General features: G+C 68.4%; 50 protein-coding genes (2 of these 50 running past the window's edge). 32 read left to right on the forward strand and 18 right to left on the reverse strand.

Features of this window, described 5'->3' with window-relative positions:
• The 4 genes from ACIRRA_RS19030 to ACIRRA_RS19045 all read left to right on the forward strand — a co-directional run.
• Positions 1-780 carry the final stretch of a circularly permuted type 2 ATP-grasp protein gene (locus ACIRRA_RS19030; RefSeq protein WP_402769451.1) on the forward strand. 885 nt of this gene lie to the left of the window's left edge, so the window shows 780 of its 1665 coding nt (coding positions 886-1665); its start codon lies off the left edge, out of view; it ends in the stop codon at positions 778-780.
• A 63-nt stretch (positions 781-843) separates the two neighbouring features.
• The gene (locus tag ACIRRA_RS19035; RefSeq protein WP_402769454.1) at positions 844-1815 is read left to right on the forward strand and encodes an alpha-E domain-containing protein; all 972 of its coding nucleotides are present in this window, start codon (positions 844-846) and stop codon (positions 1813-1815) included.
• A 144-nt stretch (positions 1816-1959) separates the two neighbouring features.
• Positions 1960-2805, forward strand: coding sequence for a transglutaminase domain-containing protein (locus tag ACIRRA_RS19040; protein WP_402769457.1), 846 nt, complete (start codon positions 1960-1962; stop codon positions 2803-2805).
• Positions 2806-2869: 64 nt separating this feature from the next.
• On the forward strand, positions 2870-3649 hold the full coding sequence (locus ACIRRA_RS19045; RefSeq protein WP_402769460.1) for an aquaporin: 780 nt from the start codon (positions 2870-2872) through the stop codon (positions 3647-3649).
• A 62-nt stretch (positions 3650-3711) separates the two neighbouring features.
• Here ACIRRA_RS19045 and ACIRRA_RS19050 read toward each other — a convergent pair whose 3' ends face one another.
• Positions 3712-4293 carry a type II toxin-antitoxin system PemK/MazF family toxin gene (locus ACIRRA_RS19050; protein ID WP_402769462.1) on the reverse strand — a complete coding sequence of 194 codons (582 nt, stop codon included), beginning with the start codon at positions 4291-4293 and terminating at the stop codon, positions 3712-3714.
• Between the two features lie 463 nt (positions 4294-4756).
• Between ACIRRA_RS19050 and lepA the strand changes: the two genes are divergently transcribed.
• The 3 genes from lepA (at position 4757) to ACIRRA_RS19065 (ending at position 10838) form a co-directional block, all read left to right on the forward strand.
• Positions 4757-6604, forward strand: a complete 1848-nt coding sequence (gene lepA / locus ACIRRA_RS19055; protein WP_402769465.1) for a translation elongation factor 4 — start codon at positions 4757-4759, stop codon at positions 6602-6604.
• 221 nt (positions 6605-6825) lie between these two features.
• Positions 6826-9027, forward strand: a complete 2202-nt coding sequence (locus ACIRRA_RS19060) for a hypothetical protein (protein WP_402769468.1) — start codon at positions 6826-6828, stop codon at positions 9025-9027.
• The gene (locus ACIRRA_RS19065) at positions 9024-10838 is read left to right on the forward strand and encodes a hypothetical protein (protein WP_402769470.1); all 1815 of its coding nucleotides are present in this window, start codon (positions 9024-9026) and stop codon (positions 10836-10838) included. Before ACIRRA_RS19060 ends, ACIRRA_RS19065 begins: the two co-directional genes overlap by 4 nt.
• Before the next feature lie 67 nt (positions 10839-10905).
• Here ACIRRA_RS19065 and ACIRRA_RS19070 read toward each other — a convergent pair whose 3' ends face one another.
• Positions 10906-12840, reverse strand: a complete 1935-nt coding sequence (locus tag ACIRRA_RS19070) for a glycoside hydrolase family 15 protein (RefSeq protein ID WP_402769851.1) — start codon at positions 12838-12840, stop codon at positions 10906-10908.
• A 200-nt stretch (positions 12841-13040) separates the two neighbouring features.
• Between ACIRRA_RS19070 and ACIRRA_RS19075 the strand changes: the two genes are divergently transcribed.
• On the forward strand, positions 13041-13277 hold the full coding sequence (locus ACIRRA_RS19075) for a hypothetical protein (RefSeq protein WP_402769473.1): 237 nt from the start codon (positions 13041-13043) through the stop codon (positions 13275-13277).
• A gap of 128 nt (positions 13278-13405) precedes the next feature.
• A complete protein-coding gene (locus ACIRRA_RS19080) occupies positions 13406-13654 on the forward strand; it encodes a hypothetical protein (protein WP_356997409.1) in 249 nt (82 codons plus the stop codon).
• A gap of 77 nt (positions 13655-13731) precedes the next feature.
• Here the strand turns inward: ACIRRA_RS19080 and ACIRRA_RS19085 are convergent, their stop codons facing one another.
• The gene (locus tag ACIRRA_RS19085; RefSeq protein ID WP_402769476.1) at positions 13732-14775 is read right to left on the reverse strand and encodes a M48 family metallopeptidase; all 1044 of its coding nucleotides are present in this window, start codon (positions 14773-14775) and stop codon (positions 13732-13734) included.
• A 144-nt stretch (positions 14776-14919) separates the two neighbouring features.
• Here ACIRRA_RS19085 and ACIRRA_RS19090 point away from each other — a divergent pair, with 144 nt between their 5' ends.
• From ACIRRA_RS19090 to ACIRRA_RS19115, 6 genes are all read left to right on the forward strand, one after another.
• Entirely contained in the window at positions 14920-15009 is a 90-nt protein-coding gene (locus ACIRRA_RS19090; RefSeq protein ID WP_328601465.1) for an Ms4533A family Cys-rich leader peptide, read from the forward strand.
• A gap of 191 nt (positions 15010-15200) precedes the next feature.
• A complete protein-coding gene (locus ACIRRA_RS19095) occupies positions 15201-16238 on the forward strand; it encodes a sulfate ABC transporter substrate-binding protein (RefSeq protein WP_402769480.1) in 1038 nt (345 codons plus the stop codon).
• A 125-nt stretch (positions 16239-16363) separates the two neighbouring features.
• Entirely contained in the window at positions 16364-17173 is an 810-nt protein-coding gene (gene cysT / locus ACIRRA_RS19100) for a sulfate ABC transporter permease subunit CysT (RefSeq protein ID WP_402769853.1), read from the forward strand.
• On the forward strand, positions 17173-17982 hold the full coding sequence (gene cysW, locus ACIRRA_RS19105; protein WP_402769483.1) for a sulfate ABC transporter permease subunit CysW: 810 nt from the start codon (positions 17173-17175) through the stop codon (positions 17980-17982). Before cysT ends, cysW begins: the two co-directional genes overlap by 1 nt.
• Entirely contained in the window at positions 17979-18974 is a 996-nt protein-coding gene (locus tag ACIRRA_RS19110; protein ID WP_354835064.1) for a sulfate ABC transporter ATP-binding protein, read from the forward strand. The genes cysW and ACIRRA_RS19110 overlap by 4 nt, the downstream gene beginning before the upstream one ends.
• A gap of 150 nt (positions 18975-19124) precedes the next feature.
• A complete protein-coding gene (locus ACIRRA_RS19115) occupies positions 19125-20687 on the forward strand; it encodes a flavin-containing monooxygenase (RefSeq protein ID WP_402769486.1) in 1563 nt (520 codons plus the stop codon).
• Positions 20688-20715: 28 nt separating this feature from the next.
• On the opposite strand, the gene ACIRRA_RS19120 is transcribed toward ACIRRA_RS19115, so the two are convergent.
• The 3 genes from ACIRRA_RS19120 to ACIRRA_RS19130 form a co-directional block, all read right to left on the reverse strand.
• Positions 20716-23919, reverse strand: a complete 3204-nt coding sequence (locus ACIRRA_RS19120; protein ID WP_402769489.1) for a carboxyl transferase domain-containing protein — start codon at positions 23917-23919, stop codon at positions 20716-20718.
• Between the two features lie 34 nt (positions 23920-23953).
• Positions 23954-24235, reverse strand: coding sequence for a hypothetical protein (locus tag ACIRRA_RS19125; RefSeq protein ID WP_402769492.1), 282 nt, complete (start codon positions 24233-24235; stop codon positions 23954-23956).
• 604 nt (positions 24236-24839) lie between these two features.
• Positions 24840-25937 (reverse strand): CobW family GTP-binding protein, encoded by a 1098-nt coding sequence (locus tag ACIRRA_RS19130; protein ID WP_402769495.1) that lies wholly within the window; start codon positions 25935-25937, stop codon positions 24840-24842.
• A gap of 118 nt (positions 25938-26055) precedes the next feature.
• Between ACIRRA_RS19130 and ACIRRA_RS19135 the strand changes: the two genes are divergently transcribed.
• The gene (locus ACIRRA_RS19135) at positions 26056-27669 is read left to right on the forward strand and encodes a helix-turn-helix domain-containing protein (protein ID WP_402769498.1); all 1614 of its coding nucleotides are present in this window, start codon (positions 26056-26058) and stop codon (positions 27667-27669) included.
• Here the strand turns inward: ACIRRA_RS19135 and pucL are convergent.
• Positions 27651-28571 (reverse strand): factor-independent urate hydroxylase, encoded by a 921-nt coding sequence (pucL, locus tag ACIRRA_RS19140; protein WP_402769500.1) that lies wholly within the window; start codon positions 28569-28571, stop codon positions 27651-27653. The genes ACIRRA_RS19135 and pucL overlap by 19 nt on opposite strands.
• A 185-nt stretch (positions 28572-28756) precedes the next feature.
• Between pucL and ACIRRA_RS19145 the strand changes: the two genes are divergently transcribed.
• Positions 28757-30154, forward strand: a complete 1398-nt coding sequence (locus ACIRRA_RS19145; protein ID WP_402769503.1) for a uracil-xanthine permease family protein — start codon at positions 28757-28759, stop codon at positions 30152-30154.
• Positions 30155-30224: 70 nt separating this feature from the next.
• Here the strand turns inward: ACIRRA_RS19145 and ACIRRA_RS19150 are convergent, their stop codons facing one another.
• From ACIRRA_RS19150 to glp, 3 genes are read right to left on the reverse strand one after another with little or no spacing between them, the layout of a single operon-like run.
• Positions 30225-30644, reverse strand: a complete 420-nt coding sequence (locus ACIRRA_RS19150; RefSeq protein ID WP_379382310.1) for a molybdenum cofactor biosynthesis protein MoaE — start codon at positions 30642-30644, stop codon at positions 30225-30227.
• A complete protein-coding gene (moaCB, locus tag ACIRRA_RS19155) occupies positions 30637-31662 on the reverse strand; it encodes a bifunctional molybdenum cofactor biosynthesis protein MoaC/MoaB (RefSeq protein WP_402769507.1) in 1026 nt (341 codons plus the stop codon). Before moaCB ends, ACIRRA_RS19150 begins: the two co-directional genes overlap by 8 nt.
• A 33-nt stretch (positions 31663-31695) precedes the next feature.
• Positions 31696-32901 (reverse strand): gephyrin-like molybdotransferase Glp, encoded by a 1206-nt coding sequence (gene glp, locus ACIRRA_RS19160; RefSeq protein WP_402769509.1) that lies wholly within the window; start codon positions 32899-32901, stop codon positions 31696-31698.
• A 107-nt stretch (positions 32902-33008) separates the two neighbouring features.
• Here glp and moaA point away from each other — a divergent pair, with 107 nt between their 5' ends.
• Both moaA and ACIRRA_RS19170 read left to right on the forward strand, forming a co-directional pair.
• Complete coding sequence (moaA, locus tag ACIRRA_RS19165; RefSeq protein WP_402769512.1) at positions 33009-34067, forward strand: GTP 3',8-cyclase MoaA; 1059 nt, start codon at positions 33009-33011, stop codon at positions 34065-34067.
• Positions 34060-34302, forward strand: coding sequence for a MoaD/ThiS family protein (locus ACIRRA_RS19170; RefSeq protein WP_402769515.1), 243 nt, complete (start codon positions 34060-34062; stop codon positions 34300-34302). The genes moaA and ACIRRA_RS19170 overlap by 8 nt, the downstream gene beginning before the upstream one ends.
• 209 nt (positions 34303-34511) lie before the next feature.
• On the opposite strand, the gene nadE is transcribed toward ACIRRA_RS19170, so the two are convergent.
• Positions 34512-35348, reverse strand: coding sequence for an ammonia-dependent NAD(+) synthetase (nadE, locus tag ACIRRA_RS19175; RefSeq protein WP_402769518.1), 837 nt, complete (start codon positions 35346-35348; stop codon positions 34512-34514).
• A gap of 29 nt (positions 35349-35377) precedes the next feature.
• Positions 35378-35956, reverse strand: coding sequence for a TetR/AcrR family transcriptional regulator (locus tag ACIRRA_RS19180; protein ID WP_402769855.1), 579 nt, complete (start codon positions 35954-35956; stop codon positions 35378-35380).
• Positions 35957-36166: 210 nt separating this feature from the next.
• Between ACIRRA_RS19180 and ACIRRA_RS19185 the strand changes: the two genes are divergently transcribed.
• The 7 genes from ACIRRA_RS19185 to ACIRRA_RS19215 all read left to right on the forward strand — a co-directional run bounded on the left by ACIRRA_RS19185 (position 36167) and on the right by ACIRRA_RS19215 (position 43806).
• Positions 36167-36733: an NAD(P)H-dependent oxidoreductase gene (locus ACIRRA_RS19185; RefSeq protein ID WP_402769521.1), complete on the forward strand. Its 567-nt coding sequence runs from the start codon at positions 36167-36169 to the stop codon at positions 36731-36733.
• Between the two features lie 218 nt (positions 36734-36951).
• Positions 36952-37800: a G1 family glutamic endopeptidase gene (locus ACIRRA_RS19190; RefSeq protein ID WP_402769524.1), complete on the forward strand. Its 849-nt coding sequence runs from the start codon at positions 36952-36954 to the stop codon at positions 37798-37800.
• A 451-nt stretch (positions 37801-38251) separates the two neighbouring features.
• Entirely contained in the window at positions 38252-38491 is a 240-nt protein-coding gene (locus ACIRRA_RS19195) for a redoxin NrdH (RefSeq protein WP_402769527.1), read from the forward strand.
• 63 nt (positions 38492-38554) lie between these two features.
• A complete protein-coding gene (gene nrdI, locus ACIRRA_RS19200; protein ID WP_379438932.1) occupies positions 38555-39025 on the forward strand; it encodes a class Ib ribonucleoside-diphosphate reductase assembly flavoprotein NrdI in 471 nt (156 codons plus the stop codon).
• A gap of 59 nt (positions 39026-39084) precedes the next feature.
• The gene (nrdE, locus tag ACIRRA_RS19205; RefSeq protein WP_402769856.1) at positions 39085-41166 is read left to right on the forward strand and encodes a class 1b ribonucleoside-diphosphate reductase subunit alpha; all 2082 of its coding nucleotides are present in this window, start codon (positions 39085-39087) and stop codon (positions 41164-41166) included.
• A 77-nt stretch (positions 41167-41243) separates the two neighbouring features.
• Positions 41244-42209, forward strand: coding sequence for a DUF2332 domain-containing protein (locus ACIRRA_RS19210; protein ID WP_402769530.1), 966 nt, complete (start codon positions 41244-41246; stop codon positions 42207-42209).
• 586 nt (positions 42210-42795) lie between these two features.
• Positions 42796-43806, forward strand: a complete 1011-nt coding sequence (locus tag ACIRRA_RS19215) for an alpha/beta hydrolase (RefSeq protein WP_402769533.1) — start codon at positions 42796-42798, stop codon at positions 43804-43806.
• Between the two features lie 34 nt (positions 43807-43840).
• On the opposite strand, the gene ACIRRA_RS19220 is transcribed toward ACIRRA_RS19215, so the two are convergent.
• The 3 genes from ACIRRA_RS19220 to ACIRRA_RS19230 all read right to left on the reverse strand — a co-directional run bounded on the left by ACIRRA_RS19220 (position 43841) and on the right by ACIRRA_RS19230 (position 46645).
• Positions 43841-44083 (reverse strand): hypothetical protein, encoded by a 243-nt coding sequence (locus ACIRRA_RS19220; RefSeq protein WP_379382290.1) that lies wholly within the window; start codon positions 44081-44083, stop codon positions 43841-43843.
• A 314-nt stretch (positions 44084-44397) separates the two neighbouring features.
• On the reverse strand, positions 44398-45675 hold the full coding sequence (locus ACIRRA_RS19225) for a PucR family transcriptional regulator (protein ID WP_402769536.1): 1278 nt from the start codon (positions 45673-45675) through the stop codon (positions 44398-44400).
• A gap of 313 nt (positions 45676-45988) precedes the next feature.
• Entirely contained in the window at positions 45989-46645 is a 657-nt protein-coding gene (locus tag ACIRRA_RS19230) for a histidine phosphatase family protein (protein ID WP_402769538.1), read from the reverse strand.
• A 57-nt stretch (positions 46646-46702) separates the two neighbouring features.
• On the opposite strand from ACIRRA_RS19230, the gene ACIRRA_RS19235 reads away from it, so the two are divergent.
• Complete coding sequence (locus ACIRRA_RS19235; protein WP_402769541.1) at positions 46703-47968, forward strand: MFS transporter; 1266 nt, start codon at positions 46703-46705, stop codon at positions 47966-47968.
• Positions 47969-47992: 24 nt separating this feature from the next.
• Here ACIRRA_RS19235 and ACIRRA_RS19240 read toward each other — a convergent pair whose 3' ends face one another.
• Complete coding sequence (locus ACIRRA_RS19240; protein WP_402769544.1) at positions 47993-49297, reverse strand: sensor histidine kinase; 1305 nt, start codon at positions 49295-49297, stop codon at positions 47993-47995.
• Positions 49294-49962, reverse strand: coding sequence for a response regulator transcription factor (locus tag ACIRRA_RS19245; RefSeq protein ID WP_354835110.1), 669 nt, complete (start codon positions 49960-49962; stop codon positions 49294-49296). The genes ACIRRA_RS19240 and ACIRRA_RS19245 overlap by 4 nt, the downstream gene beginning before the upstream one ends.
• A gap of 159 nt (positions 49963-50121) precedes the next feature.
• Between ACIRRA_RS19245 and ACIRRA_RS19250 the strand changes: the two genes are divergently transcribed.
• Positions 50122-50433: a hypothetical protein gene (locus ACIRRA_RS19250; protein ID WP_402769547.1), complete on the forward strand. Its 312-nt coding sequence runs from the start codon at positions 50122-50124 to the stop codon at positions 50431-50433.
• 244 nt (positions 50434-50677) lie between these two features.
• Positions 50678-51640, forward strand: a complete 963-nt coding sequence (nrdF, locus tag ACIRRA_RS19255; protein ID WP_402769549.1) for a class 1b ribonucleoside-diphosphate reductase subunit beta — start codon at positions 50678-50680, stop codon at positions 51638-51640.
• Positions 51641-51694: 54 nt separating this feature from the next.
• Here the strand turns inward: nrdF and ACIRRA_RS19260 are convergent, their stop codons facing one another.
• A complete protein-coding gene (locus ACIRRA_RS19260) occupies positions 51695-52819 on the reverse strand; it encodes an ABC transporter substrate-binding protein (RefSeq protein ID WP_402769552.1) in 1125 nt (374 codons plus the stop codon).
• Positions 52820-53019: 200 nt separating this feature from the next.
• On the opposite strand from ACIRRA_RS19260, the gene ctaD reads away from it, so the two are divergent.
• The 3 genes from ctaD to ACIRRA_RS19275 all read left to right on the forward strand — a co-directional run.
• Entirely contained in the window at positions 53020-54756 is a 1737-nt protein-coding gene (ctaD, locus tag ACIRRA_RS19265) for a cytochrome c oxidase subunit I (RefSeq protein ID WP_402769555.1), read from the forward strand.
• A gap of 104 nt (positions 54757-54860) precedes the next feature.
• Positions 54861-56708: a chloride channel protein gene (locus tag ACIRRA_RS19270; protein ID WP_402769558.1), complete on the forward strand. Its 1848-nt coding sequence runs from the start codon at positions 54861-54863 to the stop codon at positions 56706-56708.
• Between the two features lie 47 nt (positions 56709-56755).
• Positions 56756-57671, forward strand: partial view of an NAD(P)H-dependent flavin oxidoreductase gene (locus ACIRRA_RS19275; protein WP_402769560.1) — the 5' portion only. Its footprint extends 44 nt past the window's final position; only the first 916 of its 960 coding nucleotides appear in the window; the start codon lies at positions 56756-56758; its stop codon lies off the right edge, out of view.

Raw genomic sequence — 57671 nt, forward strand, 5'->3', positions numbered from 1 at the left:
AATGTCGTCTATATGCGCACCACCGCCGGGGAGCGGCAGGTGGACGTCATCTATCGGCGCATCGACGACGACTTCCTCGATCCCATGCAGTTCCGGCCGGACTCCATGCTCGGGGTGGCCGGGATCCTGAACGCGGCCCGCGCGGGCACGGTGGTGCTGGCCAATGCCGTCGGCAACGGGGTCGGCGACGACAAGCTCATCTATACCTATGTGCCTGCGTTCATCGAGTACTACCTGGGCGAGAAACCGATCCTGCCCAATGTGGACTCCTATCGCTGCTGGGAACCGGCCGAACGCGACGAGGTGCTGGACCGGGTGGCGGAACTGGTGGTCAAGCCGGTGGAGGGGTCCGGCGGCTACGGCATCGTGATCGGCCCGGCGGCCGGCACCCGGGAGCTGGAGGCGACCCGGCGCAAGGTGCGGGCCAATCCGCGCGGCTGGATCGCGCAGCCGGTGGTGCAGCTGTCCACGGTGCCGAGCAAGATCGACGGGCGGCTCGCGCCCCGGCACGTGGACCTGCGGCCGTTCGCTGTCAACGACGGCGACGACATCTGGGTGCTGCCCGGCGGACTGACCCGGGTGGCGCTGCCCGCGAACTCGCTGGTGGTGAATTCCAGTCAAGGGGGCGGGAGCAAGGACACCTGGGTGTTAGCACCGAGAACCTCTGTGGCGCAACGGGAATTGGCGGGATCGCAGTTGGTCGGCGAACTCCAGATCGCCCCGGAACGCGACCAGTCGCGGGACGTCTCTTCCGCGCGGACCCATCAGCAACAACAGTAGTAAATCGAGAACATCGGCAGCAATGGCGCTCGGCAGGTGGTTACAGCGTTAGGTGGTCGGATCATGTTGGCGCGCAATGCCGAATCCCTCTTCTGGATCGGGCGCTACGTCGAGCGTGCGGAATATACGGCACGCATTCTCGATGTCGCGGTCCATCAGCTCTTGGAGGACGCCACCGTCGATCCGGACCGAACCTCGCGGGTGCTGCTGCGGGTACTGGGCATCGAGCCGCCCGAACAGGACCGGGAATTGGATGTGTGGTCGGTGACCGAGTTGGTGGCCTTCGGCCGCGACGGCGGCTCCATCGTCGATTCCATCAGCCGGGCGCGTGAGAATGCCCGGGGCGCACGGGAAGTCACCTCCACCGAGATGTGGGAGTGCCTCAATGCCACCTTCAACGGGCTGGCGGCGGCCGAGCGGGCGGCGCGGGCGCTGGGGCCGCACGAGTTCTGCCACTACATCACCGATCGCGCCGCCATGTTCGCCGGACTCTCCGATTCCACCCTGAGCCGTGACGACGGTTATCGATTCCTGCTGCTGGGCAGATCCATCGAACGCGTGGATATGACTGTGCGCCTGTTGCATTCGCGCGCCGGTGACCGCACCTCCTCGCCGGCCTGGGTGACGGTGCTGCGCTCGGCGGGGGCCCACGACCCGTATCTGCGCACCCATCGCGGCGTGCTCGACGCCAATCAGATCGCGGAATTCATCCTGCTCGACCGTCTGTTCCCGCGATCGGTATTCCATTCGCTGCGGGTGGCCGAAACCTGTCTGCAGGAATTGGATCAGCGCCCCAACAGTCGGTTCGCGGCGCGTCACGAAGCGCATCGCCTGCTCGGCCGGGCGCGCAGCGAACTGGAATTCCTGCCCTCGTCGGTGCTGCTGGAGGATCTGCCCAGCCGGCTGCTGTGGCTGCAGCAGACCTGCCGCGAGGTGGGGGAGGCCGTGGCGCTGCAGTACTTCCACGCCGAATCGTGGGTGGCGTGGACGGGGCTGCACGGTCGCGGCGCGGACCGGGTCGAGGAGATGGCGTGAACAGTCGGGCCTGGAGAAGGCAGCGCAGTGTAACCACGGAAGGCCCTGTTCACGCCCAGGAGGGCATGGCGTGAACAGTCGGGCCTGGAGAAGGCAGCGCAGTGTAACCACGGAAGGCCCTGTTCACGCCCAGGAGGGCACAGCATGAGCTGGCGGATGCGGGTGGTACACACCACCGGATATGTCTACGACGCGCCGGTCACCCGGTCGTTCAACGAGGCCCGGCTCACCCCGCGCGCCGACAGTCGGCAGACGGTGATCCTCAATCGGGTCGACACCGTGCCGTCCACCCGGTCCTACCGCTACGCCGACTACTGGGGAACGGCGGTGACCGCCTTCGACCTGCACGCCCCGCACACCGAGCTGGAGGTCACCAGCGCCTCGGTCGTCGAGACCGAGCCGTTCGCCGGGCCGCCCGAGGAGCTGTCCTGGGAGGAGTTGCGCGACGACGCCATTGCCGACCGCTTCGACGAACTGCTCGAACCCACCGTCTACGTCCCGCGCGAGAAGCGGCGGCTGGCCCCGGTGGCCCGGCAGCTGGCGCGCGGCGTATCGCCGGCGAAAGCGGTTGTCCGGGCGGCGGAATGGGTGCACCGGGAGATGAACTACCTGGCCGGGACCACCTCCGTGCACACCTCGGCGGTGCAGGCCTTCGCCGAACGGCAAGGCGTGTGCCGGGATTACGCGCACCTCACGCTGTTGCTGTTGCGCGGCATGGGGATTCCCAGCCGTTACGTGTCCGGCTACCTGCATCCGGACCCGTCCGCCGAGGTCGGTCATACCGTCGCGGGCCAGATGCACGCCTGGGTGGAGGCCTGGACCGGGCAGTGGTGGGGCTACGACCCGACCAACAACATCCCGGTCACCGAGCAACACGTATCGGTCGGTGTGGGGCGTGATTACGCGGATGTGCCCCCTCTCAAAGGTATCTTCAGCGGGAGCGGCTCGACCGATCTCGAGGTCGTAGTGGAGATAACTCGCCTGGCCTGAGGCGTTTTCGGCTCGCGCCGCCGGTTCTTGTCGGTGCGTTGTCCACGCCAGCGGAAGGTAGCCGATGTCCCCTACAGCTCAGGAAGTCGCCGAGGATCGGGTCGAGCCGCAGCCGCCCACCCTCGGGCGCAAGGCATACGCCGAGACATTGGGCACCTTCGTGCTGGTCCTCGGTGGCGTGGGCACCGCGGTACTGGCGGGCAGCCGAGTCGGTGCGCTCGGCGTGGCGGTGGCTTTCGGCCTGACGTTGCTGTTCCTGGTGTACTCGATCGGGCCGATCTCGGGTTGCCACGTGAATCCCGCGGTCACCGTGGGTCATCTGCTGCTGGGGCGGATCACGATCGTTGTCGCGGCGGTCTATTGGATCGCGCAGTTCATCGGCGGTCTGCTGGCAGGCGCGGTCATCTACGCCGTCGCCAAGAACCTGCCCTCCTACGACCGGGCCAAAGACGGTCTGGGAGCGAACGGTTGGGGCGAGCACTCCCCGTCGAAGCTGGTGCTCGGTGATGTCACCACGAATGGGTACGGGCTGGCGGCGGCCATCACGGTCGAGGTGATCCTGACCGCGCTGCTGGTCTTCGTGGTGCTGGCCTCCACCGACCAGCTGTCGGACATCCCGTTCGCCGGACTCTCGATCGGCTTCACGCTGGCCGTCGTGCACCTGATCTCGATTCCGGTCGACAACACCTCGGTGAATCCGGCCCGCAGCCTGGCCGTCGCGTTCTATCAGGACGGCGCGCCCCCGCAGCTGTGGGTATTCATTGTGTTCCCGCTGATCGGCGGCGTTCTCGGGTCCCTGGTCTACGGAATGCTGTACGGCCGTTCCCGCAATGTGGACAGCTGACAATTCTCGATACCGACCCCCCGCTTCATCCCGGAGCGGGGGTCGGTCGTATCGGGAAGGCGCTAGTGCCAGTGGTATTCGGCGCAGAGCCGGTGCGCCACCTTGTCGAATGTCGTGCGGGCGAGGATCGCGCCCTCGCGGCGAATGCCCATCTCCGGGACATCCAGGACACGATCCAGCCGCACCCAGCTGTCCCGTCCGGCGCTGTCCCACGGGCCGGAGCCGATGCCCACCCAGTCGGGATGGTGCGCGTGTTCGGAATTCGAGGACAGCATGAGTCCGAGCAGCGTGTCGCCCTCGCGGCCGACCACCAGCACCGGGCGGTCCTTGCCGTTGTCCGGGTCCTCCTCGTAGGGGACCCAGGTCCACACGATCTCGCCGGGATCGGCCCGGCCGTCGAGCTGCGGGCTGTAGACGATGCGGCGTGCACGTTCGTGCGACGGCACTCCCGCCGACGATGTCGGCCGGACATTGACGCCCGGACCCTTGCGCGGCGTTCCCACCGCCTTCAGCGCGCGGTCCCACATCGTCGACTGCCGCACCCGCCCGATCAACTTCGGGGCCTGCTGCGTGACGAGCTGGGCTCCCTGCTCCTTAGCCACGATCCCCAACTGCTTCCCCAGAGCGTTCCACCTGCCGGCCATGCCCGGCAGCCTAACGGCGCAGAACGCGATTCTCACCCGTACCGGATTGGCCTGCCCCCGAATGCAGCTCACCGGCAGGTTTTCGACGCCGCAGAACGCGATTCTCACCTGTACCGGATTGGCCTGCCCCCGAATGCAGCTCACCGGCAGGTTCGCGACGCCGCAGAACCCGATTCTCACCCGTACCGGATTGGCCTACGCCCGAAGGCAGCTCACCGGCAGGTTCGCGACGGCGCAGAACGCGATTCTCACCTGTACCGGATTGGTCTACGCCCGAAGGCAGCTCACCGGCAGGTTCGCGGCCGTCTCGTTCTGGACCGACGGAGCGGGGGAGCGAAGCGGAGGAGCGGAGGAGGGAAGAACGAGACCTCGGGGCCGCGAACCCGCCGGAGCGGAGCGGAGGCAGAAAACAGAGCACCGTAGACTTCGGGGTTGACATGCCGCTGTTTTGCCATGCCGAGGAGTGACTCCGATTAGCAGCTTCGCCGACAAGACGTTCACCGATCCCAGCCGGATCAGGAACTTCTGCATCATCGCGCACATCGACCACGGGAAATCGACCCTGGCCGACCGCATGCTGCAACTCACCGGAGTGGTCGAGGAGCGGGCCATGCGCGCCCAGTACCTGGACCGCATGGACATCGAGCGTGAACGCGGCATCACCATCAAGGCCCAGAACGTGCGGCTGCCGTGGCAGGTCGACGGCGAGGACTACGTCCTGCACCTGATCGACACCCCGGGACACGTCGACTTCACCTACGAGGTGTCGCGTGCGCTGGAGGCGTGTGAGGGCGCGATCCTGCTCGTCGACGCGGCGCAGGGCATCGAGGCGCAGACCCTGGCCAACCTGTACCTGGCCATGGAACGCGATCTCACCATCATCCCGGTGCTCAACAAGATCGATCTCCCGGCCGCGGACCCGGACCGCTACGCCGCCGAGCTCGCCCACATCGTGGGCTGTGAGCCGGAGGACGTGCTCCGGGTGTCGGGCAAGACCGGTGTGGGCGTGCCGGAGCTGCTGAACAAGGTGATCGCGGAGATCCCGTCGCCGGTCGGCGCTGCCGACGCGCCCGCCCGCGCCCTCATCTTCGACTCGGTCTACGACACCTACCGCGGCGTCGTCACCTATGTGCGTGTGGTGGACGGCAAGCTCACCCCGCGCCAGAAGATCAAGATGATGTCCACCGGCGCGACGCACGAACTGCTCGAGATCGGCATCGTCTCGCCCGAGCCCAAGCCCACCGCGGGCCTCGGCGTCGGCGAGGTGGGCTACCTCATCACCGGTGTGAAGGATGTGCGGCAGTCGAAGGTCGGTGACACCGTCACCTCCGCGCGCGACGGCGCGACCCAGGCCTTGGCCGGGTACCAGGAACCGCGGCCGATGGTGTACTCGGGTCTCTACCCGGTCGACGGCTCCGACTACCCGGACCTGCGCGACGCCCTGGACAAGCTGCAGCTCAACGACGCCGCGCTGACGTACGTGCCGGAAACCTCTGTGGCACTGGGCTTCGGCTTCCGATGCGGCTTCCTGGGACTGCTGCACATGGAGATCACCCGTGAGCGCCTGCAGCGCGAATTCGGCCTCGACTTGATCTCCACCGCGCCCAACGTGATCTACCGCGTGGTCATGGAGGACGGCACCGAGCACGTGGTCACCAACCCGTCGTTCTGGCCCGAGGGCAAGGTGCGGGAGATCTACGAGCCGATCACCAAGTGCACGGTGATCGCGCCCAGCGAATTCATCGGCACCATCATGGAACTGTGTCAGTCCCGGCGCGGCGAGCTGCTCGGCATGGACTATCTGTCCGAGACCCGCGTGGAGATGCGGTACACGCTGCCCATGGCGGAGATCATCTTCGACTTCTTCGACTCGCTGAAGTCGCGCACCCGCGGCTACGCCTCGCTCGATTACGAGGAGGCCGGCGAGCAGCAGGCCGATCTGGTCAAGGTGGACATCCTGCTGCAGGGCGAGGCTGTCGACGCGTTCTCGGCCATCGTGCACCGGGATGCCGCCCAGGCCTACGGGCACAAGATGACCACCAAGCTGCGCGAGCTCATTCCCCGGCAGCAGTTCGAGGTGCCGATCCAGGCGGCCATCGGCTCGAAGATCATTGCGCGCGAGAACATCCGGGCGATCCGCAAGGACGTGCTCGCCAAGTGCTACGGCGGTGACATCAGCCGTAAGCGCAAGCTGCTCGAGAAGCAGAAGGAAGGCAAGAAGCGCATGAAGACGATCGGTCGCGTCGACGTGCCGCAGGAAGCCTTCGTGGCCGCGCTGTCCACCGATTCCGCCACCGACAAGAAGAAGTAGCAGACTCCCGGTTGGCCGGTCAGGCGCAAGGTTCGGTATGCAGCCGGAAAATGGGTCTTCCGTACTGATATGCCGGGTGACAAGCTATGTGACGCACCGCTGAGCACACCTCCTCCGACCTGGTGGATGTGACAGACCGGTTATCCGGAAATAGGGTGTGAAACGAGTTTGGTTCGGCGGCCCGCGCGGCGGGTCGCCGAAGCCCTGAGAGCGGAGCCCAGATGACACGTGATCTGCCCTTCGACGACGCTGCCGGTACCGGTGACAACGGCGGAGACGCCGCCTACCGCATAGCCAACGGAGTCGCGCGCGTGGCCAGGGCAGGCGCGTACGTCACCGGTGGCGCGCTCATCGCCGCCGGTGGCAATCACGGCGGTACCCCGGCCATCAACCACGACAGCAAGAACGTGGGCTTGTCGCAGGTCGACGACCCGCAGCCGAATGTGCCGAGCCCGACCATCACCTTCCCGGACCTGACCGCGGATTCGGTGCGCCCGCACCACGGTCCGGCGGCCGCCGCGCCGGTGAACGGGCACTTCGGCCCGCTCGGCGACTACCAGCACGGCACCGACGCGGGACTGTTCCCGTCGCTCGACGCGATCCCGGCCAACGACCCGGCGATCTCCGGCTTCCACGGCCTCGGCCTGCCCGACACCGACACCGGTGCGTCCGGCCTGTCGACCTACGGCCCGCGCCCCGGCTGGGGTCTGCCGCTCGACAATTCCACTGACCAGCAGGCGGATTCGGCTCCGGCCCAGCCGCATCTGCCGACCCTCGACCAGCAGCAGCCGAACTTCCTGCAGGGTCTGCCCGGCTTCCAGCAGGGCCTGCCCGGTTTCGGGCTGCCCGGCGCCACCGGGATGCACCTGCCCGGGATGAACGGCGCGTCCTTCGCGCCCGGCGCCGACACCGGTCTCGCCGACCACTCCGGCGCGTTCGACGGCATCGGCGGTACTGCCGGCCAGGGCACCGGTCTCTTCGTTGGCACCGACTGGTCGTTCGACGCCCATGTCGGGCTGGACGGCGCGTGGATCCACTCGAATCTGTCGGTGGATGTGGGCGTCGGTGCGGTCGGGCACCAGCTCGATGCCTACGGTCAGCAGCTGGGACAGGGGATTTCGCACATTCCGGCGAATACCACGCTGCCGAACAACGGTGGTGCGCCGAGCCTGCCGGGCGCCTCGACGCCCAACAACCTGGGGCAGCCGTTCCCGTCGCAGGGGTCGGCCACGCCCGCTGCGGCGAATTCCGTTCCGGGCCACGGCATGTCCGAGGCGCCGACGGGTTCCGCGTCCACTTCCGCTGTGCCGGGCTCGAATTCGCCCGGAACCGCGAGCGGCTCGCCGCTGAATCTGTCCGGCTCGCCGGTCGGTGCGCCGACCACCGCCGCGCCGTCGGGTCCGCTCTCCCTCGGGACCACCCCGGTCACGCCGTCGGCGCCGGCCGCGCCCGTGACGTTCCCGCCGGCGCCCGCGCCGGTCGCCGCGCCCGTGGCGCCCGCCGCCGTCGCCCCGGTCGCGGCCGCGCCGGTCGCGGTGGTGCAGCCGCTCGCGGTGACGCCGTTGCAGACCACCATCCAGCCCGATGCCGCCAACCAGCCGATCGCGAATCTGCTGTCGACGCACGGCGGTCCGTCGCCGCTGACCGCGCCCGCGGCCGTGGCCCCCGCACTGTTCGATCATGGTCGCCAGCCCGTGCTGGCCAGCGGTGAGCCCACCGCGCCCGGCCACCCGCTGACACTGGCGGACAAGCCGCTCCCGTCGGAGGCCACGCCGACGCCCGCCCCGCACGTCAGCGTGCCGGTCAAGACCGATCCCGCGCCGGTGCTCACCACCGTGCCGCCGATTCCAACCACCAAGATCCCGGGCCTGGACCCCGATCTCACCAAGGGCGGCAGCACCCCGGTCGCGACCGTGCCGGTGACCCCCGGTGGCGACACCGACATCACCGTCAAGCCGCAGAAGCCGGTCGACGATTCCGGGACCCACGGCAGCACGCCGACCATCACGGTGCCTACCGACGATCCCGTACCGACCCATCAGCCGACCGTCACCAACCCGCCGCACCCGACCGCCCCGACGGCGCAGCCGACCGTGCCGACCGTGCCCGATCACGGTGGGCAGCCCAGTGTTTCGGTCGCGCCCGCGCCGACCGTCGCCCCGGCGCCGACCGTGCAGCAGCCGATCACCACGCCGCCGCACATCGACCCGCCGCAGCCGGTGAAACCCATAGCGGACCAGTTCGATTCGGGTAACCACGTGCTGCCGATCGCCGACGACTCCGCGCTGCACCCGCTCTCGGTGCACGACGGCGGTCTGCTGGTGCACGATGCCGGGCTGTTCTCCGGCCTCGGTCCCGATGCCTCGTTCGTCGACGCCCACTCCCCGGTGCAGGGTCCGGGCGATCACATGCTGCTGCTGTGATCGCCCGCGGTCATCAGGTAGCGGTGAAGAATCCCGATGCGCTGGGTCCGCTGGTCGATCTGCTCGACCGGCTGCTCGAACTGACCCACGCCTCCGGCCGGCTCGATCTGTCCGGGCGGCTGGGCATCGCGCGTGCGCGCCTGGCCGACCCGCGGGTGCGGCTGGTCGTGGTGGGCGAATCCAAGAGCGGGATGAGCACGCTGGTCAACAGCCTGGTCGGGGCCGCGGTGAGTGCCACCGAGGGCCAGGCCAGCGTCCCGGTGATCGCCGAGTACGGTCCGCAGCGCAGCGCCACCCTGGTGAAGGCGAGCCCGGGCGGCACCGCCCAGCGCACCGCCGTGGATCCGCAGGCGGCGCTGGCCGAGCTGGATTCCGGTGACGTCATCCGGGCCGAGTTCACCCAGCCCAGCCCGCTACTGGCGGAGGGCTTCGTGGTGCTGGACGCGCCCGGTGCGCCCGCCGAGGCGCCGGCCACCTGGTCGCTGATCGCCGCCGCGGACGCGGTGCTGTACGTGGCCGATGCCCGGGCGCCGTTCACCCCGGCGCAGATCGAGCAGCTGCAGCGGATTCAACAGGTGTGCCCGACAGTCGTCTGCGTGCTCAACAAGATCGACCAGTGTCCGCAGTGGCCACAGGTGCAGCAGCACGACCGGCAGCTGCTCGACGACGCCGGGCTGGCCTTCGCGGTGGCCCCGGCCTCGGCGCGGCTGCACGAGCACGCGGCCGCCTCGGGGGACGGGCAGCTGGATCTGGAATCCGGTGTGCCGCAACTGCTCGACCATCTGCGCTCCTATGTGCTGGGCCGCGCGGACGCCGTCGCGGTGGAGGCCGCGGTGCGCGACATCCGGCTCATCACCGACCATCTGTCGCTGGCCCTGCGCAGTGAGGCCGAGACGCTACGGGATCCGCGCCGGCTGACCGTCATCACCGAGCAGCTGCGCCGCACCCGCGAAGAGGCCGAGCAGCTCCGCCAGCGCTCCGCCAACTGGCAGGTCACCCTGGCCGACGGCGCGGGCGAGCTGATGGCCGACACCGAACACGATCTGCGGCACCGGCTGCGCAGCCTGATCCGCGACGCCGAGGCCGACATCATGAAGGCCGATCCGGTTCGGCGCTGGGCGGATTTCGGCGCGGATCTGGACGCCAAGATCTGTGAGGCGGTGGAGGAGAACTTCGTCATCGCCCACTACCGGTCGGTGGAGCTGGCCGAGCAGGTGGCGGCGAAGTTCCCCGACAGCGGCATCCCCACCCCCGATCTCAAGCTCGACAATCCTGGCGATGTCGGCGCGGTGCTGGAACCCGTTGCCGCGCTGGACAATCTGGACAGCGCCAAGCACGGCATCACCCAGCAGGTGCTGACCGCGCTGCGCGGCTCCTACGGCGGCCTGCTCATGGTCGGCCTGATCACCAGCCTGCTGCACATGTCGCTGGTGAACTGGTACTCCGGCGGCGCTGCGGTGCTGCTGGGCGTGAACGCGCTGTGGGACGACCGCAAGGCTCGCCGCCAGCGCCGCCAGGCCGAGGCCAAGATGGCGGTGGCCCGGCTCATGGACGATGTGATCTTCCAGGTGAGCAAGGAGTCCCGCTACCGGCTGCGCGCGGTGCAGCGCAGCCTGCGCGATCACTTCACCGAGATCGCCACGGCCACACTGCGTTCGGTGGACGCGTCGCTGCGCGCCGCCGAGGAGGCGGCCACCGTGCACTCGGGTGCGGGGCGGGAGGCGCGGCTGACCGAGATCGAGCGTTCGCTGGTCCGGTTGCGCGATATCCGCGAGCACGCCGACGCCATCGGCGAGAACCCCTCGTACTGACGAGAATCCCTGGTACCGAAAGGAATCGGCCGCGAGAGCGGCCGATTCCTTTTTCCCGGTTGTCTTGTCAGCGCCCCGCATGGGCCGGATGGAACTGGCCCACATGATGGGATTCCTCGGCTCGGATCACGTGCATGACCGCGTTGATCAGCGCCAGGTGGGTGAAGGCCTGCGGGAAGTTACCCAGATGCCGTCCGGTCCGTGAGTCGATCTCCTCGGCGTACAGCTTGAGCGGGCTGGCATAGCCGAGCAGCCGTTCGCACAGCTGCCGGGCGCGGTGCAGCTCACCGATTTCCACCAGCGCCGACACCAGCCAGAACGAGCAGATGGTGAACGAACCCTCCTCACCGGACAGGCCGTCGTCGGTGGTCTCGGTGCGGTAGCGCAACACCAGGCCGTTCTCGGTCAGGTCGTCGGCGATGGCCAGCACGGTGGCCCGCACCCGGTGATCGGTGGGCGGCAGGAAGCGGGTCAGCACCACCAGCAACAGTGAGGCATCCAGGGTGTCGCTGCCGTAGCTCTGGGTGAACACGCCCTCGGAGTTGACGCCGTTGTCGAGGATGTCCGCGCGGATCTCCTCGCCGATCTCGTGCCACTTCCGGGCGTAGTCGAATTCCCCGTGCAACTCCGCCAGTTTCGCGCCGCGGTCCAGCGCCACCCAGCACATGACCTTGGAGGAGGTGAAGTGCTGCGGCTCGCCGCGGATCTCCCAGATACCGCGATCGGGACTGCGCCAGTTCTCGATTGCGGCCTGTACCTGTCGTTCGAGCATGGGCCACAACGTTTCCGGCACCTGCTGACGCGACTTCACATGCAGGTAAACGGAATCCAGGATGGTGCCCCAGATGTCGTGTTGGTCCTGGTTGTAGGCGCCGTTGCCGATGCGCACCGGCTGCGCCCCGTCGTAGCCGGACAGGTGGGGGAGTTCGGACTCGGTGATCGTGCGTTCCCCGCCGATGCCGTAGAGCACCTGCAGCGACACGGGTTTGCCGTTGTCGTCGGTGGCGGCATCGTGCAGGAAGGCGAAGAAGTCGTCGGCCTCCCGGTCCAGGCCGAGGGTGTACAGACCCCACAGGGCGAAGGTGGAGTCGCGCACCCAGGTGTAGCGGTAGTCCCAGTTGCGTTCGCCGCCCGGGGTTTCCGGCAGCGAGGTGGTGGCCGCGGCCAGCAGCGCTCCGGTGGGCGCATAGGTGAGGCCCTTCAATGTCAGCGCGCTGCGCTGGAGATAGCTGCGCCACGGGTGATCGGGGAAGCGCCCCAGCGTGATCCACTGCCGCCAGCACTCGGTGGTCTGCCACATCTTCTCCGCCGCCTCGGCGAAGGTGCGCGGCGACGGCAGGTCCGACCAGGACAGGGCCACGAACACCTCATCGCCCTCCTTCATGCGGGTGCGGGCGCGGGCCTCGCGGCCCTCGATTCCCAGCCGCAGGTCGGTGGTCAGGGTGAGGCCCGGGGCGCCCTCGATTTCGCAGGTGGCACTGGCCCTTTCGTACACATCGCCGCTGTAGTGCCAGTTGGCCGGGCCGCGGTGGTAGTCGAAGGCGGGTTCGCAGCTCATCTCCAGTTCGACCACGCCGTTCACGCACTTCACCGTGCGCAGCAGCATGTGCTCGGCATCCCAGTCCATCGGCGTGCGCTTGTGGCTGCGGCTGCGGGACCGGTTGTTGTGCCACGGACCGAGCACCAGTGCGTCGCGCACGATGAGCCAGCCGGTTTCGGTCTGCCAGGTGGTCTCCAGGATCAGCCCGCCGGGCAGATACCGGCGGGCGGCCGGCACCTTACGGCCGTAGGGGCCGATGCGGAAGTGGCCGGCGCTGCGGTCCAGCATGGCCCCGAAGACGCTCGGGGAGTCCGGCCGCGGGATGCACATCCACTCCACCGAGCCGTTGCGGGCGATCAGGCAGTTGGTCTCGCAGTCGGACAGGAAGGCGTAGTCGTCGATGGGGGGAAACACGGAGTGATGCATCCCGCCGGTCGCGGTGGGCAGGAAGGCGTCGGCCATGGTGGGGTCCGCGGGCGAGAGCGGGTCCCGAGGGGCGTCCGCCTCGGGAGGATCGTCATAGTCCTCGTCGGGGTCGATGCCTGTCTCGCTGCCCAGCGGACGATCGGCGGATTCCGGTTCGTCGTACGCATCCATACCACCATGATCGGTCTGAACGGCCCGAATCGTCCACCACCGACTACTCGGCCTAGGCTGGGGTCGTGCATGCGATTGCAGGATGGTGGGACGGCGTCGAACTCTGGGTGGCCGGCCTGCCCTTCGTTCCCCAGTTCGCGGTGGTGCTGGCCGCCATGGTGCCGGTCTGCCTGGCCATCGCCTACCTGCTCGACCGGACGTTGCGGGTGGTGCTGCGGGTCCTCGGCCGTGATCGGATCGCCGCGCGGGAGGCCACGGTCCCCGCCACGTCGCCGCGCCGCATCCGGAAGGAAGCCGCCTGAGATGCCTCGCTCTCGTGTCCAGCTCGCTCTGATCGCACTGCTTGTTCTCGTAGTCGTCGCCTGGTTGTTCACTCGCTGAGCGAGTTTCGGTACCGCTCGGGCGAATTCTCGGCGTACTGTGCAGACCCATGTCAACCGATGAAGGCCTGGAACTGGTGCTGTCCGAAGAAGACTTCGAGGACGAGCCCCGTCTGATCGCCACCCACTACTGCGGCCCCGACGAGGCCATCGACATGGTGAAGGCCGCCCAGCTGCTGGGCCTGGGCGTGCGCCTCACCAACCGCATCCGCCCCGACGAGGAGGATGCCGAGAGCGCCACCGAGGAGTGGATCCTCGACATCCTCGAGACCCCGCCCGTGGTCGAGGGCGACGAGTAACCCTGCGGGTTACCGAGCTTCGAATCGAATGGGGGGGGGGGGGGGGGGGCCCCCCCCCCCCACCCCCCATTTCCTTGTCAGTCGTCGGATCCGCGGATTCGCTTGCCCAGCTTCGACAGTGTGTCGCTGACCTCCTGGCCCATCGTGCCGACCGCGGCCCCGACATCGCGGCCGAGGTTGCGCACGGTGCGGATGAGGGGGTCCTCGGACTGGTCGAAGTTCTCCCGGTAGGACCGGGCGGCGTGTTTGATCTCCTCGCTGATGCGGGCGTTCTTGTCCTGATCCCGGCGCGGGTACTGTCCGTCGAGAATCCGGTCGTAGTCGCCGCTCGCGATCCAGCGCCGCAGTTCGGCCGCCCGCAGCACCGAGAACGGATGGGTCTGCAGCTCCAGATTGAGGAGTTTGAGCACGCCGTCGCGCAGGTCGCCGGCCCGGTCGTAGTCATCGGCCTGGGCCAGGAAGGCGGCATGGCTCATCTGGTCCACCCGCGATCCGCCGGCCAGCTTCATGTGCACCCGGACCGACGCCTCCACGTCCTGTCCGACCAGCAGCCCGGCCCGGTCGCCGGACAGTTCGGACTTGCGGCTCCACTCCAGCAGCGCCGCCACGATGGCGCGTAAAGCCCAGCCACCCACCGGCATCCAGCCGATATTGGCCGCCAGCCGCATCAGGTGCATGAGCATGGTCCGGTAGACCGCATGCCCCGACAGGGCGTGCCCGAGCTCGTGGCCGACCACGAACCGCAGTTCCTCGTGATCGAGCAGATCCAGCAGCCCGGTGGTGAGCACGATGAAGGGCCGGTCCATGCCGATGGTGAAGGCACTGGCCTCCGGCTGCTGCAACACGAACATCTCCGGCGTGCGCTGCGCGTCGAGGATCTTGACCGCGTCCTCGCGCAGCTGATGGATGTTCTTGAACTGCCGCTCGTCGACCCGTACCGCGGTCGCCAGGTACATGAGCCGGTGCTGCCGCTCCTGCAACAACCCGGACAGCGTGCGCAGCAGGGTGTCGAACCCACTCAACTGCCGCAGCCCGACCAGTGCGGTGCGGTCGGCGGGATGCTCCCAGGCGCGAGTGGAGATGCCGGGGAACTCCCGGCGGAGGCGAGCGGGTGTGGTCATGTATTCCCCCGTTGGTGTCAGCAGGCGACGCGGTATCGGGCCGCTCGATACAGTCTGCCGCGTCCGTCCAGGGTTGTGCTCGAGTCGATTCCATTCGCCGTCCGAAACTCGCGACCTGACGTGCTGCTCTGCTAAAGTCGCCGGGTGTCTTCGAGTGTTGTGCCCCAGGTCCGCCATGAATTGGCGTTGATCGCTGTGGGTTGCCTCGCGGTCGCGGACATTCACTGTCGCTGATGGCCGATCGGGCACTGCTGCACGTCTGAGTAGACTTGGCGCGCGCATTTTTTCGCAGTTCGTGTTCGTCCCCCGGCGGCCCTCGGGCCGGAGCGCCACCGTCGCGACATTCCCGAGCGACGGGTCTACGGCAGTACGTCATTCCCGCCGGCCGACGTCCCACCGGCGGGTGCCCCGAAAGGTCCACGCCGATGTCGCGCAATATTCGTCTCTCCCGCCGATCTACCTTCGCCGTCGCGCTCACCGCGGTCGCGGCCACCGTGCTCACCGCCTGCAGCGGCGGCGCGAGCGACACCAAGGACAGCGGTCCGGCCAGTGGAGGCGGCGGCAATATCAACCTCTACGCCTATTCGGTGGCGAAGGCCGCCTACGACAAGGTGATTCCGGTCTTCAACAAGATCGACGCCGGCAAGGGCACCCAGTTCCAGGCCTCCTACGGTCCCTCGGGCGATCAGTCCCGCAAGGTGAAGGACGGCGCCGAGGCGGATGTGGTGAGCTTCTCGGTCGAGCCCGACATCACCCGCCTGGTGGACTCCGGTCAGATCGACGCGGGCTGGAACTCGGACGCCAACAAGGGTGTTCCGTTCGGTTCGGTGGTGGCCATCGCGGTCCGCAAGGGCAATCCGAAGGGCATCAAGAACTGGGACGACCTGCTCAAGCCGGGCATCGAGGTGGTCACCCCCAACCCGTTCAGCTCGGGCTCGGCCAAGTGGAACCTGCTGGCCCCGTACGCCGCCAAGAGCGAGGGCGGCAAGAACCCGCAGGCCGGTCTGGACTACCTGAGCCAGCTGCTCACCCATGTGCACGTGCAGCCGAAGTCGGGCCGTGAGGCCACCGACGCCTTCCTGCAGGGCACCGGCGACGTGCTGATCAGCTACGAGAACGAGGCCATCTTCTCCGAGACCAAGGGCGATCCGATCGAGCACATCGTGCCCGACACCACCTTCCGCATCGACAACCCGGTGGCGGTGCTGAAGAACGCCAAGAACCTCAAGTCGGCCATCGCCTTCCGCGACTTCCTCTACACCAAGGACGCGCAGCAGGCGTTCGCCGAGGCGGGCTTCCGCCCGGTCGATCCGCAGGTGCGCGCGGACCACGCCAAGGACTTCCCGACCCCGCAGAAGCTGTACACCATCGACGATCTGGGTGGCTGGAAGACCGTGGACAAGGATCTGTTCACACCGAACACCGGCTCGGTGGCCCAGATCTACGACAAGGCCACCAAGTAGCCGGGTGACCTGCGACACAAGTGATACTCGAAACCGTGAGTGACAGCAGCTCGAACGCCGGAGCCGATCCTGGTTCCGGCGTTTCGGTAGACGACAACCCGCGTCGGTCGGCGGGTCCGGGCCGGATCCGTTCCTGGTTCCGGGTGAGCGGGTCGGTGGGCCCGCTCGGTATCGGCACCTCCGTGCTGTGGCTCAGCATCATCGTGCTGCTGCCGCTGGCCGCGCTGACCGTCAAGTCCTTCGAGGACGGCTGGTCCGGGTTCTGGGACGCGGTCACCGCGCCCGGCGCGCTGGACGCCCTGCAGGTGACCGTGTTCGTGTCGGTCATCGTGACGCTGATCAATGTGGTGATGGGCACGCTCATCGCCTGGGTGCTGGTGCGCGACGAGTTCCCGGGCAAGGGCTTCGTGAACGGGCTCATCGATCTGCCGTTCGCCCTGCCCACCATCGTGGCCAGCATCGTGCTGCTGGCGCTGTACGGGCCGCAGTCGCCATTCGACATCCACCTCAATGCGACCCAGCCGGGTCTGGTGGTGGCGCTGGCGTTCGTGACGCTGCCGTTCGTGGTGCGGTCGGTGCAGCCGGTGCTCATCGAGGCCGACAAAGATGTGGAGCAGGCGGCCGCGTCGCTGGGCGCGGACAACTGGACCACCTTCCGGACCATCATCCTGCCGACGCTGGCGCCCGCCATCGTGAGCGGCTCGGGCCTGGCGTTCGCGCGCGCCATCGGCGAGTACGGGTCGGTGGTGCTGATCGGCGGCGGCATCCCGAAGAAGACGCAGATGGCCTCGCAGTATATCCAGCAGCAGATCGAGGTGGACCGCCCGGTGAACGCCGCCGCGGTCTCGGTGGCGCTGCTGGCGATCTCGCTGCTCACCCTGTTCGTCCTGCGGGTCGCGTCGGACCGTTTGGCGCGCCGGGAACGGGAGGCCTGATGAAGCTCGGTTTCTGGACGAAGATCTCGCTGCGCACGGTGGCGCTGGCGTATCTGTTCGTGCTGTTGCTGGTGCCGCTGGGCATCATCCTGGGGCGCACCTTCGAACGCGGTGTCGGCGCGTTCTACGACTCGATCTCCACACCCGCGGCGATCTCGGCGTTCAACCTGACCCTGACGATCGTGGCGATCGTGGTGCCGGTGAATGTGATCTTCGGTGTGATCATCGCGCTCGCCCTGGTGCGCGGGAAGTTCCCCGGCCGCAATCTGCTGCAGGCCGTGGTGGATCTGCCGATGGCGACTTCGCCGGTGGTGGTGGGTGTTTCGCTGATCCTGCTGTGGGGCGCCAACGGCTGGTTCGGCGGGCTGGACCACCATGGCTTGAAGATCATCTTCAATCTGCCGGGCATGGTGATCGCCACCATCTTCGTGACGCTGCCGTTCGTGGTGCGCGAGGTGGAACCGGTGCTGCACGAGATCGGCGACGATCAGGAACAGGCCGCGGCCACCCTGGGCGCGTCGGGCTGGCAGACGTTCTGGCGCATCACGCTGCCGGCCATCCGCTGGGGCCTGACCTACGGCATCGTGCTGACCGTGGCGCGGGCGCTGGGTGAATTCGGCGCGGTGATCATGGTGTCCACCGGCCTGCCCGGAAAGTCACAGACGCTCACACTGCTGGTGAACGGGCGATACGTGAACGACCACAACACCTTCGGCGCGTACTGCGCGGCGACGCTGCTGATGGGCATCGCCCTCGTCGTCCTTCTGCTCATGACCCTCCTCGAACGCAAGCGGGGCACTGCCAAATGATCACCGTGACCAATGCGAACAAGCGGTACGGCACCTTCGCCGCGCTCGATGATGTCAGCATCGACATCCCGTCGGGTGAGCTGACCGCGCTGCTGGGCCCGTCCGGTTCGGGCAAGTCGACGCTGCTGCGCTCGATCGCGGGACTGGAGACGCTCGACAACGGCCTGGTCACCATTGCGGGCCGCGACGTCACCAATGTGTCGCCGCAGAAGCGCGATATCGGCTTCGTCTTCCAGCATTACGCCGCGTTCAAGCACATGACCGTGCGCGACAATGTGGCCTTCGGGCTCAAGATCCGCAAGCGGCCCAAGGCCGAGATCAAGAAGAAGGTCGACGACCTGCTCGAGATCGTCGGCCTGGACGGCTTCCAGCACCGGTATCCGGCGCAGCTGTCGGGTGGTCAGCGTCAGCGCATGGCCCTGGCCCGGGCGCTCGCGGTGGATCCGCAGGTGCTGCTGCTGGACGAGCCGTTCGGCGCGCTGGACGCGAAAGTCCGTGCGGACCTGCGTACCTGGCTGCGGCGGCTGCACGAGGAGGTGCACGTCACCACCGTGCTGGTCACCCACGATCAGGAGGAGGCCCTCGACGTGGCCGACCGCATCGCGGTCATGAACAAGGGCCGCATCGAGCAGGTCGGCACTCCGGAGGACGTGTACGACCGGCCCGCCAATGAATTCGTCATGTCGTTTCTGGGCGCGGTGGCCAAGCTGAACGGGCATCTGGTGCGACCGCACGATATTCGCGTCGGCCGGGATCCGAGCATGGCGCTGGCGGCGCACGAGGGCACCGCGCAATCCGCCGGCGTCACCCGGGCGACGGTGGAGCGGGTCGTGCAGCTCGGGTTCGAGGTGCGGGTGGAGCTGCGCAACGCGGCCACCGGTGATCTGTTCACCGCGCAGGTGACCCGCGGTGACGCCGCCGCGCTGCACCTGGCGGAGGGCGAGACCGTGTATGCCCGCGCCACCCGGATCCCGGAGCTTCCCGTCTCGTAAATTAGTCCCGTTTAAGCGATTTCAGCGAGAAGTCACGACACGCCCAATTGATCTACCGATTGGCGAATCGCCCCGACGCAGGCACGCCGAATCTCGCTCTGCCGTAGCGTGAGCCTCGAAACGTGCAGGTCCAGAGGGGAAACAGCGGACGTGACGAGTGCGGGTGGAAAACGGGCCGGGATCATCGGGGCCGGTATCGCGGGGCTGGTCACCGCGAAAGTGCTGCGAGACGACGGATTCGAGGTCGTCGTCTTCGACAAGGAGGGCGCGGCAGGCGGGGTATGGATCGAGGCCCGGACCTATCCGGGCCTGCGCACCAACAATTCCCGTGATACCTACGCCTACTCCGATCACCCATATCCGGAGTCGGCCGAGGTGTTCCCGACGGCTGCGCAGGTGCGGGACTACCTGGCGTCCTATGTGGAGCGCTTCGGGCTGTCGCCGCTGCTGCGGCTGTCGACCGAGGTGATCCGGGTGTCCGAGGTGGGCGAGGGCTTCGTGCTGAAGGTCTGCGGCCCGGACGGGGTCGAGGAGCTGCGGTTCGACTTCGTGGTGGTGTGCGCGGGCGTGTTCTCCACCCCGCAGCTCCCGGTCATCGAGGGCGAGGAGGAGTTCGGCGGCGTGCGGCTGCATTCCAGCCGGGCCACCGATCCGAGGCTGTTCACCGGCCGGCGGGTGGTGGTGGTCGGGGCCGGGAAGTCGGCGCTGGATTGCGCGGCCTGGGTGGGGGAGCACGCGCGGGAGTGCACGCTGGTGTTCCGCCGGGCCCATCCGATGCTGCCGCGGTTCCTGCCGGGCCGGGTGCCCTCGGACCGGATCATCCTGAACCGCAGCACCGAAGCGTTCTTCCGCTATCACCGGCAGACCCTGATCGAGCGGTTCCTGCACGGGCCGGGCAAGAAGTTCACCGAACGGTATTGGCGGGTGGTCTCGGCTTCGATGCGGTTGCTGCTGCGGTCGCCGAAGGTCATGGTGCCGGACGCGCCGCTGCCGGCGGGGATCGAGAATCTGGGTGTCAGCGACGAGTTCTTCCGGATGGCCCGGCGCGGGCGAATCTCCTTGCGGCGCGACACCATCGCGGCCTTCCCCGGCGGCACCGCGGTCCAACTGGCCGGGGGCGATCAGCTCGACGCCGATGTCGTCGTCTTCGCCACCGGCTGGCGGCAGGAGCTGGAATTCCTGGCGCCCGAGCTGGCCAAGACCGTCCGGGTCGAGGGCCGGTTCCAGCTCTACCGGCACATTCTGCCGCCGACGCTGCCGCGGCTCGGCTTCATCGGATACGGCTCCTCCGTGGCCTGCCAGCTCACCGCGGAGGTGTCCGCGCACTGGCTGTCCCAGCATTTCCTGGGTGAGCTCGCCCTGCCCGCCGTCGACGGCATGCACAGGGAGATAGCGCGTGTCGGGACGTGGCTGGGCGAGGTCATGCCCGAACGCAGGGAGGGCTACTACCTCGGCCCGTACCTGACCCACCACATCGACGAGCTGATGGGCGACATGGGTCTGCCCACCCGGCGCACCGACAACTTCGTCACCGAGTACTTCGACACCCTGTTGCCCGGCCGGTACGCAGATCTCACCGAGGAACGCCTGCGGGCCCGGATATCCGGGTCGCGGCATCGCAGGTATGTGAGCGCCGGCGGTTCCCTCGGGGGAGTCGCGGCGCTCACCATGGCGTATGCCTATTACCGGAAGATCCGGGGCCGGTCGGCGTAGCGGTGCCGCTTCACAGCGCGGAGTTCTCTCAGCGCAGGGTCCGCACCCAGCGGCGGGTGTCGGCCGGGTCGATGACGTCGTCGAGTTCGAGAACCGTTGCGGCGGTGAGGGCCTTGCCGCTGTCGTAGGCGGCCTGGACCAGTGCGTCGAAGGCGGCCTGCCGCTGCACCGGATCCTCGATGGCGGCCAGCTCCTTGGCGAAGCCCAGCCGGACCGCGCCCTCCAGGCCCATGCCGCCGATCTCGCCGGTGGGCCAGGCGATCACGAAGCGGGGTGCGCGGAAGGAGCCCGCCGCCATGGCCTGTGCGCCCAGGCCGTAGCCCTTGCGCAGAATGACGGTGCCGAAGGGCACGTCGAGGGCGGCGGCGTCGATGAACAGGCGGCTGAACTTGGTGACGGTGGCGTGCTCCTCGGCCTCGGGGCCGACCATGAAACCCGGTGTGTCACAGAGGGACACGATGGGCAGGCCGTGGGCGCCGCAGAGCTGCAGGAAAGCGGACAGTTTGTCGGCCGCCGGTGCGTCGATGGCGCCGCCCAGGTGGTGGCAGTCGTTGGCGATGAGGCCGAAGGGGCGGCCCTCGACCCGGACCAGGGCCGTCACGATGCCGACGCCCCAGTCCCGGCGCAGTTCCAGCACCGACCCGACATCCACGATGGCGTCGATGGCCGCGCGAACGTCGAAGGCGCGCAGCCGGTTCTCGGGCACCACGTGCCGGGCCAGGCGCGGGTCGGGCGCTTCCCACTCCGCTTCCGCCCCTTGGAAGTACGACAGGTAGCGGCGGGCCAGATCGACCGCCTCGGCCTCGTCGGCGGCGACGATGTGGACCACGCCATTGCGGCGCTGCACCTCGATCGGGCCGATGTCCTCGGGCGCGTACACGCCCAGTCCGCCGCCCTCGATCATGGCGGGGCCGCCCATGCCGATATTGGCGTCGGGGGTGGCGATCACGACATCGCACATGCCCAGCAGGGCGGCATTGCCGGCGAAGCAGCGGCCGGAGACGATGCCGATGAGCGGCACCGTACCCGACAGCGCGCCCATGGCGCGGAAGGTGGTGACGTCCAGGCCGGAGATGCCGCCGTGGTCGGTGTCGCCGGGGCGGCCGCCGCCGCCCTCGGTGAAGAAGACCACCGGAAGCCGTTGCTCGCGAGCCAGTTCCAGCATGCGGTCGGTCTTGGCATGATTGCGCATGCCCTGGGTGCCGGCGAGCACGGTGTAGTCGTAGGACATGACCAGCGCGCGGGTGCGGTCCGCGCCGAAGCGGCCGGCATTGATGGTCGCCACGCCCGCGATCAGGCCGTCGGCGGGGGTGTTGGCGATCAGGTCCTCGAGGCTGCGGCGGCTGCGCTGGGCGGCGACCGCCAGCGCGCCGTATTCGACGAAGCTGTCGGGGTCGACCAGGTCGGTGATGTTCTCGCGGGCGGTGCGGCGGCCGAGCCGATGCCGCTTGGCGACCGCGGTCTCGCGCCGGGCGTCGAGGGTGGTGTCGTGGCGGTCCAGTACCTCGGCGAGGTCGGCGCGTACCGAATCCAGGTCCACCACGGTCGATTCCGCGGCCGGGCCGTCGTGGTCGGCGGCCATCCAGGTGACCAGGATGGCGTGCGGGTCGACCACGGCACCCGGTGCGACCGCGTGCCGCAGCACCCGCAGCGGTTCGGTCGCGCGCAGCACGTGCTGCATCTTCATGGCCTCCAGGACCGCGACCTCGGCTCCCGCGGCGAGAACCGTTCCGGGCTCGGCCAGCGAGACGACGGTGGCGCCCATCGGTGAACGCAGGGCCTGTTCGCCTTCGTCCAGATCGAGCTCGGCGGCAGCGGCCTGCCGTACCGGCTGCGGCCCGGTCGGATCCTCGAAACCCTCTGCCCGGGAGCGCAGGTCGTCGAGGCGCCGCTCGAACCAGGCCGTGGTCACCGGGCCCGCGTCGCCGAGCTCGGCGAGCACGGCGCGGAGCAGGTGCAGGTTGGTGTCGACACCGCCGATCACGGTCTCGGCCAGCGCGTCCGAACACCGTTGCAGCGCGGCGCGGTACGACGGCGCGGACGTGATGATCTTCGCGAGCAGCGAATCGAATTGCACCCCTTGCCGCATCCCCACCTGGGCGGCGGTGTCGACGCGCACGCCCATGCCGGTCGGGGCGTCGAAGCGGCTGATCACGCCGGTGCTCGGCAGCACCGTGCCGTCGGCCGCGAGCAGTTCGGCATTGACCCGCGCCTGCACGGCGTAGCCACGGGTCTCGTTCTTGGGCAGATCGAGTTCGGCCAGCGTGCGGCCCTGTGCCAGGTCCAGTTGCAGCGCGACCAGGTCCACGCCGGTCACCGCCTCGGTCACGGTGTGCTCGACCTGCAGGCGCGGATTCACCTCCAGGAACCAGACATTCGTGCCGTCCACCAGGAACTCCACGGTGATGACGCCCCGGCAGCCCACCGCCTCGGCGATGAGCACCGCCTCCCGCTGCACCCGATCCCGCACGGCCGCGGGCAGTTCCGGTGCGGGCGCGATCTCGATGACCTTCTGCCGCCGCCGCTGCACGCTGCAATCGCGGTCGCCCAGCGCGACCGCGCCGAGCCCGTCGGCGACCACCTGCACCTCGATGTGCCGTGCTCGGTCGACCAGGGCTTCGGCGTAGACGCTGTCGTCGCCGAATCCGGCGAGGGCCTCGGCCCGGCAGCGTTCGACGGCCTCCGCCAGCAGCGCCGCCTCGGTCACGGGCCGCATGCCCCGGCCGCCGCCGCCCGCCGCGGCCTTCACCATGACGCCGCCGGGATGTTCGGCGAGCAGCGCGGCGATCTCGTCTACTCCGGCTCCGGCCCGGGTCGCGGGCAGCACCGCCGCCCCGGCGCGCGCGGCCGCCTCGCGCGCCGCGACCTTGTCGCCGAAAATCCGCAGCGCGTCCGGTGCGGGCCCGACGAAGGTCAGTCCCGCCGCCGCGCAGGCCGCCGCGAACTCCGCACTCTCGCTGAGGAATCCGTACCCCGGGTGTACGAGCGCGCCCGGTCCGCAGGCCGCCGCGGCACACACCACGGATTCGACATCGAGGTAGCTCGCCGCGCCGCTGCCCGGCAGTACGAGCGCCCGGTCGGCCAGCCGGACCGCCAGACTTCCGCTGTCCTCGGCGGTGTGCAGCACCTCCGTCGCATACCCGAGCTCCCGGGCCGTCCGCACCACCCGGACCGCGACCTCACCACGATTCGCCACTACCACTCGCACGCCGCCAGGCTCCACAACTCGCACGCCGCCAGGCTATGGCACGAATCACCCGGAGGGCTCAGAACTTCGTGACGAGCAGTCGTAGTCGCGTTGCTCGACGATCAATCCGTCCCGGATGGTGAGGAAGGCGGCGAATCACCTGCCGCCCGCGTTCGGCCGCGGCCGGGATCTCGCCCAGATTCCGTGTCGCGCCCTGCGGGACCAGTGCGTTCGGCAGCTCCCGCTGCACGACGTCGGGGTGGAAGTAGGCGGCCAGGCCCGTTCCGGTGGCGCCGGCCGCGACGGCTCGGTGGTAACGGACGGCCAGTTCGATATTCGGATGGTCGGGCATATCACTCACCGGGCCAGTCGAACACGGCGGCGGGTGCGGTGGGGGCTATGTTCGGGGCATGCATTGGGATCAGATGACGGCCACCCCGGGTGCGCTGCGGACGGCTGCGGCGCGGCTGCGGCGCGGGGTGGGGCAGCTGGAAATCCTGGCGACCATCATCGAGGCGGCGGACGGGCCGTGGCTGGGGGCCATGGATTCCGATGGGCGGGGGACCGCCGAGCTGCGCATGCACCTGGCGGGGAAGTACCGGTTCACGGCGGTGGTGACCAGTGCCGGGAAACTGTCACTGGCGGAACTGAATTCGCCTGGGCGTGGGAAGCGGGCGGAGCTGGTGCTGTCCACCAAGGCCGCCCAGCGCAAGGGCTGGGACGTGCGCAAGGACATGCCCAAGCCGCAGGAGTGGGTGGACTACGTGGTCGGTTGGGTCCAGGCCGCCAGCGCGGCCGTCGGCCGGCGGGACGTGGTGGAGTGGCTGCTCCGGGGCGCCGACCAGCGGCTGGCCGCCATGAACGACAGTGTCGAGACCATGCGGGCCGCCCTCGCCGAGCGCGAGCAGATGCGGGACGAGCTGGCCGCCGAAGTCGCGGAGCTGCGGGAGGAACTCGAGGCGGAATCAGCCCTCGCCGACAAGCGCGTCGTCGGCGGCGACATAGCGCCAGACGGGGAGGAGAGCGTGGTCGTCGAGGGGGTCGCCGGCGAGATGGGCGGTGGCGCGGAGGCGGGCGGTGACGTCGTCGGCGTCGAGGCCGGAGCCGATGAGGACCAGGTTGCTGAGCCGGGGTTCATGGCGGGTCCAGGCGGTGGGCTCGATGGTGATGTGGCGGCCCACCATGTGCAGCACGAACTTTCGCGGGTCGTCGGGGACGGCGAAGGCCAGCACGCCCTTGGCGCGGAACAGGCCGGCGGGCGGATCCTCCAGTAGCGCAATGAGTTCGCGCGGATTCAGGTCCGTGTCGGAGGTGAAGGAGACGCTGTCGTAGGCGTCGTGCAGGTGCCGGTGGTCGCGGCAGTCCTGGCCATGCTCGTGGCAGTGGTCTCCGTGCCCGTCATCGGTGTGCTCGTCGAGCAGCAGCTCGTCGAAGCTGAGCTGTTCACCGACGCGTGGCCGGTGCGGTTCGCGGGTGGGGACGTCGAACAGCAGGCCCGGGTCGACGTGCCCGTGGCTGGTCGGATACACCGGGACCTGACCGACCAGCCCGGTGATCTCCGACCGCAGCCGCTCCAGCGCGGCCGGCTCGACGCGGTCGGCCTTGTTGAGCACCACCAGATCCGCCATGCGCAGGTGCGTCGCGAGTTCCGGGTGCAGTTCGCGGCTGGCGGGGAAGTGCTCGGCATCGACCACCTCGACCAGCCCGCCGTAGCGAATGCGCGGATTGTCGCTGTTCACCACCATGCGAATGAGATTGCGCGGCTCCGCCAGTCCGCTGGCCTCCACCACGATGACGTCGATCTTCTGCCTGGGATGCGCCAGCCGGTCGAACAGCTCGTCCAGCTCGCTGACATCCACCGCGCAGCACACGCACCCGTTGCCCAGCGACACCATGGCGTCGACCTGCCCGGCCACCAGCATGGCATCGATATTGACCGCGCCGAAGTCGTTGACCACCACCCCGATTCGCGTGCTCCGGGTCCGCAGCAGCCGGTTGAGCAGCGTCGTCTTCCCGGCGCCGAGGAATCCGGCCACGATCAGGACTGGGATGCGGCGGGTCACGGCGACCACCCTACCGACCGGTTGTGAGCCCGCCGCAGCACACCGGAAACCGCGTGGAAATAACAGCCTCCTACCGTGACGGACTATCCGGACCGACCACGGGAGGTGCGCTGTGCGGGTGCGCGACATTCTCGATGCGCCGCAGTTGCGGATGCGGCTGCTGCACGGGGACGCGGGGGAACTGGATCGGCCGGTCGCCAGGGTCTGTGCGACGGATATGCCCGATCCCCGGCCCTTCGTGACACCGGGTGCGCTGGTGTGCACCGGATTGGTGTGGCGGCAGCAGGCCGCGGATGCGGACCGCTATGTGGGCCTGCTGGCGGGAGCCGGGGTCGCCGGTGTGGTGGCCGGGCAGGCGCTGCACGGGCACGTGCCCGAGGATGTGGTCGAGGCCTGTCGCCGGCACGGGTTGCCGCTGCTGTCCGCACCCCAGAGCGTGCCGTTCAGCCGGATCATCGAATACCTGGCCGAGCAGGCGGCCGAGGTGCGCTGGCGCCGGGTGCAATCGCGCGCCGACCGGCAACGCCGGCTGCTGGCCGCGGTCGCCGCCGGGACCGGTATCGAGACCCTGGTCGCGGATTTCGCGGCGGAACAGCGGGTTTCGGCCTGGATTCTGACCTCGACCGGGACGGTCATCGCCGGCACCGAGGACCTGGCCGAGCCGGATATCGATCGCATCGTCGCCACCGCGCTCACCGCGCCGCGCCTGCCCGCGGTCACCACCGGCGCGATGCGAGTCCTCCAGGTCGGTGCGGGCGACCGCATAACCGCCTGGTACCTGGTGATCCGCCCGTCGGCCCCGGAACTGGACCCGTTCGGCGCGGATCTGGCGGCCGTGGCGGAGCTGTACCGGCAGCGTCGCGCCGACCGGCAGCACCTGGATTGGGAACTGGCCGACCGCTTCCCGGTGCCGTTCGCCGAACGGGCGGACCGGTGTGAGGCGGCCCTCGTCTGCGAGGTCCATGCCGCCGACGGCCCGACCGGCCCGGTGCGCAAACCGGGCGAGCCGCAGCGCCGATCGCTGTCCGGGGGTGTCGCGGGCGCCATCGAACGGGCGGGAGCACCGGCTCGCAGTGCGGGACCTGTGGCACCGCAGCGGGTTTCGAGCCGGGCCGATTCGTCCGCCGGGTTGCCGGCCGTACGCGCGGCCCTGCACGACGCCCTCCCGGATATCGCCACGTCGATCGACCGCGAAGGCAGGCTGGTCGGCGTGACGGCCGGAACCCAGGACGGGATCGCGGCCGCGGTGGTCCGGCGTCTCGGGCGAATCGCACCGGCGCTCACCGAGATTCGGCTCGCGGTCGGCGTGAGCGCCCGGCAGCCGGAGGAAACCCCGGCGGGTGCGATCGCCGCGGCGGCGGCGGCCGCCACCGCGGCCCGCGACGATGCGGCCCCGGTCAGCCTGCGGGTGGCCGATATCGATTCGGCCGTCGGTCTGCTCACCGCGGTCCCCGGCGGCCTCCAGCGACGATTCGCTGAACGCGTGCTGGGTCCGGTGCTGGACTACGACCGGCGGCACGGGGCCGGACTGCTGGAGACGCTGGAGGTGTTTCTCGGGTGCGAAGGCTCGTGGCGGCAGGCGGCCGATCGAATGCACCTGCACCTCAATACCGTTCGCTACCGCATAGGCCGGATCGAGGAGCTCACCGGGCGCGATCTCGGGCGGCTCGACGATCGGCTGGATCTGTATCTGGCGGTGCGCACGCTGGCCGGTCAGACCACGCCGGTGTAGGGATCCCAGGCGGTTCCGGCGTCCGGGGCGTCCTCGCGCAGCACACTCGCCTGGATCAGACCGTAGGGGCGGTCGTCGGCGTGGAAGACCTCGCCCTTGTTCGGGACCCCGAAACGGTCTGTGTCGTAAGCGAAGTGGTGCTTGTTGGGGGCCGACATGCGGATCTCCGCAAGACACGGATACGCCGCCAGCGCGGCCCGGCCCATCTCGAACAGGGTCTGCTGCAAGGCCTTCGAGTGCAGGGTCGCGAAGGTCTCGACCATGGCGGAGCGGATCCCGTGGTAGGCGGTATCCCAGTCCTGGGGCGCGGTGGCGAAGCGCCAGCGGGCGATCAGGCTGGTGGCCAGGATCCGGTCGTGGGCGGGTTCGAGGACGGTGAACGGGTCTTCGAGGAAACCCGCGAACTCCGAACCCGTGGACTTGAGGATCACCAGATCCTTGACGCCCCCGATCACCCATTCGCGGCGGTCCCCACCGGCCCCGCTCACGGTGATCGCCGCGATCCGCACCTCCGGCCCCACCCGCGTCCAAGTGTGGTCGTGCCCGCTGCCGCCGACCGGAACCCGTTGCCACGCATACTCTTCGATCTCGAGGCGCGCCGAATCGACGGGCTCGATGTCGTCGACGAAGTGCCGGGCCAGGGCCAGTCCGTACTCCTCGATGCTGCCGTCGCCGTGGCTCTTGGCGTAGGTGTAGATGGTCTGCTTCTGCGAATCCGTCGGCAGCACCGTGCCCTGATCGCCAACGGTATGCGCGTCGTCGAACGCGCCGCGCAGGCACGAGGACACGTTCAGGTCCCGGATCTCGTGCCGGGCGGTGTCGCGGTAGATGCGCACCACCCGATTCTCGGCCTTGCCGTACTGGTGCCGGCCGAGCACGATCCGGCCGCCGGTGTCGCTCATGGTCGCCTCTCGTCGTCGCTGATCACTGTGCCCCACTGTGACGTACGGGAGCCGCCGCACACGCTGGTTCCGAGGACAAAACGCCGTACTCCGCCACCGCGACGTTTGGGCGAATTGCACAAAGCCCCGCGGTGCCGGCGCTGCCTAGCCTGACGATCACCCGACCAGGAAGGAAAGACAGGGCCATGCCTTCGCTCGATCCCGTCGACACGACGTCGCCCCTTGCCGTCGACACGCGGCTGCCGTGGCATCGGCTGCTGGTGTTCGGAATTCAGCACGTGCTGATCATGTACACCGGATGTGTCACGGTGCCTTTGGTTTTCGGCGCGGCCGCCGGGCTCGGCACGTCCACCGTCGCCCTGCTGATCAGCGCGGACCTGCTGGTGGCGGGCGTCATCACCATGGTGCAGAGCCTCGGGCTGGGCCGGTTCGCCGGTGCGCGGCTGCCGATCGTCACCGGCGCGACCTTCGTGGCCATGAGCCCGATGATCCTGATCGCCAAGGACTACGGGCTCCAGGCGATGTACGGATCCATGCTGCTCGGCGGCGTGATCGGCATCGCGCTGGCGTGGCCGTTCGCCTCGATCGTGCGGTTCTTCCCGCCTCTGGTGAGCGGGACCGTGCTGACCGTGGTCGGCATTTCGCTGATCGGCGTGGCGGGCGGCCTGATCGTGGGCAGCGATCCCGAGGCGGCCACCTTCGCCGCGCCCTCACACATCGCGCTGGCCGCGGCGGTGCTGATCGTCGCGCTGGTGTGCACGGTGCTCGGCCGGGGCGTGTGGTCGCAGCTGGGCGTGCTGATCGCGCTGATCGTCGGCATCGTCATCGCCGTCCCCATGGGCCTGATCAACCTCGACGGCGTCTCCCGGGCGGCATGGCTCGGCGTACCCCACCCGTTCCACTTCGGCGCTCCGCAGTTCCCGGTCACGGCGGTGGTGGCCATGACCATCGTGATGGTGGTCGTGTTCGCCGAATCCACCGCGAGCATGCTGGCCATCGGCGAGATCACCGGAAAGCCTTCGACCCGAGCCGATCTGGCGCGCGGACTGGTCGGTGACGGACTCTCGGCGGTGCTGGCCGGTGTCCTGAACTCGTTCGTGGACACCATCTTCAACCAGAATGTCGGTGCGGTCGCCAACACCCGCGTGTACAGCCGCTATGTGACGGCGGTCAGCGGCGCGATCCTGGTTGTCCTGGGTCTGGTTCCGCGCTTCGGCGCACTGGTCGCCGCCATCCCCCAGCCGGTCGTCGGTGGTGTCGGCCTGGTGCTGTTCGCGACCATCGCGGTGATCGGTGTGGACACCCTTCGCAAGGCCGATCTCTCGGATCGCGTGAACCTCACCCTCATTGCCGTCTCGATCGGCGTCGGCCTGGTCCCGGTCCTGACCAAGGGAATGTTCGACAAATTCCCGTCCTCGGCCCAGATCCTGCTCAACAGCGGCATCAGCCTTGCCGCCGCAACGGCTTTCACCCTGAACCTCGTCTTCAACCACACCGGGCTCGGCGAAATGGCGAGGGGCGCATGGAATCCCGCGCCGACGACCGCCGACCCCGATGCCCCTGACCCGGTACCCGCCACCTGAGCCCCTCCTCATCGGGGAGACCGGAGCCGTGGATTCCGTCCGGATCCGCGGCTCCGGTTTGTCGGCCGGATCACCCGCAGGCGTTGACCCATTCCGAGAGGCCGTCGGTGAACATCTGGCGCTTCCAGATGGGGACCTCGTGCTTGATGCGGTCGACCAGTTCGGCGCAGGTGGTGAAGGCTTCGGCGCGGTGGGGCGCGGCGACGGCGACGACGATCGCGAGGTCGCCGATGGTCAGGGGGCCGATGCGGTGCACGGCCGCCACCGGCAGTCCGGAGGACTCGGCGACCTCCGTGCACACCTTGCGCAGGAACTCCTCGGCCTGCGGGTGCGCCGAGTACTCCAGCGCCGAAACCGATTGTCCGCCATCGTGATCGCGCACCTTGCCGGTGAACACCACGATGCCGCCGTGCTCCGGTCCGCTCACCGCCTGCTCCACCTCGGCCGGATCGAGCGGCTGATCGCTGATCCGGGCCAGCAGTTCACTCATGGCTGCCTCCTCCGGCCACCTGGGCCAGCAGATGTTCGAGAAGCGGTGTCAGTACGGCCATGCCGTCCTTCACCCCGCCCGGCGAACCGGGCAGATTGACGATCACGGTGCGCCCGGCCAGGCCCGCCACGCCCCGGCTGAGCGCGGCGAGCGGGAACTTGGCGGTGCCCGCCTGGCGGATGGCGTCGGCCACGCCCGGCAGCTCCCGATCGAGCAGGGCGAGCGTCGCCTCCGGGGTGCCGTCGGTGGGGGAGGCTCCCGTGCCGCCCGTGCTGATGACCAGATCCGGCTCGGTGGACAGTGCATCCGCGAGGCCGAAGGCGATATCCGCATCCGCGAACACCAGCGGCCCGCGCACCGAGAAGCCCTGTGCGCCGAGCCATTCGGTCAGGACGGGGCCGGTGGTGTCCTGGCGGCTACCGGCCGCGACCCCGGTCGAAGCGACCACGACGGCGGCCGTCCGGCCCACGCCCGCGAGCGGAGCCGTTGCGGCAGCGGCCTTTTCGTGCTTCTCGTGCCGGTGGTGCTCGCCGTGGTGTCCCTCGGCCTCCGGCCGCACCCAATGTCCGTGCTTCCCACCCTCTTTGGTGATCAGCCGCACCCCGTTCAGGGTGGCGGCCGGATCCACCGCCTTCACCATGTCGTGCAGCGTGAGGCCCGCGACCGCGACCGCGGTCAGCGCCTCCATCTCGACGCCGGTCGGCCCCTTGGTCTTGGCGCTCGCCTCGATGGTGATGGTGGTGTCGGTGAAGCCGAAGTTCACGGTCACCGACGACAGCGCCAGCTGATGGCACAGCGGAATCAGCTCGGAGGTCTTCTTCGCGCCGTTGATCCCGGCGATGCGCGCGGTGCTGAGCACATCGGCCTTGGGCATGTCGTCGGCGCGGACCAGCCGGATGACCTCGGCGGTGGTGTGCAGTTCTCCCGCGGCGACCGCGATGCGCGCGGTGTCGGCCTTCGCGCTCACATCGACCATGCGGGCGCGACCTTCACGGTCGACATGCGACAACTCACTCATGACAACCACCTTGGCACAGCGAAAGCGGGGCGTTCACAGCGGCCGGACCTCGACAATCGTGCCCGCCGGCAGCTCGGTCGCGGCGGCCGGGACATCGATGAGGACATCGGCCCGGGCCATGGCGGCGATCAGATGCGAGCCCTGACCGGACACCAGCGCCACCCCGCCCTCGGCGAGCTTGCCGCGCAGGAACTGCCGCTTCCCGGCGGGGGAGCGGACCGGTTCCAGCAGCGGCAGTTCGGAAATCGGCAGCGCGGGCAGGCCCGCCAGCTCGCGCAGGATGGGCCGGGCGAAGACCTCGAAGGACACCATGGTGCTCACCGGATTGCCCGGGAAGCTCAGCACCGGCACCCCGTCCACCATGCTCAGCCCCTGCGGGCCGCCGGGTTGCATTGCCACCGCGCCGAATTCGCCGCCCCGCGCCGACAACACCTCCTTGACGACCTCGAAGTCGCCCATGGAGACGCCGCCGGAGGTGAACACCACATCGGCCTGGGCCACGGCCTCGGCCAGCCGGGCCCGGAACTCCTCGTGGTCGTCGGTCGAATGCGCCACCGACACCACCTCGACACCGTTGTCGGTGAGGGCCGCGGCCAGTGCGATGCCGTTCGAGTTGAAGATCTGGCCGGGTAGCAGGGTCGCCCCGGCAGGCCGCAGTTCGTCACCGGTGGTGAGGACCGCGGCGTACACGGGACGCCGCACCGACAGCTCGCCCAGCCCGACCGCCGCCAGCGCCGCGATGTGCCGGGGCCGCAGCAGGGTGCCCGCGGCCGCCAGCAACTGCCCGGCGCGCACATCGGTGCCCGGCTCGCGCACGAAATCGCCACTGGCACGGCTGGTTCGGATCGTCACGGTGACGCCGTCGGACTCGGTGTGCTCCACCGGCACCACGCAGTCCGCCCCGGGCGGCACGGGTGCGCCGGTCATCACCTTGACGGCGGTGCCCGCCGGCAGCGTCAGCTGTTCGGTGTTCCCGGCTGCCACCACGCCGACCAGCGGCAGGGTCGCGGGGACGATGGCTACCGACTCCGCGCGCACCGCGTACCCGTCCATGGCCGAGTTACGGAACACCGGCAGATCCAGGGGTGCGTACACATCCACGGCCAGCCGCCGCCCCAGCGCCCGGTCCATCGGGACGGTCTCGGCGACGCGTCCGGCCAGCGGCCGGAGCACATCCTCGATGCGTCGGCGGTGGTCGTCGACGGGTCGGGCCGGGGCTAGCGCGTGCCGGGAACTCATGCCGGTGAGCCTATACGCGGGTGGATCCTCCAGGCCGTGACCGGCTGTTCGGCGGGCTCGCCTCGTAGGAATCTACGAACACTTGCGGTCCCGGCAATAATGGTGCAATGACCGTGGTCGCGATGGGTATGCCCGCTGTGCGAACCGGGCGGCCCGCGATGGACGGACGCCCGGATACGCCCCTGTTGCTGGACCGCTTCGGCCGAGTCGCGCGGGACCTGCGGGTATCCATCACCGAGAAGTGCTCGCTGCGCTGCACCTACTGCATGCCGGAGGAGGGCCTGCCGCCCATCCCCGCCGACGAGCTGCTCTCCACCGAGGAGATCGTGCGGCTGGTGACGCTCGCGGTCCGCGAACTGGGAGTGCACGAGGTGCGATTCACCGGCGGCGAACCGCTCATGCGGCGCGATCTGGAAGGCATCATCGCCGGTTGCCATGCGGCGCTGCCGGATACGCCGCTCGCCATGACCACCAATGGTGTCGGGCTCGAGCATCGGGCGCGCGGACTGGCCGCGGCCGGGCTGCGGCGCATCAATGTCTCGCTCGACACCGTGGACCGCGACGGCTTCCACCGGCTCACCCGCCGGGATCGCCTCGATTCGGTGCTGGCCGGGATTCGCGCCGCCATCGCGGCCGGGCTCACCCCGCTCAAGGTGAACGCGGTGCTCATGCGCGAAACCCTGGACGGCGCAGCCGATCTGCTGCAGTGGTGCCTGGACGCGGGCGCGGAGCTGCGGTTCATCGAGGAGATGCCGCTCGATGCGGACCACGAGTGGGCGCGCGCCAACATGATCACCGCCGCCGAACTCCTGGACGTGCTCGGTGCCCGCTTCGACCTCACCGAGACCCGCCGCGAGGATCCCTCCGCGCCCGCCGAACGCTGGCTGGTCGACGGCGGCCCGGCCACCGTCGGCATCATCGCCTCGGTGACCCGCAAGTTCTGCGCCGACTGCGACCGCACCCGCCTGACCGCCGACGGCCGGATCCGCTCCTGCCTGTTCAGCGATCAGGAGTACGACATTCGTGCCGCGCTGCGGTCCGGCGCGACCGACGCCGATATCGCCGGACTGTGGCGCGGCGCCATGTGGAACAAATCGGCCGGGCACGGCATCGACGCCGCCGGCTTCGTCCCGCCCGAACGAACGATGGGAGCCATCGGTGGTTGAGGTCCGCTATTTCGCCGCGATCGCCGAAGCGGTCGGTAAGGAGAAGGAAACCCTGGATCTGCCGTCCGGGGCCACCGTCGCCGACCTGCGCACCACCCTCTCGGCGGTCTACGGCCCGAAGCTGGACCCCATGCTGAAGGTCTGCGCCTACCTCATCGGCGACGAACTCACCCGCGACGGGGCCACCCCGCTGTCCTCGCGCGTGGACGTGCTGCCCCCGTTCGCGGGCGGCTGACCCGCAGCGCAGCCCTGCGCTGCCGCGAATCTCACTGCCGGGCGCTGACATTCGCCGATCCCAGCACGGTCTCGCCAGGAGACCGATCCGAATGACACACGCCCCCAGGCCCCGGCACCCCGCTCTCGCGAGAGTACGGCAGGAGCGTTGCCTCATCGAGAACGCGGATCAGAAATGAGCAGCGCCCGCTGCGCGCGGTCCGGAGCGGGCTATTTCCACCAGGTGTCCAGCGGGGTCACCGGGACGGTGCGCTTGTGGCGGGTGTTCCGGAAGATGGTTTCGACGCGCTCGGAGACCTCGGGGCCGACGGGCTTGCCTTCGAGGTAGTCGTCGATCTGGGAATACTCGAGGCCCAAGGCTTCCTCGTCGGGAAGGGAGGGGCGATCGTCCTCGAGGTCGGCGGTCGGGACCTTCTGCCAGACGCTCGGCGGCGCGCCGAGTTCCTGCAGCAGTGCCGCGCCCTGACGCTTGGTGAGCCCGGTCAGCGGGGTGATGTCGACGCCGCCGTCACCGTATTTGGTGAAGAAGCCGGTGACCGCTTCGGCGGCGTGGTCGGTGCCGACGACCAGCATATTGAGCTGACCCGCGATGGCGTATTGCAGCAGCATGCGCTCGCGGGCCTTGATATTGCCGCGCACGAAGTCTCGCAGGCGGGGCTCCTCGTGCAGCTCCATGATGCCGAGGGCGGCCTCTCCGGCGGCGGCGTCCGCGCTGGGCTTGACGTTCACCACGACCGACCGGTCGGGCTGAATGAACCGCAGAGCGATCTGGGCGTCTTCCTCGTCGAACTGGACACCGTAGGGCAGGCGCGCGGCCACGAAGATGGCGTCGTGGCCCTCGGCGCGCAGCTCCTCGGCGGCGAGCTGGCACAGGCGGCCGGTGAGAGTGGAGTCCTGGCCGCCGCTGATGCCCAGCACGAAACCGGTTGCGGGCGTGGAGCGCAGGTAATCCTTGAGGAAGTCGATGCGCCGCCGCACTTCGGTTTTCGGTTCGATGTCCGGTAGGACGCCCAATTCGGCGATGATCTGTTCGCGCAGGTTCCCCATGGCCACACTGTACTGAACGGCCGGCGACCCTACTGACCGGCGGGCGCGGTGACCTGCCGGACCAGATGCTCCCAGTGATCGCCCACCTGGTCCGGGGTGTAGCGAAGTTCGCGGATCTGATGCAGCACCAGCCCGGCGTCCAGGCTGGCCAGCAGCGTGTCGGCGGTCAGCGAGATGTCGCCGGGTGCGCCCGCCTGCCGGAGCAGCAGGGCGACATGGGTTTTCGCGATGTTGTAGGGCGGGCCGGAGTACTGCCCGCCGATGTCGGCGTTCTTGCGCACGTCTCCCTCCACCTCGACCAGGGCCAGGCGCGCCCGCCCGAAGGCGATCAGCCGCTCCACGGGCGGCGCGCCCGGGCCCAGCGGCGGCGGCCCGAACATGTAGGCCCACTGGAGTTTCTGATCGGATTGGTCGAGCAGCGCCAGCATGAGCCCGGCCCGATTGCCGAAGCGCCGGAACACCGTTCCCTTGCCGACACCGGCCAGCTTGGCGACGGCGTCCATGGTGACCGCGTCCGCGCCGTACTGCCGGACCAGCTGTTCGGCGGCGTCGAGCAGCAGCTGCCGGTTGCGGGCGGCGTCGCTGCGCTCATGGCTGCTGCCGGGCATGAGCAGCGGAACCGAGTGCGCGGGGGGCCGCTGTGTGCCGACAGGTTCGATCGGCAGCGCGATGCTCGGCAGGGCCGGAACGACCTCATCCGGTGAGGTGTCGCGTGTCACAGGCTGTGTGCTCCTACCAGGGAATGTAAGCGGACTGTAGTCCGGTTACAGTCTATCGAAAGTTCCGCTGCTGAATCAGTAACCCTTGGAGTGATCATCATGTCGCAGACCCGCATTCTCGTTCTGGTCGGCAGCCTCCGCGCCGCGTCGATCAACCGCCGCCTCGCCGAGGCCGCCGCGAAGGCCGCACCGGAGGGCGTCGAGCTCGCGATCTACGAGGGCCTCGGTGAGATTCCTTTCTACAACGAGGACATCGACGCCGAGGGCGAGGTCCCGGCCGCCGCACAGGCGCTGCGTGACGCCGTCGCCGCCGCCGACGCCGTGCTGCTGGTGACCCCCGAATACAACGGCACCCTGCCGGCCGTGCTGAAGAACGGCATCGACTGGGCCTCCCGTCCGTACGGTGCGGGTGCGCTCAAGGATCTCCCGGCCGCGGTCATCTCCGCGTCCATCAGTCCGAACGCCGCCAAGTGGTCGCACGACGACGCCGTCAAGGCGCTCGGCGTGGCCGGTGCGAAGGTCGTCGAGGAGGCATCGCTGAACTTCGGCGTCATCGGCCAGCGCTTCGGTGAGACCCACCCGGCCGACGATGCGGAGGCCCTGACCCAGCTGGCCGCCACCGTGCACCTGCTGGCGGAGACCGCCACCGTGCGGGCGAACGCCTGACAGCTTGGGCTAATGCCTGACAGCTTGGGCTAATGCCTGACAGCTTGGGCTAATGCCTGACAGCTCGGGCTAATGCCTGGCACATGCAGTGATTACTCGTTGAATTCAGCGCAAGGCCACGGCTTTTGAGCCGTGGCCCCTAGCTTTTCCCGGACAAATCGGGCTACCGTCACACCATGAAGCTATCAACGGGCAACACTTTGTTAGGCCGTTGTTTCATGGCGGTTACCCTGGCCGTCTCCGCCGCCTCGGTGGTGGTCAATGCGGCCGATGCGGCGGCCGAGTCGTATGTACGCCTCTACCTGGGCAACTGGGCCGGGTACGTGGTGCGGGGGGATTTCCGGGAGATCAGCGCCACCTGGGTGCAGCCGCACGTGGACTGCCGCAATCCGGGCATCCTGCAGCGCGTGGTGCCCTGGGTGGGATTGAACGGCGCCGCCGGGCTCAACGGTCAGGTCGCGCTCCCGCTCGTGCAGACCGGCGTCGAATCCCTGTGCGCCAGTGACGTGGCCGTGTACGCGGCGCTGCCGGGTCTGCAGGTCGAATCCGCCGCCGCGGATCTGGCGTACGCCGATCCGGACCTGGCCGGAACGGTCATGAACGCCGGGGGCAAACTGTCCGACCTGCTCGGCGCGGCCGCGGATGGCCTGTGCTCGCTCGGGCTCTTCGGTGGTCTCTGCACCCCCGACACGCAGGTCGACGGCTGGTGGGAGCGCTACCCCGATGCGCCGGTGAGCTACGACGACGTCGTGGTCCGGCCGGGCGACACCATGCATTCGGTGGTCAGCTGGGGCGACGGGCGCTACGTCATGACGCTGGAGAACCGCACCGCGAACTGGTCCCGCACCACGGTCGCCGCCTCCTCGGTGCCCGCCCACACCGCGGAGATCGTCGTCGAGGGTCATCTCAGCGGCGCGCTGCCCGGTTTCGATCCGATCACCTTCACCAACGTAACCATCGACGGTCTGCCGTTGGCGGCCTATGACGTCGACACCTACGGGATCGCGGCCACCAATCGGTTGCTGACGCCCGGTCCGATCGACGGCGCGTCCTTCACGATCCGGTAGTCCGGGCTCACGCGCCGCGACACGCCGAGCTGAGCGGGGGCCCTGGAATTGGGGGCAGGGCCCGGCGGCGTGACAAACCGGGTGGTCGCTCGAGTCTGCTGTGACTCGTGGGGTGGGTGTTGATCAGCGGTGATGGTGTGTTTGCTGGAAATGAACTGAATGTCGAAATTGTGATGTGTGTCGCAGTCGTGTCGAGTTGCGAATCGAGTGTCCAGGTACTTACGGCACCGGAATTTCACCTTTGTGAGTCGCAACATGTCGTGTTGTATGAATCTGTCGGCCACTAGGTGTAGTGTCTTGGGAGCTGGAAGGCCACTAGGTGAAGACCTCGAAGTTCACCGAGCGACCAGGGGCTTCGGTTCCACTTCCAGGGGTTTGCGCACTTACTACGTGGATCTTGTTTGAGCCGTGCACTGCAGACAGATCAAAGGCTAAGGAGAAGGGGATACCAATGACCATCACCGTTTACACCAAGCCCGCTTGTGTCCAGTGCAACGCCACGTACCGCGCCCTCGACAAGGCTGGTGTCGACTACAGCGTCATCGACATCTCCGAGAACCCCGACGCCCGCGACTACGTCATGGCCCTGGGCTACCTGCAGGCCCCCGTCGTCGTCGCCGGTGATGATCACTGGTCCGGCTTCCGCCCGGATCGCATCAAGGCTCTGGCCGACATCGTCGCCGTCGCCTGATGCCGCGCCGCCGGTCAGGGCCGGCGGCCTCCTGCAGGTTCGTCCGAATCGAAAGGAGGGGAGATGACCGAGATGTCCAGCGCGACACCGAATCTGGTCTACTTCTCGAGCGCTTCGGAGAACACGCACCGCTTCGTCGAACGACTGGGCCTGCCCGCCGTTCGCATACCGCTTCACACCGCCGACTCGCTTCGTGTCGACCAACCCTTCGTGCTGATCGTCCCCACCTATGGGGGAGGTCGGCACGTTTTGGGTGGGCAGCGATCCGACAAGGAATTCGTCCCCCGCCAGGTGGCCAAGTTCCTCAACGACCCGCACAACCGCGCCCTGCTGCGCGGCGTGATCGCGAGCGGCAACACGAACTTCGGCGATACGTACTGCTATGCGGGGGAAGTGATCTCACGTAAGGCAGGGGTCCCGTACCTGTATCGCTTCGAACTCATGGGAACTGCCGAGGACGTCGAGCGCGTCCGAGAGGGATTGGGATTGTTTTGGCAACGACAACAGCACCGGTCGGAAAGACTGCCCGCGTAGAGCGCCCTGTCAGCGGCGACTCCGCGACCGAGGGACTCGACTATCACGCCCTCAACGCGATGCTGAACCTGTACGGCCCCAACGGCGAGATCCAGTTCGACAAGGACCGGGAAGCCGCGCACCAGTACTTCCTGCAGCACGTCAACCAGAACACGGTCTTCTTCCACAATCTGGAGGAGAAGCTCGACTACCTGGTGCGCGAGAACTACTACGAGACCGAGGTTCTCGACCAGTACTCCCGTGAGTTCGTCAAGCAGCTGTTCAAGCAGGCGTACGCCAAGAAGTTCCGGTTCCCGACCTTCCTCGGCGCGTTCAAGTACTACACCTCGTACACGCTGAAGACCTTCGACGGTAAGCGCTACCTGGAGCGTTTCGAGGACCGCGTGTGCATGGTGGCCCTGGCCCTGGCCGCCGGTGACGAGACCCTGGCGCGCGAGCTGGTCGAGGAGATCATGGACGGCCGCTTCCAGCCGGCCACCCCCACCTTCCTCAATTCGGGCAAGCAGCAGCGCGGCGAGCCGGTGTCCTGCTTCCTGCTCCGCATCGAAGACAATATGGAGTCGATCGGTCGCTCCATCAACTCCGCGCTGCAGCTGTCCAAGCGCGGCGGCGGTGTCGCCCTGTTGCTCAGCAATATTCGTGAGGCCGGCGCGCCGATCAAGAAGATCGAGAACCAGTCCTCCGGTGTCATCCCGATCATGAAGCTGCTGGAGGACTCGTTCTCCTACGCCAACCAGCTGGGTGCGCGGCAGGGCGCGGGTGCGGTGTACCTGCACGCCCACCACCCCGACATCTACCGGTTCCTGGACACCAAGCGGGAGAACGCGGACGAGAAGATCCGCATCAAGACGCTGTCGCTGGGTGTGGTGATTCCGGATATCACCTTCGAGCTGGCGAAGAAGAACGAGGACATGTACCTGTTCTCGCCGTACGACGTGGAGCGCATCTACGGCGTGCCGTTCGCCGACATCAATGTGACCGAGAAGTACTACGAGATGGTCGACGACAAGCGGATCCGCAAGTCCAAGATCAAGGCTCGCGAGTTCTTCCAGACCATCGCCGAGCTGCAGTTCGAGTCGGGCTACCCGTACATCATGTACGAGGACACGGTGAACCGGGCCAACCCGATCGCGGGCAAGATCACCCACTCCAACCTGTGCTCGGAGATCCTGCAGGTCTCCACCGCGTCGGAGTTCAACGACGACCTGTCCTATGCCAAGGTGGGCAAGGACATCTCGTGCAACCTGGGTTCGCTGAACATCGCCAAGACCATGGACTCGCCGGACCTCGGCAAGTCGGTCGAGGTCGCGATTCGCGCGCTGACCGCGGTGTCGGACCAGACCCACATCTATTCGGTGCCCTCGATCGAGCAGGGCAACAACGAGTCCCACGCCATCGGCCTGGGCCAGATGAACCTGCACGGCTACCTGGCGCGCGAGCGAGTCCGCTACGGCTCCGAAGAGGGCGTGGACTTCACCAATATCTACTTCTACACGATCGCCTACCACGCGATCCGCGCCTCGAATCTGATTGCGATGGAGCGTGGTTCGGCGTTCGGCGGCTTCCCCGACTCGAAGTACGCCACCGGCGAGTTCTTCGACAAGTACACCGACCAGGCGTGGGAGCCCAAGACCGACCGCGTCGCCCAGATCTTCGCCGACGCCGGTGTCCACATCCCCACCCAGGACGACTGGCGCGCGCTGAAGGCATCGGTCATGGAGCACGGCATCTACAACCAGAACCTGCAGGCGGTGCCGCCGACCGGTTCGATCTCCTACATCAACCACTCCACCAGCTCCATCCACCCGGTGGCGTCCAAGATCGAGATCCGCAAAGAAGGCAAGATCGGCCGCGTCTACTACCCGGCCCCCTACCTGACCAACGACAACCTCGAATACTTCGAGGACGCCTACGACATCGGCTACGAGAAGATCATCGACACCTACGCCGCGGCGACGCAGCACGTCGACCAGGGCCTGTCCCTGACCCTGTTCTTCAAGGACAGCGCCACCACCCGCGACGTCAACCGGGCCCAGATCTACGCCTGGCGCAAGGGCATCAAGACCCTCTACTACATCCGCATCCGCCAGATGGCTCTGGAAGGAACCGAAGTCGAGGGCTGCGTGAGCTGCATGCTCTGACAGGTGCTATCGATAACGGCGTCCCCGGCAACTGCCGCGGACGCCCTTTTCGTGAAAGCCGATGTGGGGGAGGCAGGATGGAAACCGCCGATCGATACCGGGCATTCGCCGAGAAGGAGGTACGGGGCTACTCGCCCTGCTACGAGCACTGGTGCCTCGGAATCGCCAGGGACACAGAGCTTCTCGCCCTCATCGACACCCTGCCCGTGCACAAGCGCCAGCCCAACCTGATCCTCGGCGCGGCCCGCTACCTCGGCGTGACGGTGGGGCCATTCGAGGAGTTCAAGCACTTCCTCGTCACCAACTGGCCCGGGGTACGGGACGTCGCCATGACCCGTCGCACCCAGACCAACGAGGTGGGCCGGACCGCGACCCTGCTCCCGCTGCTCGCCCGGCACGGTTCGGATCCGGTCGCACTCATAGAATTCGGTGCCTCCGCCGGACTGTGCCTGTACCCCGATCGGTACAGCTACACCTACGACGACGGCCCCACCCTCGACCCCCGAGACGGGCGCTCCACCGTCGTCCTGCCGTGCGCCACCACCGGCAACCCGCCACTGCCCGCCGAATTACCGAACGTCGTGCACCGCGCGGGTATCGACCTCAACCCGCTCGATGTCCAGGATCCCGAGGACATGCGCTGGCTGGAATCTCTCGTCTGGCCCGAACAGCGAAACCGCCTGGACCGCTTGCGCAATGCCGCCGCCATCGCCCGGGAGAATCCGCCGCATCTGGTTCGGGGCGATCTCAGCAATGCTCTGGCGGACCTGGTCCACGAGGCTCCCTCCGATATACCCGTCGTTGTCTTCGGTAGTGCTGTGCTGCTATATCTCGCGCGCGCCGATCGTGCGACTTTCCCGCCGATGATGCGAGAGCTTCCGTGTGAGTGGGTTACCAACGAGCCGCCGGGAGTCGTTGATTTCGGCACCGATGCTCTCCCGGTCGGACCGGCAGACGTGCATCTGGTACTTGCGTCGAACGGGGTTCCGATGGCGTATACGCGCCCGCACGGGCAGAGTCTCGACTGGTTCGGGAAGTGCTGATGCACGCGTGAGTTCCTCTCGATCGCATCGAATCCGGCTGGGGCACACCGGTCCGGATGGTCTAGACCAAGCAATCCGTGCGAACCTATCCCGGCGGCAATGTGCTGGTCAACGCGATTCTCGTGGGTGAGAACAGTTGGTTGACAGCCCGTTTCGGGGGATTGACGAGCAGGCGACGCGGCGGGGATGACCGCTGCTGTGGTCGATCCCACGGCCGCGCCGCCCATTGTTGTGAACTCTCCAGAAGGTGGCTCGGGCCCTGCCGATCACGATTCGGGCCTGGTTAGGTTCGCAGTGATTCGGGTATCGAATGAACGAACTGCGCGGTCGATGCCGGAATCGGAATCGCATCAAGGACTCCCGTTGGAGGTGAGTAAGAAGTCCTCTCCTGCCCCCGCATGCCGAGGACTGCTTGTTCGAGACATGCACTGCCGGTGCAGTCGCAACTGCACTCCCATCGGATGAAGACCCATCGAGCGGCCAACCTCGCACCCGCTCGGTGGGTTCTTCGGATATCACGCCCGGCGTGAGGAGTTAGCTTGTCGCACAACATGATTCAGATGAATCCCGAGATGGGAGCAGAGTCGTGAGGTCCCGGACGGTCGCCCCGGTCGCGGTGGCGCTGACGATGCTCGCGTGCCCGCCGCTGGGCGCGACCGCCCATGCCGTAATGCCGTACCGGGCCGCGTCCCCGGCGGATGTGACCCGGGTGGATCAGTTCGGCCCGAACTGGGAGCGGGTCGAGGTCACCTCCGCCGCCATGGGCCGCACCGTCACCCTCGATGTGCTGCACGGCTCCGGCGCGGGTCCCCGGCCCACCCTCTATCTGCTGGACGGGGTGGACGCTGAGGGCGTGTCCGACTGGCTGACCAAGGGGCACGCGGCGGAATTCTTCTCGGACAAGCCCGTCGACGTGGTCCTGCCCGCGGGCGCCACCGGCAGCATGTACACCGACTGGCAGCACGCCGATGCCGCGCTCGGCTGGAACCGCTGGGAGACCTTCCTGACCGCCGAGCTACCCGGCGCCATCGAGCCCTATCTGCATTCCGACGGCCGCCGGGCCATCGCAGGCGTCTCCATGGGCGCGCAGGGCGCGATGATGCTCGCCCACCGCCACCCCGGCTTCTACCGCGCTGTCGCCGGATTGAGCGGTTGCTACTCGACCATCGACCCGTCCGGCAGCGCGATCACCGCGCTCACCGTCGCCTCGCGCGGCGGCAACATCATCAACCTGTGGGGCCCGCCCGGCACCTTCGACTGGCTGATCCACGACAGCACGGTCTGGGCGGAAGCCCTGCGCGGCACCGTGATCTATCTGTCGGCCGCCTCCGGTCTCCCGGGCCTGCCCGATCTGACCCAGGTGCTGAAGTCGCCCGATATTCCGGCCGCTCTGGAGGCCGCCGGGGGCGGTGTGGTGCTGGAGGCCGGCGCCCGCGTCTGCACCGAGCATTTCGCGAAACGACTGAGCGACTTGGGAATTCCCGCCACCGTGCACTACGAGCCGACCGGAATTCACGCCTGGGAGGACTTCTCCGCCGAGTTGGGCCCGGCCTGGGATACCCTCGCCACCGCGTTCGCACCGGCCTCCGGGCGGTAGTCGTCGCCAGAATACGGTTGGGGCACAGGATATTTCAGTGCCGGAATCCGTAGCGGGGCAGTCGGCGCAGCCCCGGCCGGATCCGGCTGTCCACCGTCACGGCCAGCCCGGCGTGCACGGCCGCCACGGTGAAGTCCGACGCCTCCTTCCAGGTGGCCGCGTATTCCATGGTGAGCTCTGCCCCTTCGTCGGGCCCGCCCAGGTACACGGTGACGCGATGGGTGAGCGCCTCCCCGACGCTGTCGAACAGAACCTTGCCTTCGGTGATGCCGGCCATGCGTGCTGCTCCTCGAATAGTGGCGGGGAGACGCGCGAGCCGGCCCCTTCGGCGGCTGCGCATCTCTGTAACCGAAGGTAACCGGATTGGCCTGCGCGGGAACGTGTTCCGGTTCGAGCTTGGAAATGTCACAAGCGTCGCGCGAGTGTAGTTGTCACTCGTTGGAACAGAAACGTCAGCGTCCCGGACTGGACGTGCGCTCGCAAACGATCACCGAGCCCATGATGACTATTCGGAAGGTTCGCTGTCCCCTCTGGCCCGGCACACCGCACCTTCCCAGGCTGGTTACCAGCGGGCCGGCCGACCGCTTCGGGTCAGCCCGCCGCCCGATAGGTGCGGGCCACCAGCGCCGAGCGCAGGTACCACAGCCCCGACGCCTGGCTGGGATCGAACCCGGTCAGCTGCCCGATCCGCTTGAGCCGGTAGTCCACCGTATTGGTGTGCACGTGCAGCATGCGCGCGGTGCGCTGCCGGTTCAGGTTGTTGCTGATGTGCGCCTGCAGCGTCTCCAGCAGCTCGGCGTGTTCGTCGAGCGGGTCCAGCAGCGACCCCAGATGATCGCGGCCCGGCCCGGGCCGGGTGAGCTGATATTCCAGTGCCAGTTCGTCGAACCGGAACAGCCCGCGCACCAGCCGCAGCCGGTGCACGATGTCGAGGAGCTCGTGCGCCTGGTCGGCCGCATCCGGAATCTGTTGCGGCGCAGCGGAAACCAGCGTCGCGGTGATCGGCACCCGGGCCGCCCGCGACAGCTGCTCGACCAGTTCGTCCAGCTGCTCGTCCGCGAGCGCCGTGACCGGCACCAGCAGCGTGCCGCCGTCCACGCTCAGCAGCGACAGCACCCGGTCGGGGTACCGGTGGGCCAGTTCGGCCTGCACCCGGCGCAGCTTGCGTCGCGCCACCACCGCGCCGTCCACGGTGGGGGAGTGCTCTTCGGGATGTTCGGGAATGGCCAGCGCCAGCACGTGATACGTCTCGGCGATCTCGATCCCGCATTCGCGCGCCATGGTGGAGGTGCTGTGCCCGCCCAGCAGCGCGGAGGTGAGCGTGTGCACGGCCGTGTGGTGTTCGCTCACCACCGAACGCAGCTCCCGGACGTAGGCCATGGCCACCGCCGATGTCATCCGGTCCAGCAGCTCCACCACGAGTTTGGCCCCGTCCATGATGCTGTCCATGTCGGCGGCCGCGATGACCAGCGTGACATCGCCGTCGTCGTCCTCGCGCCGCACGTGCCCGGCCATGGCATTGGCCATCACCAGCTCCGACCCGATCTTGAAGCCCTCGTGGATGGCGTGGTGGATGGTGTCGATCGGGATGCCCTCCCGCGCCCACTGCGCGGCGGCCTCCTCCAGGCGCTTGGTCTTCTCCGGAATGTCGCGCCCGTCCAGCATGCCCACCGCCAGCTCCAGGCAGGTGCGGGTGACGGTGGTGACGTCGCCGTGAATGGCGTCGCCGGGCAGCGTCCCGCACGGCGCGACGGTTTCGACGAAATGCCCCACCATGTGCTGAGCGAGCCCGCTCACATCCTTGAGCGGCGACGATATCGGGCTGCCCGACACGGTGAGCCCCGACCGGGCCGGAATTCCCACGGACATCCGTGACTCCCTTCCACCCCGGGGTTGTGCCCCTTCCGGGACCTGAAACGCTAACGCATGCCGCAGACGGCGGCGGCCGGATCGATCTCTCCTGTGAGGCACAGTAATGCGATTTCGGCGCTCTTGTGACTTCTCACATGCGCCAGGCCGCTGCCGCATGACAGCCGGGCAGCGTCGACGCGGGGCAATTCACGCGGCCACGCGGGTGAAATGGGCGCACGCCCGAGGCGCGAGAGCGCCACCGAGGTGATCTATCCGACTCCACCTCGGAACGGAATCCTGTCAGCCCGGGTGGACATGCCAGGGGCGGTGATCAGGCCAGGTGACCGGTGTCGTTGTACGAGGTGAGCCGCATGCCGGAATCGGCACGCTCCCAACGGGTTATGGACGCATTGCGCACCTGGGCGCTGGTCTGCGCGCTGATCTCGGCCTCGTCCAGATCCCCGAAGATGTAGCGGGTCAGCACGATTGCGATGTCATGGGTGAAAACCAGAACGTGGCCGTGCATTTCGCGCAGCACCGCCCGCAGCCGGAGCGCGACGTCGGGCCAGGACTCGCCGCCCGGCGGGCGATGGTAGAAGCCGCCCGAGCGCTGCATCTCCCGGTATTCGTCCGGGTAGCGGCGTTGGATGCCGATTCTGGTGAGCCCGAACAGCACTCCGGGCTCCCGGTCCCGGATCCGCTCGTCGAAATGCACGGGCGGCGTCGACAGGAAAACCAGCGCGATGCGGGCGGTCTCGCGGGCGCGCAGGTACGGCGAGCAGAGCACCAGATCGAAGCCCGGATCGAACCCGGCCAGTCGTCTCCCGGCCGCCGCCGCCTGCGCCGCGCCCAGCTCGGTCAGCGGCACGTCGGCATCCCGTGTGCCCGTGATGAATTCCTCCGCCCCGGTGTACGGCGCGGCGTTGACGGTGCTCTGGCCGTGCCGCACCATGGTCAGTGATTCCAGTCCCGCTCCCGTCGCGTCCACCCATATATCGTGCGCGCAACCATGGCTGTCCGCCCGGCGAAATGTTAAGTGTGGGCAATGACCACATTCGGTGACGCCCGCGATACCCGGACCGGTCCGCCGGCGCGACCGGACGAACTGCCGCTGGGCCCCGTGCACTACAAGCTGGTCGCGCTGGTCGGCATGGGCCTGTTCTTCGACCTCTACGAGCTGTTCCTGGCCGGCACCATCACCGGCGTGCTGCGTCAGCAGCTGCATCTGTCCACCTACCAGCTCAGCGGCATCCTGGCCTCGGCCTTCGCGGGCCAGTTCCTGGGCGCGCTGGTGATCGGGCGGCTCTCGGACGTGTTCGGCCGCCGCCCCATGTTCATGGTGAACATCGGTCTGTACGCGGGGTTCACGCTGCTGGGCGCGTTCAGCCCGAACGTGTGGTTCCTGATGGCCACCCGGGCACTGGCCGGTCTCGGCATCGGTGCGGAGATGACGGTCTCCGACACCTACCTGTCGGAGACCATGCCCGCCCGGGTGCGCGGGCGGATGATCGCCATCGCCTACACCCTCGGCTTCTGCGCGGTCCCCGCCGTCGGCTTCCTGGCCCGCTGGCTGGTGCCGTTGCGGCCCTTCGGGATCGACGGCTGGCGCTGGCTGTTCGTGCTCGGCGGCCTCGGCGCGGCACTGGTGTTCGTGGCGCGGCGGCACATGCCGGAGTCACCGCACTGGGAGGCGGGCCGGGCCCGGCAGCGCGTGCCCTTCACCGAGATCCTGCGCAAGCCCTTCCGGGGCCGCACCACCCTGTTCTCCGCGGTGATGATCCTGCAGGTCTTCGGCTACTACGGGTTCGGCACCCTCGCGGTCCTGGTGTTGCAGCACAAGGGATTCACGGTGGTGAACTCCCTCGGATACCTGGCCATCACCTATCTCGGCTACCCGCTCGGCTCGCTGCTGGCCATTCCCCTGATGGAGCGCGTGGAACGGAAATACCTGGTGATGGGCAGCGCCGCCCTGATGGCGGTATTCGGCCTGGTCTTCGGTTTCGCCACCGCGGTGCCGCTGATCCTGGTGTCGGGTGGCCTGTTCACGCTGGCCAGCAATGTGTTCTCCGACGCCATCCACACCTATCTGCCGGAGTCCTTCCCGACCAGCGTGCGCGGTACCGCGTCGGGCACCACCTATTCGCTGTCCAAGCTGAGCACGGCCGTGCAGCCGTTCCTGCTGCTGCCGCTGCTGGACCGCCGCGGGCCGGGCGCGGTGTTCACGATCATCACCGTGGCCCTGGTGATCATGGTCGTGCTCATCGGCCGCTGGGGTCCGATCAGCGGCCGCAAGCCGCTCGACGCGGAGTGAATGCCGGCCGCGCGCCGGGTTTCGCTACCGGTGCGCGGCGACCGGACTGCCCTCCGTGATGTCGGCGGGCGGCAGCCACAGCGTGGCGATGGTGCCGCCGCCGACCGCGGGCTCGATGGAGGCATTGCCGCCGTGCGCCTGCGCCACCCAGGCGACCAGCGCCAGCCCGATGCCATTGCGCCCGCTGCGCCCGGCCGCGCCGCGGTTGAACGGGCTGGCCGACATCACCGGATCGACGCCAGGGCCGTGGTCGCGAATGCTGACCCGGCCCTCGGCCACATGCACCTCGACCGGCGCGGCCCGGTTCACCGCGCCGTGGGTCAGCCCGTTCTCCAGCATGTTCCGGACCGCCAGGCTCAGCAGCTGCGGATCGCCCACCACCACGCTCGGGTGCGCGGTCACCACGATCCGCTCGTCGGCGGCCTCCTCGGCCACCGCCTCGGCCAGCTGGTCCAGCCGCAGCAGGGTGCGCTCGGGTTCGGCGATGCCGGACTGCATGCGGGCACGGGCCAGCAGCCCGGTCACCAGGCGCGCCATCCGATCCGCGAGCCGGCGCGCCTCGGCCAGCGTCTGCTGCACCTCCTCGGGTTTGGGCCGGGATTCGGTGAGCAGCTTCAATGTGGTGAGCGGCGTACGCAATTCGTGCGCGGCATCGCCCAGGAACTGCTCGTGCTCGTCCAGCATGCGCAACGCCTGCCGCTGGCTGCGCCCCGACAGCAGGAAGGTGGCCGCGGCCGACAGCAGGACCAGCAGGCCACCGCCGCCGATCAACTCCCACACCAGGATCCGATGCGCCCCGGCGTCGGCCATGGACTCGGTCCCGGCCAGGATGACCACGATGCTGTCCCAGTCGTTCCAGAACACCGGGGCGCCCGCCACCGTCACCGACCGGCCGGTAATGTCGGTACTCGCGAACCGGCTGCCCTGATAGAGCAGACCGTCGGCGTGATCCTCGGTCTGCGTTGCGAGCGTGGAGATCTGGGTGTCGTCGGGCATGAGCGACCGCTGATAGGTGTGCGCCTGCTTCCACGGCTCGCCGGGTTTGCGCACCGCCACCACGACCGCCGCCGAGCCCTTGGCCAGCTCGTCGTCGATGACGGTGGACAGGTCCAGCACCTGCTTGTCGTCGTGCTGAATGGCCCGGGCCAGCCCGCCCGCCACCTGCTCGGCCTGATCCTGCGCCCGGGTCTGGCGCGCGTGCGCGTCGATGGAGGCGGCCACCAAGCCGAACACCAGCACGGCCGCCGCGGTGATCACGGTGACCAGCGCGGTCATGATCCAGCGGGCCCGTTTCAGCCGGGCCACGGCGGGGGAGCGGTGCGCGCTCACGAGATCCCGCCGCCGATGAGGAATCCCGTACCCCGCACGGTCTCGATCACGCTCGGCTCCCCGAGCTTGCGGCGCAGCTTCGCCACCACCGCGTCCACCACATTCGAGGCGGGCTCTGCCATTTCGTCCCAGCAGCATTCGATGAGATCGGTGCGGGTCACCACGCTGCCGCGCCGGGTCGCCATGAGCTCGAGCACCGCGAACTCCTTGGGGGTGAGCATCAGCATGATGCCGGCGCGGGTGACCCGGCGGCGCATCAGGTCGATATCGATGTCCGCCACCGCGATTCGCGAGGCGGTCGGCTGTTCGCGGCGGCGGCACAGCGCCCGCACCCGCATCACCAGCTCCGGCAGCGCGAAGGGTTTGGTCAGGTAGTCGTCGGCGCCGTGCTCGAAACCGGCCAGCCGATCGTCGAGCCCGTCGCGGCCGGTGAGCATGAGCGCGGGCACCGTGTGCCCGGCGCTGCGCGCCCCGGCGACCAGGTCCAGGCCGTCGCCGTCGGGCAGGCCGCGATCCACCACCAGGCAGTCGTAGCGATTGATGGCGATCTTGAAATCCGCGTCGGCGATGCTCTGGGCGAGGTCCACCGCGAACCCGGCCGAGCGCAACCCATCGGTCACCTCACGGCAGAGCTGGTGGTCGTCCTCTAGCACCAAAACACGCACAGAGGCAGAGAGTAGGGCATCCAGGACGCGCGCCCAACGGTTGCGGCGACCGGATCGGCGAAAAATGATCGGAAAATGATCCGATGGCGAACCGGCTCGCTACCAACGGCTTCCGACCCTCTCACGAAACCGCCCGCCAGGTCGAGGGTGTGATTCGCTGTGCGATATGGTCGACTGCCGCCACCTCACCCCGCCGTGGAGTGGCTGGACAACCGCTCGCCGCACCGCATCGCCGACCAGCTGGCCCGCGTGGACGCGGTGACCGCCACCCTGCTCGGCCACCCGGATGGGTCGGTCGGGTTCCATATGACGCCGGAAGTCGTTGCGCTGCCGCGGAATCTGCCCGCCCTCGACCCGGCCGTCGTCTTCGCGCCCATGGTGAACCGCGCTGGTGGACGTCACCGGGCCGGTCATCTACTTCACGACCGCGATAGTGGTGCCGGGGATCTGACGCGGGTGCTCGGCATCTGATCGGCAAACCTGGGGCGAGTTCGGACACGCCGACCCCGGGTCGCTGTGACGGATTGCATCGCTGTAATTTTCTGCAGTCGGTGGCGTGCTTGCCCATCCCCTTTTCGCATTCTCGCAGGACAGTGTGAGGGCACATGAAGACACAACTTCTTGTGCTGCACGGGGATGTCACCTACCAGTAGTAGTGTTCAGGGTAAGGGAATTCCGCAGGGTCCGGTGAGCTGAGAAGGGTGTGTGAGCGGGCGTGAAACTGATCGATCGGGTGACGGCGATCAACTGGAACCGCGTGCAGGACGAGAAGGATGCCGAGGTCTGGGATCGGCTCACCGGCAACTTCTGGTTGCCGGAAAAGGTCCCGGTCTCCAACGACATCCCGTCGTGGAACACGTTGACCGCCAATGAGAAGCAACTCACCATGCGGGTCTTCACCGGCCTCACCCTGCTCGACACCATCCAGGGCACGGTCGGCGCGGTCAGCCTCATCCCGGATGCGCTGACCCCGCACGAGGAGGCGGTGCTCACCAATATCGCCTTCATGGAGTCGGTGCACGCCAAGAGCTACAGCTCCATCTTCTCCACGCTGTGCTCCACACGCGAGATCGACGAGGCCTTCCGCTGGTCCGAGGAGAACCGGAACCTGCAGCGCAAGGCCGAGATCGTACTGGCGTACTACAACGGCGAGGACCCGCTCAAGCGCAAGGTCGCCTCCACCCTGCTGGAGTCGTTCCTCTTCTACTCCGGCTTCTACCTGCCCATGCACTGGTCCTCGCGGGCCAAGCTCACCAACACCGCCGACATGATCCGCCTGATCATTCGCGACGAGGCCGTGCACGGCTATTACATCGGCTACAAGTACCAGAAGGGCCTCGAACTGGTCTCCGAGGCCGAGCGCGAGGAGCTCAAGGCCTACACCTTCGAGCTGCTGTTCGAGCTGTACGAGAACGAGGTCGAGTACACCCAGGACCTCTACGACGAGGTCGGCCTCACCGAGGACGTCAAGAAGTTCCTGCGCTACAACGCCAACAAGGCGCTGATGAACCTCGGCTACGAGGGCCTGTTCCCCAAGGACGAGTGCGACGTGAACCCGGCCATCCTGTCGGCCCTCTCGCCCAACGCCGACGAGAACCACGACTTCTTCTCCGGCTCCGGCTCCAGCTACGTCATCGGCAAGGCCGTCAACACCGAGGACGAGGACTGGGAGTTCTAGCCGGTCTCCCCGGGCCTTCAGCGCACGGCTGCAGGCCCGGGGAGGTGGGTGAGCTCAGTCCGTGACGTATCCGTTGAGGTTATTGCGGACATCGTCGAGCAGGGCCCGGGCGGCGGTGATGCCGCTGCCGTGCCAGATGGTGTCGTCGACGGCGAACTCGCGGCGATCGCTCACGGCGGCGAGCTGTTTCCAGTTGTCGCCCTTCATGATCGACTTGCCGTAGTCGAGACCGTCCTTGCCGTCGAACATGAGGAAGATCAGGTCGCCCTCGATCCGGTTGCGGTCGTCCTGGGAGCTCAAACTCGTCACGTCGAAGGAGTCCCCGCGCTGCGGCTGCGGCCGCTGCACGCCCGCGTCGCCCAGCACCTGCGCGGCGAAGCTGTTGCCACCCTGCACCTGAATGACATTGGGCTCGAAGCGGATCACCGACGCCTCGGTGAGGGCGGCATTGGCGGCGACGCCCGCGTCCTTGGCGGCCGTGCGGTAGTCGTCGAGCGCCCGGGCCCCGGCGCTCTTGCGGTCCATCGCCTCCGCGAAACCGGTGAAGGTGGCCTGCCAGCCGTTCTCCTCACCGACCAGCACCGTCGGGGCGATGCCCTTCAGTGCGTCGTACCGTGAGCTGTCGGCGGCCGGGCCGATGATCAGATCCGGCTTCAGCTCCGCGATCTTCGCCGGATCCGGGTCGCCCACCGGGCCGACCGAAGGAATATCGACGACGCCGGTGCCCAGATAGGCGGGCTGCGGCGCGGGACCGGCGAGCGTGGTCGCGCCGACCACGCGCTCCCACAGCCCCAGCGCGCAGGTGGCGTCCAGGGCGGACGTGGAGAGCACCACGATGCGCTTGGGGTCGGCCGGCACCTCCGAGGTGCCCGAGGCATGGGCGACGGTCTTGGTGCCCGAGGCCGAGTCCGGGCTGGACGGCAGCGGGCAGGCCTTGGAGGTGTCGCGCTCGACCCCGACCACGCCCGCACCCGCGATATTCGTGGTGGTGCGCACGATCGAGGCGGAGTTGTCATCGGTCTTGCCGCATCCCGCGACCAGACCCACCGTCAGCAGCGTGGCCGCCGAGACCAATCCCACACTGCGCAAATGCCGCAAAGATCGCCAATGGGGAGCGACCAGGGGGGAGGAGGTGGAGGCGAACGTGTTTCGGGTGGAAGCGGACTCGCGCACCGGCATGCGGGGCAGCCTACAGCCGTGCCCGGCGACTCCCAATTACGACACCGGCGCCGCCGAAATACGACACAGAGTAGGACCCGGAGTGAGCGCTGTCGGAACACCGTTTACGATCTGTCACAGCGCAAGCCACCGTCGTTCGTCATGTGCCGAACCGGACGCCGGAAGCAGCGTACGAACGATGGCATACCTGTGGAGGTTTCGTGACTGCCGTAGAACCGCGGCCGGCCAGCCTTGTGGAGGCGGCTCGGCCCTATCCTCAAAGGACGGGTCCGAAGGGATCGTTCATCTACAAGATGGTCACCACGACGGACCCGAAGGTTCTCGGCGTCATGTACCTGGTGACGGCCATGTCCTTCTTCATGGTCGGCGGCATCATGGCGCTGCTCATGCGCGCCGAGCTGGCCCGCCCGGGCCTGCAGTTCCTGTCGCCGGAGCAGTTCAACCAGCTGTTCACCATGCACGGCACGATCATGCTGCTCTTCTACGCGACCGCGATCGTGTTCGGCTTCGCCAACATCATCCTGCCGCTGCAGATCGGCGCCCCTGACGTCGCCTTCCCGCGTCTGAACGCGTTCAGCTACTGGCTGTACCTGTTCGGCGGCACCATGGCGACCGCCGGCTTCATCACCCCCGGTGGCGCGGCCGACTTCGGCTGGACCGCCTACGCCCCGCTGTCGGACATCGTCCACTCCCCGGGCGTCGGCGGCGACCTCTGGATCCTGGGTCTGGCCGTCTCCGGTCTGGGCACCATCCTCGGTGGCGTCAACATGCTCACCACCGTGGTCTGCCTGCGCTGCCCGGGTATGACCATGTTCCGGATGCCGATCTTCACCTGGAACATCGCCGTCACCTCGGTGCTGGTGCTGCTGGCCTTCCCGCTGCTCACCGCGGCCCTGTTCGGCCTGGCCTACGACCGCCACCTGGGCGGCCACATCTACGACCCGGCCAACGGCGGCGTGCTCCTCTACCAGCACCTGTTCTGGTACTTCGGCCACCCCGAGGTGTACATCATCGCGCTGCCGTTCTTCGGCATCGTGTCGGAGATCTTCCCGGTCTTCAGCCGCAAGCCGATCTTCGGTTACACCACGCTGGTCTACGCGACGCTGGGTATCGCGGCGCTGTCCATCGCGGTGTGGGCGCACCACATGTACGCCACCGGTGCGGTGCTGCTGCCGTACTTCTCGTTCATGACCTTCCTCATCGCGGTCCCGACCGGTGTGAAGTTCTTCAACTGGATCGGCACCATGTGGCGCGGTCAGCTCACCTTCGAGACCCCGATGCTCTGGTCGGTCGGCTTCCTGGTGACCTTCCTCTTCGGTGGTCTGTCCGGCGTCATCCTGGCCTCGCCGCCGCTGGACTTCCACGTGTCCGACACCTACTTCGTGGTCGCGCACTTCCACTACGTGCTCTTCGGCACCATCGTGTTCGCCACCTTCGCGGGCATCTACTTCTGGTTCCCGAAGATGACCGGCCGCATGATGGACGAGCGTCTGGGCAAGTGGCACTTCTGGGCCACCTTCGTGGGCTTCCACACCACGTTCCTGGTGCAGCACTGGCTGGGCAACATGGGTATGCCGCGCCGCTACGCCGACTACCTGCCCTCCGACGGCTTCACCACCCTGAACACCATCTCCACGATCGGTGCCTTCATCCTGGGTTCGTCGATGCTGCCGTTCATCTGGAACGTCTTCAAGTCCTACCGCTACGGCGAGGTCGTGACCGTGGACGACCCGTGGGGCTACGGCAACTCCCTGGAGTGGGCGACCTCCTGCCCGCCGCCGCGGCACAACTTCTACGAGCTGCCGCGCATCCGCTCCGAGCGTCCCGCGTTCGAGCTGCACTACCCGCACATGGTCGAGCGCATGCGCGCCGAGGCCCATGTCGGCTGGGGCTCCAAGTCCCACACCGTCAAGGAGCTGGAGAAGGTTTCCAGCTAGTCGCTCGACACCTGAATACCAACGCGGCACCCGTCCGACGACGGGTGCCGCGTTGTTTGTGGGGTGGTTTTCGCCAGACGTGAGCACTATGCAACAGTTGTCATGTGCATGATTCAGTGGCTCGGCGGCGGCCGAGAACCAGCGCGACCGCGCGGCGTGACGTCGGGCATCTGTCCGACTTCACCGCGACCCCACGGATGCTGTTCATCGCTGCCCTCGCCGTGCCCATCGGAGCGCTCGGCGCCTGCGCGGCCTGGGTGCTCTCCCATCTCATCGCGCTGATCACCAATCTGGTCTGGTACCAACGGCTCAGCGCCGATCCGGTGTCCGTCGGCGCGACGCACCACAATCCGCTGCTGATCCTCGGCGCGCCCGTGCTGGGCGGCCTGATCGTCGGGCTCATGGCCCGCTATGGGTCGGAGAAGATCCGCGGCCACGGCATGCCCGAGACCATCGAGGCGATCCTGCTGGGCGGCAGCAAGGTCGCGCCCCGGGTGGCGGTGCTCAAACCGGTGTCGGCCGCGGTGTCCATCGGCACCGGCGGGCCCTTCGGCGCGGAGGGCCCGATCATCATGACCGGCGGCGCGCTCGGCTCGCTGCTCGCGCAGTTCCTGCACCTGACCGCGGACGAGCGCAAGGCGCTGCTGGTCTCCGGCGCCGCCGCGGGCATGGCCGCCACCTTCAACACGCCGTTCGCGGCACTGTTGCTGGCGGTCGAACTATTGCTGTTCGAATGGCGGCCACGCAGTTTCGTGCCGGTCGCGACCGCGGTCTCGGTGGCGGCGGTGCTGCGCCCGGCGCTGCTCGGCTCGGGCGCGCTGTTCCCGGCGGCCGGCACGCTGCACATCACCGCGCTCACCTGCGCGCTGTGCCTGGTCTCCGGCATCGCGTGCGGCCTGCTGGCCGTGGTGGCCACCCGGCTGGTCTACGCCTCCGAGGACGGCTTCCGGCGGCTGCCCGTGCACTGGATGTGGTGGCCCGCCCTGGGTGGCGTGATCATCGGCGTCGGCGGGCTGTTCGTACCGCAGGCCCTCGGCGTCGGCTACGACGTGATCGGGGCCGAGCTCGACGGGTCGATCGGACTGGGCCTGGTGGTCGGCATCCTGATCGTGAAGACGCTGATCTGGTCGCTGTCGCTGGGATCGGGCACCTCGGGCGGCGTGCTCGCGCCCATGTTCATGATCGGCGGCGCGCTCGGCGCGCTGGAGGCGCATGTGTTTCCCGCGGTGGGCCCGGGCTTCTGGGCCCTGATCGCGCTGGCCGGGGTGCTCGGCGGCGTGATGCGCTCGCCCATCACCGGGGTGATGTTCGCCGTCGAGCTGACCCACCGCTTCGACGCGCTGCTGCCGCTCATCATCGGCGCCTGCACGGCCTACGCCTTCTCGGTGCTGGTGCTCGAGCGATCGGTGCTGACCGAGAAGATCGCCCGCCGCGGCTTCCACCTGTCCCGCGAATACGACGTCGACCCGCTGGAGATCCTGTTCGTCGGCGAGGTCATGCAGCGCGACGTGCGCGCCTTCGTCGGCGACGTCACCGCCGGGGCCGCGCTCACCGCCATCTCCGGCCACGATCCCGCCGAGCTGATGGGCCGGCGGCAGATGCTCTACCCGGTCCTCGATGTCGACGGCCGCCTGCTCGGCGTCGTCACCCGTACCGCGCTCGAAACCGTCGTCCACGACGGCGAATCCGGTCTGCCTCTCGCCCGGCTGTGTATCCCCGCCACGGTCACCCACCCCGACGCGACACTGCGCGCGGCCGCAATGACCATGGCCGCCAACGACATCAACCGTCTCCCGGTCGTGGACCGCGACAATCCGGACATCGTGCTCGGCATGGTCAGCCTCCCGATGTTGCTCGCGGGCCGGGCACGCGACCATCACGAAGAACACGCCGCCCAGCGCATTCTGCGCCTGCCGACGATCCGACCCTCCCGCGTCGGCGCGCCGGCCTAGCGCCGTGACCAGTGTGTTCCTATTGGCTGATGGAGGATCCGGGAGCTATGTCGGAAACGGGACTGTCCACCGAGTGGTCGCGCGCGCTGGGGCTGCGGCTGCCGGTGGTGAACGCGCCGATGGGTGGGGTGGCGGGCGGCAGGCTGGCGGCGGCGGTCGCGGCGGCCGGCGGCCTGGGCATGATCGGGATGGGGAGTGCGGGGTCGGCGGAGGCGCTCGCACGGGAACTGCCGCACGTCGCCGACGCTCCCGGTCCCGTCGGGATCGGTCTGGTGGACTGGGTGGTGGTCGCCCGTCCCGGGCTGTTCGAGCTCGCTCTCTCGGCCGCACCCGCGCTGCTGTCGGTGAGCTTCGGGTCCGACCTGTCGTGGGCCGACCGGGCCCAGGCCGCCGGAATCCGCACGGCGACACAGGTTTACACCGTCGACGATGCCCGGCGTGCGCGCGATGCCGGCATCGATGTCCTGGTGGCACGCGGTCTGGAGGGCGGTGGGCACGGCGCTCCCGAGCTGGCGACCCTGCCGCTGCTGGAGGCCGTCCTCGACGCGGTGCCGGGTCCGGTGCTGGCCGCCGGTGGGATCGGGTCGGCGCGCGGGGTCGCCGCGATGCTGGCGGCCGGAGCCTCGGGAGTGTGGCTGGGGACCGCCCTGGCCGCCTGTGCCGAATCGCTGCTGTCGGCGGGTGGTCGGCGGGCCCTGCTCGCTGCCGAGGACACCGACACCATCGTGACGCGGACCTTCGATGTCGGCATGGAACTGCCCTGGCCGCAGCGGTTTCCGGCCCGGGTGCTGCGCAACGACTTCACCGCGCGCTGGCACGACCATCTCGGCGAACTGGCCGGTGATACCGCCGCGCGGTCCGAGCTGAGGGCCGCCAATGCCGCCGACGACCCGAGTATCGCCCCGATCGACGCGGGCCAGAGCGTCGGCCTGGTCACCGCGGTGCGCCCGGTCGCCGACGTGC

Source organism: Nocardia sp. NPDC101769 (assembly GCF_044766925.1).
Classification (GTDB): domain Bacteria; phylum Actinomycetota; class Actinomycetes; order Mycobacteriales; family Mycobacteriaceae; genus Nocardia.

Excerpts from the sequence above, each read along its gene's own strand:
- ACIRRA_RS19035 (WP_402769454.1), top strand. The coding sequence starts at position 844 with ATGTTGGCGCGCAATGCCGAATCCCTCTTCTGGATCGGGCGCTACGTC.
- ACIRRA_RS19040 (WP_402769457.1), top strand. The coding sequence starts at position 1,960 with ATGAGCTGGCGGATGCGGGTGGTACACACCACCGGATATGTCTACGAC.
- ACIRRA_RS19045 (WP_402769460.1), top strand. The coding sequence starts at position 2,870 with ATGTCCCCTACAGCTCAGGAAGTCGCCGAGGATCGGGTCGAGCCGCAG.
- ACIRRA_RS19050 (WP_402769462.1), bottom strand. The coding sequence starts at position 4,293 with ATGGCCGGCAGGTGGAACGCTCTGGGGAAGCAGTTGGGGATCGTGGCT.
- ACIRRA_RS19060 (WP_402769468.1), top strand. The coding sequence starts at position 6,826 with ATGACACGTGATCTGCCCTTCGACGACGCTGCCGGTACCGGTGACAAC.
- ACIRRA_RS19070 (WP_402769851.1), bottom strand. The coding sequence starts at position 12,840 with ATGGCCGACGCCTTCCTGCCCACCGCGACCGGCGGGATGCATCACTCC.
- ACIRRA_RS19080 (WP_356997409.1), top strand. The coding sequence starts at position 13,406 with ATGTCAACCGATGAAGGCCTGGAACTGGTGCTGTCCGAAGAAGACTTC.
- ACIRRA_RS19085 (WP_402769476.1), bottom strand. The coding sequence starts at position 14,775 with ATGACCACACCCGCTCGCCTCCGCCGGGAGTTCCCCGGCATCTCCACT.
- ACIRRA_RS19095 (WP_402769480.1), top strand. The coding sequence starts at position 15,201 with ATGTCGCGCAATATTCGTCTCTCCCGCCGATCTACCTTCGCCGTCGCG.
- cysW (WP_402769483.1), top strand. The coding sequence starts at position 17,173 with ATGAAGCTCGGTTTCTGGACGAAGATCTCGCTGCGCACGGTGGCGCTG.
- ACIRRA_RS19110 (WP_354835064.1), top strand. The coding sequence starts at position 17,979 with ATGATCACCGTGACCAATGCGAACAAGCGGTACGGCACCTTCGCCGCG.
- pucL (WP_402769500.1), bottom strand. The coding sequence starts at position 28,571 with ATGAGCGACACCGGCGGCCGGATCGTGCTCGGCCGGCACCAGTACGGC.
- ACIRRA_RS19145 (WP_402769503.1), top strand. The coding sequence starts at position 28,757 with ATGCCTTCGCTCGATCCCGTCGACACGACGTCGCCCCTTGCCGTCGAC.
- ACIRRA_RS19150 (WP_379382310.1), bottom strand. The coding sequence starts at position 30,644 with ATGAGTGAACTGCTGGCCCGGATCAGCGATCAGCCGCTCGATCCGGCC.
- moaCB (WP_402769507.1), bottom strand. The coding sequence starts at position 31,662 with ATGAGTGAGTTGTCGCATGTCGACCGTGAAGGTCGCGCCCGCATGGTC.
- glp (WP_402769509.1), bottom strand. The coding sequence starts at position 32,901 with ATGAGTTCCCGGCACGCGCTAGCCCCGGCCCGACCCGTCGACGACCAC.
- moaA (WP_402769512.1), top strand. The coding sequence starts at position 33,009 with ATGACCGTGGTCGCGATGGGTATGCCCGCTGTGCGAACCGGGCGGCCC.
- nadE (WP_402769518.1), bottom strand. The coding sequence starts at position 35,348 with ATGGGGAACCTGCGCGAACAGATCATCGCCGAATTGGGCGTCCTACCG.
- ACIRRA_RS19180 (WP_402769855.1), bottom strand. The coding sequence starts at position 35,956 with ATGCCCGGCAGCAGCCATGAGCGCAGCGACGCCGCCCGCAACCGGCAG.
- ACIRRA_RS19185 (WP_402769521.1), top strand. The coding sequence starts at position 36,167 with ATGTCGCAGACCCGCATTCTCGTTCTGGTCGGCAGCCTCCGCGCCGCG.
- ACIRRA_RS19190 (WP_402769524.1), top strand. The coding sequence starts at position 36,952 with ATGGCGGTTACCCTGGCCGTCTCCGCCGCCTCGGTGGTGGTCAATGCG.
- ACIRRA_RS19195 (WP_402769527.1), top strand. The coding sequence starts at position 38,252 with ATGACCATCACCGTTTACACCAAGCCCGCTTGTGTCCAGTGCAACGCC.
- nrdI (WP_379438932.1), top strand. The coding sequence starts at position 38,555 with ATGACCGAGATGTCCAGCGCGACACCGAATCTGGTCTACTTCTCGAGC.
- nrdE (WP_402769856.1), top strand. The coding sequence starts at position 39,085 with ATGCTGAACCTGTACGGCCCCAACGGCGAGATCCAGTTCGACAAGGAC.
- ACIRRA_RS19210 (WP_402769530.1), top strand. The coding sequence starts at position 41,244 with ATGGAAACCGCCGATCGATACCGGGCATTCGCCGAGAAGGAGGTACGG.
- ACIRRA_RS19220 (WP_379382290.1), bottom strand. The coding sequence starts at position 44,083 with ATGGCCGGCATCACCGAAGGCAAGGTTCTGTTCGACAGCGTCGGGGAG.
- ACIRRA_RS19225 (WP_402769536.1), bottom strand. The coding sequence starts at position 45,675 with ATGTCCGTGGGAATTCCGGCCCGGTCGGGGCTCACCGTGTCGGGCAGC.
- ACIRRA_RS19235 (WP_402769541.1), top strand. The coding sequence starts at position 46,703 with ATGACCACATTCGGTGACGCCCGCGATACCCGGACCGGTCCGCCGGCG.
- ACIRRA_RS19260 (WP_402769552.1), bottom strand. The coding sequence starts at position 52,819 with ATGCCGGTGCGCGAGTCCGCTTCCACCCGAAACACGTTCGCCTCCACC.